This is a genomic window from Streptomyces violaceorubidus (genome assembly GCF_000717995.1).
Classification (GTDB): Bacteria; Actinomycetota; Actinomycetes; order Streptomycetales; family Streptomycetaceae; genus Streptomyces; species Streptomyces violaceorubidus.
The window spans coordinates 57,672-115,342 of sequence record NZ_JODM01000011.1; the positions used below are offsets into that span (position 1 = coordinate 57,672).

The window sequence follows — 57,671 nt, forward strand, 5'->3', positions numbered from 1 at the left end:
CACCGCGGGCGGGGACCTCGTCGTGACGCCCGAGGACGAGCTCGACGAGGGGGAGCGGACGAGGATCACCGTCCGGCACAGCAGCGACCCCGTGTACCCCGAGGACCGCCAGGGCGGCTGGGTGCGCACCGCCGACGGCCTCGCCATGGCCAACCAGGCGGACGTCGCCCACCTGGTGTTCCCCTGCAACGACCACCCCTCCGACAAGGCGCTGTTCACCTTCCGCGTCACCGCCCCCGACGGACTCACTGCCGTGGCCAACGGTCTGCCGACGGGCGTGGAGCGCAGCGGCGGCTCGACCACCTGGACCTACCGGAGCCCGCACCCCATGGCCACCGAACTGGCCCAGGTCTCCATCGGCCGCTCCACGGTGCTGCACCGCACGGGCCCGCACGGACTGCCCGTCCGGGACGTCGTGCCGGCCAGGCACCGCGCGGCGCTCGAACCGTGGCTGGAGAAGACCCCCGGCCAGATCGCATGGATGGAGGAGAAGGTCGGGCGCTACCCCTTCGAGACGTACGGTCTGCTCATGGCCGACGCCACCACCGGCTTCGAACTCGAGACGCAGACGCTCTCCCTCTTCGAGCGGGAGCTGTTCACCGAGCCCGCCTACCCCAAGTGGTACGTCGAGTCGATCATGGTGCACGAGCTGGCCCACCAGTGGTTCGGCAACAGCGTCAGCCCGGGCACCTGGTCCGACCTGTGGCTCAACGAGGGACACGCCACCTGGTACGAGGCGCTGTACGCGGAGGAGACCGCGGACAAGACCATGGCGGCGCGCATGAAGGCCGCCTACGGGGCCTCCGACCGCTGGCGCACCGCGGGAGGGCCGCCCGCCGCTCCCAAGCCGCCGAAGAACGGCAGCAAGACCGGCATCTTCCGTTCCAACGTGTACGACGGGGCCGCGCTCGTGCTCTACGCCCTGCGCCAGGAGATCGGCCACGCCGCCTTCGACCGCGTCGAGCGGGCGTGGGTCGCCCGCAACCAGGACGGCACGGCGAGCACCGCCGACTTCGTGCGGCTCGCCTCCGAGATCTCCGGACGCGACCTGGGCGGCTTCTTCCAGGCCTGGCTGTACGGCGAGAAGACCCCGCCGATGCCCGGCCACCCGGACTGGAAGCAGACCCCCGCCGCGAAGTCCCCCGCCGCGAAGTCCCCCGCCAAGGCGTCGCACACGGCACACGGCGAATAAGGCGGTGACGAGACGCCCCGTGCCGTGCGACCATCTTGGGGACGGCGCGGTACGGGCCCCGGGAATCTCCCCGGCGGCTCGCACGTTGTAGAAAGTGTCGCGGCGTCTGTGCCGCGCCCACCGCTTCCCAGCTGCGTAAGGATCCAATGACCTCCTCTTCTTCCCCCTCCCAGGACACCAAGCGTCTCGCGCAGACCTATCCCGAGGGCCTTCGGGCCGATGCCCTGATGGAAGAGGACGTCGCCTGGAGCCACGGAAACGACCCGCAGTGGGACGGCGAGCAGTTCGACCGCTCCGACCGCGCGGCCCTGCGCCGGGTGGCGGGCCTGTCCACCGAGCTCGAGGACGTCACCGAGGTCGAGTACCGACAGCTCCGGCTGGAGCGGGTCGTCCTCGTCGGCGTCTGGACCTCGGGCACCGTGCAGGACGCGGAGAACTCGCTGGCCGAACTGGCCGCCCTCGCGGAGACGGCGGGCGCGCTCGTGCTCGACGGCGTCGTCCAGCGCCGCGACAAGCCCGACGCCGCCACCTACATCGGCTCCGGCAAGGCCGCGGAGCTGCGGGACGTCGTCCTCGACACGGGCGCGGACACCGTCATCTGCGACGGTGAGCTCAGCCCGGGTCAGCTGATCCACCTCGAGGACGTCGTCAAGGTCAAGGTCATCGACCGCACGGCCCTGATCCTGGACATCTTCGCCCAGCACGCCAAGTCCCGGGAGGGCAAGGCGCAGGTCGCGCTCGCGCAGATGCAGTACATGCTGCCGAGGCTGCGCGGCTGGGGCCAGTCGCTGTCCCGGCAGATGGGCGGCGGCAAGGGCGGCGGCCTCGCCACCCGCGGTCCCGGTGAGACCAAGATCGAGACGGACCGGCGCCGGATCCGCGAGAAGATGGCGAAGATGCGCCGGGAGATCGCGGAGATGAAGACCGGCCGCGAGATCAAGCGCCAGGAGCGCAAGCGCCACAAGGTGCCCTCCGTCGCCATCGCCGGCTACACCAACGCCGGCAAGTCCTCGCTGCTCAACCGCCTCACGGGCGCGGGCGTGCTGGTGGAGAACGCGCTCTTCGCCACCCTCGACCCGACGGTGCGCCGCGCGGAGACGCCCAGCGGCCGTCTGTACACCCTGGCCGACACCGTCGGCTTCGTCCGGCACCTGCCGCACCACCTGGTCGAGGCGTTCCGCTCCACGATGGAGGAGGTTGGCGAGTCCGACCTGATCCTGCACGTGGTCGACGGTTCGCACCCCGTTCCGGAGGAGCAGCTGGCCGCCGTGCGCGAGGTGATCAGGGACGTCGGCGCCACCGGCGTACCCGAGATCGTCGTGATCAACAAGGCCGACATGGCCGACCCGCTGGTGCTCCAGCGGCTGCTGCGGGTCGAGAAGCGGTCCATCGCCGTCTCGGCGCGCACCGGTCAGAACATCGACCAGCTGCTCGCGCTGATCGACACCGAGCTGCCGCGTCCCTCGGTCGAGATCGAGGCGCTCGTGCCGTACACCCACGGGAAGCTGGTGGCGCGGGCCCACGACGAGGGCGAGGTGATCTCCGAGGAGCACACCCCGGAGGGCACCCTGCTCAAGGTGCGGGTGCACGAGGAGCTGGCGGCGGAGCTCTCGCCGTATGTTCCGGCGCCGCTCGCCTGAGACCCGCGCGGCCGCAGTACGACAAGGCCGACGACCGAGGGCCCGCCTCCCCGCCTCGGCAGGGGGACGGGCCCTCGGCACGCGCGGCTCATTGACCGCCGTACGTCCTGCTCATGTTCTGGTACATGGCCTCGGCCGCCCGGCCCAGCTGCGGACCCGCCAGCCAGGTGTTCTCCAGCGGGCCGATCGAGGTGTTGGAGACCAGCTTGGTCTCCCCGTCCACCACCCGGAACCAGCCGCCTCCGGACGAGCCGCCGGTCATCGTGCAGCCGATGCGGTACATCGTCGGCAGCGACGGGCTCAGCGACAGCCGGCCGGGCCGGTCGACGCACTTGAACATCTCCAGGCCGTTGTACGGCGGCGCCGCCGGGTAGCCCCAGGCACCCATGCTGGGCACCTCCGTCGCCGACGGGGCCGAGAAGTCCACCTCCAGCGACTTGCCGCCCTGCTCCGGCTTCACGTGCAGCACCGAGTAGTCGTACGCGGCACCGTCGCCGCCGCTCTCCGAACCGCCCTGGATCCACTGGTCCGAGGTCGACGCCCAGTCGGCCCACCAGGTGCCGTACGGCGCCATCTCGGTGGACGTCGCGTTCGCCAGCTCCGCCTCGGACTTGCCGTAGTCGTTGTAGGACGGGACGAAGGTGATGTTGCGGTACCAGCCGCCGCTGCCGCCGGCGTGCACGCAGTGGCCCGCCGTCCACACCAGGTTGGACCTGCCCGGGTGGTTCACGTCCTTGACTACCGTGCCGGAGCAGACCATCGAGCCCTCGGGGGAGTCGAAGAAGACCTTGCCGACCGGGGCCGCGTTCTCGTGGTACGGCTTCTTCTCGGCCACGGCCTCGACGGGCGCCGGCTCCGGGTCGGTGGCGCCCTGGTCGGCGGTCGTGTCCTTGGTCGTGACGGTTTTGTCGGCCTCCTTCGCGGACCTCATCCGGTCCGGCTTCCACAGGCCCTCGATCATGGGATTGACGAAGTCCCTGGCCTCACTGAGCCACTTGTCCTTGTCCCAGTTCTTCCAGCCGCCGTCCTTCCAACGGTCGACGTCGATGCCGTGCTCCTTGAGCCGGTCCGCGAGGCCGGCCGGCAGACCGGACTCGCCGCCGCCACCGGTGTCACCCGCGTCGGCGGCCTGGGAGGTGCCGCCGCCGGGCTTGGTGTCGGCCTCGTCCTGCTCCGCACCACAGGCCGTGGTGGTGAGCGTGAGCGCGGCGACCAGACCGGCCGCGGCGAGTGCGGTGCGCCGGCCGCGCCGTGGCACGCCGGTCGCAGGTGTGGAACGCATGGTGGGACAACCCCCGTTGAAACGTATGACTGTCTGATGAAGTGCACCGAAATGCCCCGAAGTGCACCGAAGTACAGGGTGGCAGGCGTGCGTACCCGCGCGCCTGCCACCGGCTCAGCGTGGTGCCCGGCGCCCGGTCACTGGCCGGCGAACTTCCCGCTCACCGCGTCGAACACGCCCTCGGCCTCCTTGCCCAGACGCGGACCGGCCAGCCAGCCGGCCGTCACCGGGCCGATCGAGGTGTTGGAGACCAGCGCGGGCTTGCCGTCGGAACCGGCGGCGACCCAGCCACCGCCGGACGAGCCGCCGGTCATCGTGCAGCCGATGCGGTACATCGTCGGGTCGGAGGCGTTGATCGACAGCCGTCCGGGCTTGTCCTCGCACTGGTACAGCTTCTGGCCGTCGTACGGCGGCGCGGCCGGGTAGCCGATCGCCTTCATGCTCTCGATCCGCGGCACGGCGGGCGCGTCGAAGTCCACCGGCAGCGCGGAGCCGACCGTCTCCTCCAGCGACTTGCCGCCGCTGCCCTTCTCCGGCGTCACATGGATCACGGCGAAGTCGTAGGAGGCGCCGTCACCGCCGGTCGCACCGCCCTGCTCGATCCACTGGTCCGAGGTCTGCGCCCAGTCGCCCCACCAGACACCGTAGGGAGCGATCTCCTCCCTGGAGGCGGTCTGCAGTTTCTCGGCCGACATGTCCGCGTCGTTGTACGACGGGACGAAGGCGATGTTGCGGTACCAGCCGCCGCTCTTGCCGGCGTGCACGCAGTGACCGGCCGTCCACACCATGTTGGACTTGCCGGGGTGCGCCGGGTCCTTCACGACCGTGGCCGAGCACACCATCGAACCCTTGGGGGAGTCGAAGAGCAGCTTTCCGGCCGTGGCGGCGTTGTCGTGGTACTTGGCCGGGACGGCCGCCGCCTCGACGGGGGCGGGCTCCGGGTCGGTGACGCCCTGGTCGCCGGAGATGTCGTTCTCGTCGACCTCCTGGTCCGGCTCCTCGGCGTCCCGCATCCGGTCCGGGTTCCACAGGCCCTCGATGATCGGGTTGACGAAGTCCTGCGCCTCGCGCAGCCAGTCGTCCTTGTTCCAGTTCCTCCAGGCGCCGTTCTTCCAGTCGTCGACGTCGATCCCGTGTTCCTTGAGCTTGTCCTTGATGTGGTCCGGGATCCGGATCCCGCCGTTGCCGTCGTCCGCGGCGGACGCGGAGGCCGAGGCGTCGCCGGCCGCCTCGGGGTCGCCGTCCTCGCACGCCGTGGCGCTGAGCGCGAGCGCCGAGACGAGCGCCACGGCGGCGGCCGCGGAGGAGGCTCCGCGCCGCCGGCGCCTGTTTTCGCGCGTGCTGAACGACGGCCGTATGGATCGCATGGTGTTGACTCCCCCTGCTGTGAACGAACGTGGTGCCGCGGCCGAACCGCCGAGCGACGGCGACCGGGAACGGCACCACACACTATGCGGTGGCTGTGGGGGAGTTCCGACGGAACGGCAACGGTTCGGACACAGGGGCCTGACCAGGCACGCACCGCCCGTCGGAGCGCGGCGCGGGCCGCACAGCCGCGGCGGAGCGCGAACTCGCGGCCCCGCCAACGATCTTCGGGCAGACCGTAACCCCGTGAACGGTCCTCGGTTGTAGCGGTGGGGGGCCTGCTGTCCGGACGCGGTCCCCCATGCCGGGAGCGCCCGGCACGTCGCCTCGTGTCCGGACGGCGGGAGGTCGACAAGCCGTGGCGGGATCCCCGTACGGGAGCTGTGCGTCCGGAGGCGGGAGCGCCGGGCGGGTCATGACCAGGGAGCCCGCGCGCGGGACGTCCACGCGGGCGCACGCCGGTGACGAGCCGCAGAGCGGCGCATCGAGGCGCCCGCCGGCGCGTGAACCGGCCGCGCGCACCTACGCGCGCGCCCTCCCGGTCGTCCCCGTCCGGGCCCGGGGGCTCACCATCGAGGCCGCCGACGGCCGCCGTTACCTGGACTGCGTCTCCGGTGCGGGCACCCTCGCCCTCGGCCACAACCACCCCGTCGTCCTCCAGGCGATCCGCACGGTCCTCGACTCGGGCGCCCCCTTGCACGTCATGGACCTCACCACCCCGGTCGAGGACGCCTTCGTCACCGAACTGCTGCGTACCCTGCCGCCCGGACTCGCCGACCGGGCCCGCGTGCGGTTCTGCGGCCCGACCGGCACGGACCCGGTCGCCACCGCCGTCGCGCTGGTCCGCGCCGCCACCGGACGGACCCGGGTGGTCACCCTGGCCGACGCCCACGAACCGCTTCTCGACGACGGCGAGCCGGATCACGGCCCGCCCGCCGGGCTCCTCCTGGAACCGGTCCGCAGCGAGGCCGGGGTGCTGCCGGCGCCGGACGCCCTGGTACGGCGCCTGCGCGCCCGCGCGACCGAACGGGCCGTCCCGCTCATCGTCGACGAGACCGAGACGGGCGTCGGCCGGACCGGTGCCTACTGGGCGTTCGAGCACAGTGGAGTCACGCCCGACGTGCTGGTCATCGCCAAGGCGATCGGCGGCAGCCTCCCGCTGGCCGCGGTGGTCCACCGCGACGACCTGGGCGGCCTGGGCGACCTGGGCGACCTGGACGGCCGGCACCGCACAGGCGGTCGGGACGGCTCGGACGGCCCGGCCGCTCCGTACGCTCCATACGCCGGACGGCCCGGGGCCCCCGCGGCCGGCGCCTTCCGGGGCAACCAACTCGCCCTGGCCGCGGGCGCCGCCACCCTCGCCCACGTCCGCGAACACCGGCTCGCGGAACACGCCGCCGCGCTGGGCGGCAGGATGCTGACCCGACTGCGCGCACTGGCCGCCGAGTTCGAGTGCGTGGGTGACGCGCGCGGGCGGGGTTTGATGGCCGGTCTCGAACTGGTGGCACCGGACGAGGAGCCCGAGAGCCCCGCACGCCGTCCCCGGCCCGGCGCCGCCGCCGAACTCGCCGCCGCCGTCCGCCGGGAATGCCTGCGCCGCGGGCTGATCGTGGACGTCACGGGCCCGCGCGCGAACGTCGTACGGCTGCTGCCCCCGCTCATCGTCACCGAGGAGCAGATGTCGGCCGTCCTGGACCGACTCGCCGACGCCGTACGGGCGGTGGACCGAGACCGCTCCGGCGGTGCTGTCCCGTGACGCGGTGAGCGCACGCCGAGACGAGATCCGCCCCAGGACACGGCCCGCCAGGAGGACCCGCGTTGCCCACCGACTCCGCCCCCGAACCGGCCCCCGCGGCCGTCTCCGTACCGGGGCACCCGGCCGCTCCGGGGCCGGTCGCCCCGGGGTACGGAGACCTGCCCGGGCCGCGCTGCGCACCGCTCGCCCGTCACTTGGCGGCCGACCCCCTGGACCGACTCGACCCCTACGCCGCCGCCCAGGCCGCGGGCACGGAGAACCTGATCCGCTGCTGGGCCCGCGAGGCCGACGTGTCCGCCCCCGACGACGGCGTCCTCCAACTGGCGCTCCCGGCTTCCGGTACGGCCCTTGTCGTTCCCGTGCGCTACTGGTCACCGACCGGCCGGCACCGCTTCGGCCCGGCGCGGCTGGCCGGCGCTCCCGACTCGGCGCCGCCCGTGGACGCGGTCACGCTCGCCGCGCTGCTCGTGCGGGAAACGACGCGTGCTCCGGGGCCCGACGGTCCCGACCTCGTCGCGCGTGTCGCCGACTCCGTCCGCCGCACCGCCGTCATCCTCCGGGACCGCGCGGAACGAACCGTGGACGTTCCCGCCGGGCACCGCGCCGATCCCGGAGAGCACAGCGGCCCCGACCTCTTCCTCGCCGCCGAGCAGGCGCTTCTCCTCGGGCACCCGCTGCATCCCACCCCGAAGAGCCGTGAGGGCCTCACCGAGGCCGAGGCACGCCGGTACTCACCGGAGCTGCGTGGTTCCTTCCCGCTGCACTGGCTGGCCGTCGCCCCCTCCGTGCTCGCCACCGACTCGGCCTGGACCGAGCGCGGCCGCACGGTCACCGCTTCCGACCTCACCGCGCGCCTCGCCGCGGAGGGTCCGGCTCCGGCGGACGGTCCGGCGCCACCGGACGGGTTCGCCCTGCTGCCCCTGCATCCCTGGCAGTTCCGCGCGGTGCTGCACCAGCCGGACATCGCCACACTGCTGGACACGGGGCTGGTCCGGGACCTCGGCACCCGGGGCCCGGCCTGGCACCCCACGTCCTCCGTGCGCACCGTCCACCGCAGCGGTGCCCCCGCCATGCTCAAGCTCTCGCTGGCCCTGCACATCACCAACTCCCGGAGGGAGAACCTCCGCAAGGAGTTGCAGCGGGGCGTCGAGGTCCACCGGCTGCTGCGCCGCGGTCTGTCCCGCGAGTGGCGGGGCGCCCACCCGGACTTCGACATCGTCCGCGACCCGGCCTGGCTCGCCGTCGACGGACCGGACGGCACGCCCGTGCGGGGCCTCGACGTCGTCGTCCGGCACAACCCCTTCCGTCCCACGGACGACGTGTGCTGTGTGGCCTCTCTCGTCGCGCCGCGGCCGCACACTCGCGCGGAGGACGGGGGTCCGGGGCGCCGCGGGCCCGGCGACGGCGCGTCCGGCACCGCCCCGGGCTCCCGGCTCGCCGAGGTCGTCACCCGGCTCGCCGGTCGGACCGGCCGCCCGCGCGGAGCCGTCGCCGTCGAGTGGTTCCTGAGGTACCTCCACCACGTCGTCCGTCCCGTCCTGTGGCTGGACGCCCGCGCGGGCATCGCCCTGGAGGCGCACCAGCAGAACACGCTCGTCCTGCTGGACGCCGACGGCTGGCCCGCCGGCGGCCGCTACCGCGACAACCAGGGGTACTACTTCCGCGAGTCCCGGCGTGCGGAACTCGACGCCCGGCTGCCCGGGATCGGAGCACACAGCGACACGTTCGTGGCGGACGCCGTCACCGACGAGCGCTTCGCCTACTACCTCGCCGTCAACAACGTGTTCGGTCTCGTCGGCGCCTTCGGTTCCGAGGGCCTCGCCGGGGAGGGAACGATGCTGGCCGCCTTCCGCCGCTTCCTCGGCGAGCTGGCGTCGGGCCCCTCCCCACTGGGCGGCCCGCTCCCCGCGCACCTCCTCGACTCGCCGGTACTGCGCTGCAAGGCGAACCTGCTCACCCGGCTGCACGGCCTCGACGAACTCGTCGGCCCGGTGGACACCCAGTCCGTCTACGTCACCATCGCCAACCCCCTGCACGCCTGAGCGGGCCGCCCTCCTCAAGGAGCGACACTGTGAATCCCACCGACGCGAGCGCCGAGGACACCCTGGACCTGCACCTGCCCGAGGAGTTCCTCGCCCTCTTCCGAACCGCGGGGAACGACACCCTGGGGAACGACACCGCGGCGAACGACACCACGCGGGACGACCTCGCGGACGCGGCGACGGCACGCGCGCGCGAGGACATGCTGGACGGTCTCGCCGACTGGGGGCCGACCGACACCCCCGCGGGCGTCTTCCACCTGGTGCCCGCCGACGCCGAAAGGGACGTCGCACTCATCGCCCGCTGGATGAACGATCCCGCCGTGGCCGCGTACTGGGAGCTGACTGGACCGCCGAGCGTGACCGCCGACCACCTGCGGGCCCAGCGGGCCGGGGACGGACGCAGCGTCCCGTGCCTCGGGACGCTGGACGGGGTCCCCATGAGCTACTGGGAGATCTACCGGGCGGACCTCGATCCGCTGGCCCGGTACTGCCCGGTCCGCCCGCACGACACCGGCCTCCACCTGCTGATCGGCGAGGGCACCGACCGAGGCCGGGGCCTGGGGACCGAGCTGATCAGGGCCGTCGCCGACCTCGTCCTCGCGAGGCGCCCCGCCTGCACGCGCGTGCTCGCCGAACCCGACGTCCGCAACCGGCCGTCCGTCGCCGCCTTCCTCGGTGCCGGGTTCCGGCCGGTGGCCGAGGTGGACCTGCCCGCCAAGCGGGCCGCCCTCATGGTGCGCGAACGGGCGGTGCGGGAGTCTCCGTGACTCGTCCAGGGCCCCGCGCCCGCCGTAACCGCCGTCCTGCCGCCTCCGCCGTCCCATTGCCCGTCCTGCCGCCTCCGCCGTCCCGTCGCCCGTCCTGCCGCCTCCGCCGTCCCGTCGCCCGTCCTGCCGCCTCCGCCGTCCCATTGCCCGTCCTGCCGTCTTCGGCGTCCTGCCGCCTTGCCTTCCCGGCCGACGGACCCGTTTCACCGCCCAGCCGCCCAGGAGCCACCCTTGTCCCGCCCGTCCGCGCAAGCACTCAGGTCCACCGCGTCCGCCTTGCCGACCCGTTTGTCAGTCCCGGGCCGTAGGGTGGTCGCGCTATGACGAAGCCCTCACTCCCCGAACTCCTGCACGCCGCCGTCACCGCCGTGGGCGGCACGGAGCGGCCCGGTCAGGTGGCCATGGCCGAAGCCGTCGAGGAAGCCATCGACGGCGGCTCCCATCTGCTGGTCCAGGCCGGCACCGGCACCGGCAAGTCGCTGGGGTACCTGGTGCCCGCGCTGGCGCACGGGGAGAGGGTGGTCGTGGCCACGGCGACCCTGGCCCTGCAGCGCCAGCTGGTCGAGCGGGACCTGCCCCGCACGGTCGACGCGCTCCACCCGCTGCTGCGCCGACGCCCGGAGTTCGCGATGCTCAAGGGCCGGTCGAACTACCTGTGCCTGCACCGGCTGCACGAGGGAGTCCCCCAGGACCAGGAGGACGGCCTCTTCGACCAGTTCGAGGCCGCCGCCCCCACCAGCAGGCTGGGCCAGGACCTGCTGAGGATGCGCGACTGGGCGGACGAGACCGAGACCGGCGACCGCGACGACCTGACGCCCGGCGTCTCCGACCGTGCCTGGGCGCAGGTGTCGGTGTCCTCCCGGGAGTGCCTGGGCGCCTCGAAGTGTGCCTACGGCGCCGAGTGCTTCGCCGAGTCGGCCCGTGAGCGCGCCAAGCTGGCCGAGGTCGTCGTCACCAACCATGCGCTGCTCGCGATCGACGCCATCGAGGGCGCGCCCGTCCTGCCGCAGCACGAGGTGCTGATCGTCGACGAGGCGCACGAGCTGGTCTCGCGGGTCACCGGGGTCGCCACCGGCGAGCTGACCCCGGGCCAGGTCAACCGTGCGGTGCGCCGCGCCGCGAAGCTGGTCAACGAGAAGGCCGCCGACCAGCTCCAGACCGCCGCCGAGGGCTTCGAGCGGCTGATGGAGCTGGCCCTGCCGGGCCGCCTCGAGGAGATCCCGGAGGACCTGGGCTATGCCCTGATGGCGCTGCGGGACGCCTGCCGTACGGTCATCTCGGCCATCGGGACCACCCGCGACAAGTCCGTGCAGGACGAGGACGCGGTCCGCAAGCAGGCGCTGGCCTCCGTGGAGTCCGTGCACGACGTCGCGGAGCGGATCACGAACGGCTCCGAGTGGGACGTCGTCTGGTACGAGCGCCACGAGCCCCGCGGCGGATCCGCGTACCGGCCCAGCGGCGCCTCGCTGCGGGTCGCTCCGATGTCCGTCTCCGGGCTGCTGAGGGAGAAGCTCTTCACCGAGCGCTCGGTGGTCCTCACCTCCGCGACCCTGAAGCTGGGCGGCGACTTCAACGGGGTGGGGGCGTCGCTGGGCCTCGCCCCCGAAGGCACCGAGGGCGACGACGTGCCCCAGTGGAAGGGCGTCGACGTGGGCTCGCCCTTCGACTACCGCAAGCAGGGCATCCTCTACGTCGCCAAACACCTGGCCCGCCCCGCCCGGGACGGCGACCGCGGCGACATGCTCGACGAGCTGACCGAGCTGATCCAGGCGGCGGGCGGCCGCACACTGGGGTTGTTCTCCTCGATGCGCGCGGCCCAGCTGGCGGCCGAGGAGCTGCGCTCGCGGATCCCGGAGTACCCGATCCTCCTCCAGGGCGAGGAGACGCTCGGCGAGCTGATCAAGAACTTCGCCGCCGACCCGCGGACCTGCCTCTTCGGCACCCTGTCCCTGTGGCAGGGCGTCGATGTGCCCGGACCGAGCTGTCAGCTGGTCGTCATGGACAAGATTCCGTTCCCCCGTCCGGACGACCCCCTGATGAGCGCCCGCCAGAAGGCGGTGGAGGAGGCCGGGGGCAACGGTTTCATGGCGGTCGCCGCCACGCACGCCGCGCTGCTGATGGCCCAGGGCGCGGGCCGGCTGGTCCGCGCGTCGGGGGACCGCGGGGTGGTCGCCGTACTGGACCAGCGGCTGGCGACGGCTCGGTACGGCAGCTACCTGAAGGCGTCCCTGCCCGACTTCTGGTTCACCACGGATCGCAACCAGGTCCGCAAGTCGCTCGCCGCCATCGACGCGAAGGCCAGGCAGACCGAGGGCACCGAGCAGGCCGAGGGCGCCGAGCAGGCCGAGGGCGACTGAGCGCTGCCGTCGGGCCGGGTGGCTGTCTCCCCGGCACTTCCGGTCCCCGGACAGCGCTGGGCCCCGGAACCGGCGCAGAGGTCCCGGGGCCCGGTCGGGTCGGCGGGGCGCTGTCGCGCGTACCCGCCCGCCGTGGCGCTCAGACGCGACGCAGTACGGCCACCACCTTGCCGAGGATGGTCGCGTCGTCACCGGGGATCGGCTCGTACGCCGAGTTGTGCGGGAGGAGCCAGACGTGGCCGTCCTCCCGCTTGAAGCGCTTGACGGTGGCCTCACCGTCGAGCATGGCGGCCACGATGTCGCCGTTCTCGGCGACCGGCTGGCGGCGGACCGTGACCCAGTCGCCGTCGCAGATCGCGGCCTCGATCATCGAGTCGCCGACGACCTTCAGCACGAACAGCTCGCCGTCGCCGACCAGCTGCCGGGGGAGCGGGAAGACGTCCTCGACGGACTCCTCGGCCAGGATCGGACCACCGGCGGCGATGCGGCCGACCAGCGGGACGTACGAGGCGGCGGGCTTGCCCGCGGTGTCCGTGGGCTGCACCGAGGCGGCCTGGTCGGAGCCGCGCACCTCGTAGGCGCGCGGGCGGTGCGGGTCCCGGCGCAGGAAGCCCTTGCGCTCCAGCGCCATCAGCTGGTGCGCCACCGACGAGGTGCTGGAAAGGCCGACGGCCTGGCCGATCTCCCGCATCGATGGCGGATACCCGCGTCGCTGTACGGAGTCGCGGATGACCTCGATCACCCGGCGTTGGCGGTCGGTGAGTCCCGAGCTGTCCGCCCGGATGCCGGGAGGTCGCCCCGGCAGGGAGCGCTTGTGCCCCTCGGGATTCGCGGCGTCGCTCATCGCGTGCACCGGCTCAGGACGGCCCTGGGGGCGTTCCTGGGCAGTGATGGTGGCACTGTCGGCGGTGGTGGTCACGTCGGCCCCTCTCGATGGTCTCCCTGCTGCACAACGGTAGTAGCTTTCGAAAGGTTGCGCCAAACACACGTTCGAGTGAAAAAACGCGAATCGCTCGCCCGTTTTGCATGTCTGGGTGTATGGCTACCGTGGCGCCTGGCGGACAAAAGGGCTCATTGCTGTACTCTTCACCGCCGTGGTGACAACCCCCGGGGATGTCGCTCCAGTCTGCCATCCGGCATTCCGTTCGACGGGGCGGGTCTCCCATCTGTTGCGGTAGCCCCACGTCCCCTCCCCGCGGGGCCCACGGTATCTCCGCATGCTCCCCGGCGAACCGGCCGCGAAACGGCCGCGAAGCGGCTGCGGCAATGCCCTGCGGCGCGGGGTGCGGGCAGGGTGGCTGCGCACGCACAGGCGCGACACGCGTGCAGGGCGTGTATGTATGGGCCAATCCCCACATCTAGTGGTTGGATAGCGAGAGCAGCCCACAAGTTGTGGTCCCCCGGGTCTTCGGGCCCGCCGCGATCGCCTATGCTGGGGGCTGCTTCGAGGGGCCTGAAGGGCCTTTCGAGGCTGTTGAGTCTGCTGTGAGGAGGGTTCGGAGTCCATGCACTGCCCCTTCTGCAGGCACCCCGACAGCCGTGTCGTCGACAGTCGTACGACCGACGACGGCACGTCGATCCGCAGGCGCCGCCAGTGCCCTGACTGCTCCCGTCGGTTCACGACCGTGGAGACGTGCTCGCTCATGGTGGTGAAGCGGTCCGGGGTCACCGAACCGTTCAGCCGCACCAAGGTGATCAACGGTGTGCGCAAGGCCTGTCAGGGCCGGCCCGTCACCGAGGACGCGCTCGCCCAGCTCGGCCAGCGGGTCGAGGAGGCGGTGCGGGCCACCGGAAGCGCCGAGCTGACCACCCACGACGTGGGGCTGGCCATCCTCGGACCGTTGCAGGAGCTCGACCTCGTCGCCTATCTGCGCTTCGCCTCCGTCTATCGGGCGTTCGACTCGCTCGAGGACTTCGAGGCCGCGATCGCGGAACTGAGGGAGACGACGGGGCACCCCGGCGAAGACGACGACACCGGCGCGGGGAGCCAGGAGAAAGACCGCGGGCCCACGGGGGCGGGACAGGTCCCCGAGCCCGCAGGCGCCGCCGACTGATCGGCGGGCCGGACCCGGACTTCGGCGCCCGGGCCCGGCCGGACGGCGGCGAGTGAACAAGACCTGTTGCGGGCGGAGCCGGCGGTGCCCGCAACACCAGACAGAACACCGTGCCCACGGGAACAATCGGGGCACTTCAGGGCGTTTTCGCCCGTACAGGGAGGCGGCATGACAGAGACGGCGAGCGGTCCGGCACGGAGTTCCCGCGCCAAGGGCACCAAGGCGGGCAAGGGACTCCGTGTCGAGCGCGTCCACACCACTCCCGGCGTCCACCCCTATGACGAGGTGGCCTGGGAGCGTCGTGACGTCGTCATGACCAACTGGCGCGACGGCTCGGTCAACTTCGAGCAGCGTGGCGTCGAGTTCCCCGAGTTCTGGTCGGTGAACGCGGTCAACATCGTCACCAGCAAGTACTTCCGGGGCGCCGTGGGCACCCCGCAGCGCGAGGTGAGCCTGAAGCAGCTCATCGACCGCATCGTGAAGACGTACCGGAAGGCCGGTGAGGACAACAAGTACTTCGCCTCGCCCGCCGACGCCGAGATCTTCGAGCACGAGCTGGCCTACGCCCTCCTGCACCAGATCTTCAGCTTCAACAGCCCGGTGTGGTTCAACGTCGGCACGCCCCAGCCGCAGCAGGTCTCGGCCTGCTTCATCCTGTCCGTCGACGACTCCATGGAGTCGATCCTCGACTGGTACAAGGAAGAGGGCATGATCTTCAAGGGCGGCTCCGGTGCCGGCCTCAACCTCTCCCGGATCCGCTCCTCCAAGGAACTGCTCTCCTCCGGCGGCAACGCCTCGGGGCCGGTCTCCTTCATGCGCGGCGCCGACGCCTCCGCCGGCACCATCAAGTCCGGCGGCGCCACCCGCCGCGCGGCCAAGATGGTCATCCTCGACGTCGACCACCCCGACATCGAGGACTTCATCGAGACCAAGGTGAAGGAAGAGGAGAAGATCCGCGCCCTGCGCGACGCGGGCTTCGACATGGACCTGGGCGGCGACGACATCACGTCCGTCCAGTACCAGAACGCCAACAACTCGGTCCGGGTGAACGACACGTTCATGAAGGCCGTGCAGGACGGCGGCACATTCGGCCTGACGTCCCGCATGACCGGCGAGGTCATCGAGGAGGTCGACGCCAAGGCGCTCTTCCGCAAGATGGCCGAGGCCGCCTGGGCCTGCGCCGACCCGGGCATCCAGTACGACGACACCATCAACGCCTGGCACACCTGCCCGGAGTCCGGCCGCATCAACGGCTCGAACCCGTGCAGCGAGTACATGCACCTGGACAACACGTCCTGCAACCTCGCCTCGCTGAACCTGATGAAGTTCCTGAAGGACGACGGCAAGGGCAACCAGTCCTTCGACGCCGAGCGCTTCTCGAAGGTCGTCGAGCTGGTCATCACCGCGATGGACATCTCCATCTGCTTCGCGGACTTCCCGACCCAGAAGATCGGCGAGAACACCCGCGCCTTCCGCCAGCTCGGCATCGGCTACGCCAACCTCGGCGCCCTGCTGATGGCGACCGGCCACGCCTACGACTCCGACGGCGGCCGCGCCCTCGCCGGTGCCATCACCTCCCTGATGACCGGCACGTCGTACCGCCGCTCCGCCGAACTCGCCGCGATCGTCGGCCCGTACGACGGCTACGCCCGCAACGCGCAGCCGCACCTGCGGGTCATGAAGCAGCACTCCGACGAGAACGCCAAGGCCGTCCGCATGGACGACCTGGACACGCCGATCTGGGCCGCGGCCACCGAGGCCTGGCAGGACGTGCTGCGCCTCGGCGAGAAGAACGGCTTCCGCAACTCCCAGGCGTCGGTCATCGCCCCGACCGGCACCATCGGTCTCGCGATGTCCTGCGACACCACCGGTCTTGAGCCCGACCTCGCGCTGGTCAAGTTCAAGAAGCTGGTCGGCGGCGGCTCGATGCAGATCGTCAACGGCACCGTCCCGCAGGCCCTGCGCCGCCTGGGCTACCAGGAGGAGCAGATCGAGGCGATCGTCGCCCACATCGCCGAGCACGGCAACGTGATCGACGCCCCCGGCCTCAAGCACGAGCACTACGAGGTGTTCGACTGCGCGATGGGTGAGCGCTCCATCTCCGCGATGGGCCACGTCCGCATGATGGCCGCGATCCAGCCGTGGATCTCCGGCGCCCTCTCCAAGACGGTCAACCTGCCGGAGTCGGCGACCGTCGAGGACGTCGAGGAGGTCTACTTCGAGGCCTGGAAGATGGGCGTCAAGGCGCTCGCCATCTACCGCGACAACTGCAAGGTCGGCCAGCCCCTCTCCGCCAAGACCAAGTCGGTCAAGGACACGGAGAAGGCGGAGATCACCGAGAAGACCGAGGCGGCCATCCGCGAGACGGTCGAGAAGGTCGTCGAGTACCGCCCGGTCCGCAAGCGCCTCCCGAAGGGACGTCCCGGCATCACCACGTCCTTCACCGTCGGCGGCGCCGAGGGCTACATGACCGCCAACTCCTACCCGGACGACGGTCTCGGCGAGGTCTTCCTCAAGATGTCCAAGCAGGGCTCGACCCTCGCGGGCATGATGGACGCCTTCTCCATCGCGGTCTCCGTCGGCCTGCAGTACGGCGTGCCGCTGGAGACGTACGTCTCGAAGTTCACCAACATGCGCTTCGAGCCGGCCGGCATGACGGACGACCCGGACGTGCGGATGGCGCAGTCGATCGTCGACTACATCTTCCGCCGCCTGGCGCTGGACTTCCTGCCCTTCGAGACGCGCTCCGCGCTCGGCATCCACTCCGCCGAGGAGCGTCAGCGCCACCTGGAGACCGGTTCGTACGAGCCGTCCGACGACGAGATGGATGTCGAGGGCCTGGCCCAGTCGGCGCCGCGCGCCCAGGAACTGAAGGCAGTCGTCACGCCGAAGGCCGAGGTCGAGGCCGCCAAGCCCGCTCCGCAGCAGGCGCACACCAGCGCCGAGCTGGTGGAGATGCAGCTGGGCATCCAGGCCGACGCCCCGCTGTGCTTCTCCTGCGGCACGAAGATGCAGCGCGCCGGATCCTGCTACATCTGCGAGGGCTGCGGCTCGACCAGCGGTTGCAGCTGATACCGGGCGGAATTGCGTCGGATGCAACACCCGACGTAGCTGAACCTGAAGCGTGATCTCTGCGAGGGAGGGGCGTCAGCCCTGGGCCGGCGTCCCTCCCTTTCCGCAGTTGGTACACCACGACTGCGTTCTGAGAACACGCGTCGCGCCGAAGGCGCGAGAAAAGATCGTTCCGGGCGCGCAAGCCCCTGGAATGACGAACGCCCAGCCCTGTAGGGGGCCGGGCGGTCGTTGCAGTCAGGAACGTCATGTCCTGCGCGTGTAGGAACCTGCATGACATCACGTCCTGGTCTGCGATGCAAAAGCAACCAGGAAGGGAGTGATGGACATGACGAACAGGCGTCAGACCAGCAAGAAGGTCGCGGCGAAGGCCAGCAAGCAGCTGACCAGCCCGAAGTCGACCCCGGCGCAGAAGTCTGTGGCGGCCAGCGCGTTGTCGCAGACGAAGACCGGCAAGACCAAGAAGAAGTGACACTGGCCGTCCCGGGCCTACACCCGGGGCGGCCAGCCCCGTTTCCGCTGGCCAGACACGCCGGCGTAACCAATTCAACGATGTTGCGTTGAATGCATCGTGAGTCGAGGGGTGGATCTGCCGGGTGCCGCGCACCTGGTGCTGGCTGACGGCGTCGTGCATCTGGAACCGGAGCCGGCGGTTTTCGAGGCGATGCTGGACGGCTGGGCCCGGCAGCAAAGGACCCGGTTTCTGGACGAGGACGGGACGATCAAGCCGCGGCTGTCGGTGGTGCGACGGTTCGCGGAGTTCACCAATCAGTACCCCTGGCAGTGGGAGCCTGCCGAGGTCGAGGCGTTCATCGACCACCTAAGGTCGCGGCGCAAGAAGTTCGCCGTGTCCACCGGGCGGAACTACCAGAACGCGCTCCGGATGTTCTGCGAGTACGCCACCGACGCTCGCTACGGCTGGCCCGTGCGCTGCCTGGAACGCTTCGGCCAGGCGCCCGTGCAGATCCTGCACGAGTGGAACACGGTCACCCACAGCAGCGAGTACGAGGGCGACGCCGGTCGGCGCCCGCTGACCTACGACGAGGTCCAGGCCCTGTTCGACGCGGCTGACGCACGGGTCGCCGAGATCCGGTCCCGGCGTCGCAAGGGTTCACTTGCTGCCCTTCGGGACGCGATCCTCCTCAAAACCGTCTACGCCTACGGGCTCCGTCGTCAGGAAGCCTGCGGGCTGGACCTGGCTGACCTACGGCGGAATCCGAAGATGCCGCAGTACGGCCGGTTTGGCGGCCTGTTCGTGCGCTACGGAAAGTCCTCCAAGGGAGGCCCTCCCAAGCGTCGCACCGTCTTGACCGTCCCTGAACTGGACTGGAGCGTCGGCCTCCTCGACCAGTACCTGGAGGAGGTCCGCCCGGCCTTCTCCCCGGGAAAGCACCCCTCACTCTGGATCACCGAACGCCGCGGTCGGATGTCCGCCCGCCGCTTGGACGAAGCCTTCGAGACCGCCCGCAAAGCTGCGGGCCTGCCCGAAGAACTCGACTTGCACGGGCTCCGCCACAGCTACGTCACGCATCTCGTCGAGTTCGGCTACCCCGAGCGGTTCGTCCAGGACCAGGTTGGCCACGCCTACGCCAGCACCACCGCGATCTACACCGGCGCCTCGGACGAGTACCGCAACCGGCTGCTGCAGCGGGTGTTGAAGGAACGCCACGGCGATCTCTGGGAGGACGACGAGACGTGATCAAGAAGATGGGCTACCACTGGCACCTGCGGCAGATCATGGCCACCCGGCAGATGTTCCAGACCACGGACCTGGTCGGGCCGCTCGCCGAACGGGGCATCACGCTCTCCCGCGAACAGGTCTTCCGTCTGGTCACCCAGCCCCCGCAGCGGCTGTCGATGGACACCCTCGCGGCGCTCTGCGACATCCTCGGTTGCCAGCCCGGCGACCTCATCGAGGTCCGGGTCGTCAACGAGGAGATCCGCAAGACCGCAGACGAAGCACCGGTCCGGTCGCTGCCGACTGTCCGCCGGACCACGATCCGCCGGCCCGAGGGACTATGACCAAGGCCCGCGACCGTCAGCGAGCCGAACAGCGACAGGCCGCTCTGGACCGCGTGATCACCGCCGTCACCGCCTCACTGCCCGGCCTCGACCGGGCGGAGGCCGTTCAGGCCGTCTCCGAGGCACGGGCCGCCCGGGGCATCCCGCTCCGCGACCTCGACCAGCACCTCGCCGACCACCCCACGGCCCTGATCTCTGGCGAAGCCCACTGCCCGCCTGTCATCGTCCGCCTCGCCAAGGTCCTGCACACCACGGGACACACGGCCGTGGTCCGGCCTGCCTGCACCGACTGCGGAAGATCCAACCTGGATCTCCCACGGCTCGGCCCCAACGGACGCCTCTGCATCAACTGTTCCGCCCGCAGCAGCAAGGGCACCTGTGATCGATGCCGCCGCACCAACACCCGGCTCGCCGCCCGCCGAGCCGAGGGCCTCATCTGCTACTCCTGCTACCGCGTCGACCCGGACGTCGTCGAAGAATGCGTCGCCTGCGGCCAATTCCGCATGCCGGTCACCCGCCGCCCGGACAATTCGCCGATCTGTGCGTCCTGTTGGACCGGACCCCAGTACACCTGCGTGAGCTGCTGCGCCCTCGGCCCGGCCAAGTCAAACGGTCCCGAGGGACCGATCTGTGCGTCCTGCCACCACCAGCAACAGAAGCCGGTCAGGGAATGCGGCCGCTGCGGACAAGTACGACGCATCGCTCGTCGGGCCACCGGCTCCCGGCCGGACATCTGCGAGGACTGCTGCAACGGGCCCACCAAGTCCTGCTCCACCTGCGGGAAAGTCCGCCCCTGCCACCGTGGAGCGGACGGCGCATGGACCTGCCGGACCTGCCGCCCAGGGCTCACCCAGGAGTGCTGCCGCTGCGGACGGACCCGCCGAGTCCACACCCGCTGGCCGATCGGCCCAGTCTGCTCGACCTGCTACACCGTCGTGCTCGACGCGCCCGCGACCTGCACCGGCTGCGGCCGCCACCAGCCACTGATCGGCATCGCCGAGGACGGCACCGGGATCTGCGGAGCCTGCGCGGGCACCGCCTTCGACTACACCTGCCGCACCTGCGGACTCGGCGGCCGGACCTACGCCGACGCCCAATGCGCCCGCTGCGTGCTCACCGCCCGCCTCCAACAGTTGCTGTCCGGCCCCGACGGGCACATCCCGGCACCGCTACAGCCGCTGCGGGACGCTCTCGCCCTTGCCGAGCGACCCCGCGGCATCCTGCACTGGCTCAAGCACAGCCCGAACGCCGCCCTCTTCGCCAGCCTGGCCGCCTCCGGCGAACCGATCACCCACCAACGTCTCGATCAGCTTCCACCCAGCCGACACCTGCATTACGTCCGCCACACCCTCGTACACCTCGGAGCCCTCCCAGGGCGAGATGAGGAACTCGACCGCATCCCTGCCTGGCTGGACACGGTCCTGGCCGACCGTCCCGTCGCCCACGTCCAGATGGTCCGTCCCTACGCGCACTGGCACCTGCTGCGGCGAGCCCGACGACGCGCCGCCCAGCGACGCCGCCCGGCGGAGTCGGGCTCGTTCCTCCGCACCCGTGTCCTGGTGGCTTTGTAGTTTCTCACCTGGCTGGACGAGCACGGCCTCGACCTGGGCGGACTTCGGCAAGACGGCCTCGACCGCTGGCTGAACGCGGGCAACACCCGCACCTACGCAATTCGCTACTTCCTGTCCTGGACCACCGGCCGCGGCCTCACTGGCAAGCTCACTGTCCCTTCCATTCCGCGTCAGCAGCCCAGCCAGCTGATGGACGAAGACGGCCGCTGGCACCTGCTGAAACGGTGCCTGACCGACTGCACGATGGCTCTGGACACCCGGGCCGCCGGCGCACTGATCCTGCTCTTCGGCCTGCACGCGTCCCACGTCCGGCACCTGACCGCGACCCAACTCGTTCACCGCGATGGCAACAGCTACCTCACCGTCGACCGGCACCCGATCCTGCTGCCGCCCCGGCTCGCCAGACTCCTCCATCAGCTGGCCGAAGCACCCCACACCCGGGCCGCCCTCACCCGCACCAACCGCGGCGAGCCATGGCTCTTCCCCGGTCTGGTCCCCGGCCGCCCCACCTCTCAGACCGGCCTCAGCTCAAAACTCCTGCCCCACGGCATCGACACCAGACCGGCCCGGAACGCGGCCCTGGTCGCGCTCGCCGGTGACCTGCCCGCACCAGTCCTCGCGAGCATCCTCGGCCTCCACCCCAACGCCGCATTTCGCTGGGCAGGGTTCGCCAAGACCTCCTGGGCCGACTACCTCGCCGCCCGCGCCCACGACATGCAGAGGCATTCAGGCAAGGATGTCCAGGACGGAGTCCCCCGTCTCACTTCAAGCAGAAACACGCAGGACAACTGCCACTGACTCCGAGACCATCAGCCAATGACCACAGAACCGCATCTGCTGTCCCTCCGCATCGTCGTGCCACCGCTGGGAAGCCGACACGGCGCCGTGGAATGCCGACCGATCATCAACGGACGAGACATCCTGGCCGACGTGTTCGACGAGGGGCCGGCAGATGACCCTCGGTATCTGTTGGGGCAGCATGCGCCGCTTCACGCGACAGACACGCCCCGCGAGGTTCGGCTTGCCGAGGCCGAGTGCACGGAAGGATGCTGCGGCGCTGTCTACGTGACCATCAGGCGCGAAGGGCAGCACGTGGTCTGGAGCGGCTGGCGCAACCCGGATGAAGACGATGTCGACCTCCCAGAGCTTCGATTCGACGTCAATCAGTACGACGCCGAGGTCCGCCGGGCCTCGACCGACCGCAGCTGGGAGTGGCCGGCCCGAACAGTCGCCCGGCTTCTTGAAGAACGGCTCCGGGAGCGTGTCGGCTGGCTGACGACCTGGGAATGCGAACTGGGAGCCGTCTCAGCTTGGCACTGGGAACCTGACCAGATCAGCGTCTTCCTGTTCCATCCCGGCCGCTCCGCGATCAGAGAAGACCGTCCCTGGCTTCAGTTCAGGATGACCCTTCCGGTCTCCGGAGACGACCCGGGCGACCAAGCAGAGCGCCTTGAGGCTCGTCTCACGGCCGAAGACCCCCGCGAGGTGGCCGAGGTTTGCGGCGGTTCGAAGGAGTTTGCCGATCAGCTGGGCTATCCCTGGCCAGGTCCTCGACGTCGAGCATGAAGAGCGGCTGAGGCGAGGAATACAACACGTCAGGAATAAGTGCTCTCCACCAGTATCCAAGGCTTGACCCGCGGTTTCACAGGGGGACCGGCCACCGGCCGGTCCCCCTCCGGCGTGTGTCCGCGATCCGCCCGCGCCCACCTGCGCACACGGTGTGCGCGTGAGCGATGATTTCGGGCGCCGGATGGAGTCCGCCCTTGTGACCCATCCGACCACGACACCTTCCGGGGCCCCGATGACAACCGTCAGCGTCAATGAGATCGCCATGGGCGTCGAGTGGTTCGGTGACCGGGACGCGCCCCTCGTCCTGCTCGCCGGCGGGACCACGATGCTCTCGTGGCCCGACGCGCTCTGCGAGCGGCTCGCCGCCGCCGGGCGCCATGTCGTGCGCTACGACCTGCGCGACAGCGGGGAGTCGACCACGGTCGACCCGGGGGGCGCCCGCCTACACCCTGCGCGACCTCGCCGCCGACGCGGCGGCTCTTCCGGGCGCGTTCGGCGCCGCGCCGGCGCACCTCGCCGGGATCGGCGTCGGAGGGATGGTCGCCCAGGTGGCCGCGCTGGAGCACCCCGGCGCCTTCTCGGCGCTCACCCTGGTCGGCACCCGTGCGGTCGCGCCCGGTCCGCCCGACGACGACCTCCCCGATCACGACCCGGAGACGATGAGACGGTTGTTCGCGCAGCCCATGCCCGACTGGACCGACCGCGAGGCGGTGGCAGAGTTCGCCGCCGCCGGTGCGGAGGTCCTGGGCGACGACCCCGTGGCCGCCCGCGCTGTCGCCACGCGTGTCTGGGACCGCACACCCGGCACGGCGGCCCCGGTCCAGATGGCCAACTAGCTGGGCACGGTGTTCTCCCGGCTCGACTGCGCACCCCGTTGGCGTGAGCGCCTGCCGGAGATCGAGATCCCCACCCTCGTCGTCCACGGTCGCCACGACCGGTTCTTCCCCGTCGGCAACGGTGAGGCGATCGCGCGCGAGATTCCCCGGGCGCGGCTGCTCGTCCTGGAGGAGGCCGCCACCGCGATCCCCGCCGCGGCGGTCGGCGAGGTCGCAGAGGCGATGCTCGCGCTCGGACCCGCGGCCGGGGCCGGGCAGGCGGCGCGAGGGAACCAGAGCGGTTGAGGGCCCGCATGAGCGCGTGAGCGCATGAGTAAGGGGCGTCCGCAATGGCGGGCGCCCCTTACCCATGTCATGCGCCGTCAGGGTCGGCGTGCCGCGCCCATCACCCGGGTGAACGTCGCGGGGTCCCCGTCGAAGCCGTGCACGCCGGCCCGGAACTCCCACGCCCCCGCCTCGTCCCGGACGAACTCCGCGACCGTCGCCGCGGTGGCACCCGGGACGCCCCCGAAGTCCTCCGCGGCCAGGTCCGTGTAGCCCTCGCGGATACGCAGGCCCGGATGGGCCACGTGGGCGAAGGTCCGGTCCTCGGTGGGCTGCTGTATGGCGACGCCGACCACCACGCGCGCGTACCGGACGTCCAGCCGCTCCAGCTCCAGCGTCATGACCTCGTCGAAACCGAAGCCCTTGCCGTCCTTGCTGTCCCGGTTGAGATAGATCGTGCCGTCCGGCGAGCGACTGTCGAAGTGCACCACGTAGGCCGGGACGCCGTACGGATCGTCCGCCGTATAGGTTCCGGCGACGAGATCCAGGTCGGCGGGTGGCTGTCCCGCCGGACTCGGGTCCCACCGCAGCGCGACCTCGACCTTGCGCATGCCCTTGCTGAGGCCGTTCACAGACTTCCCCTTCCCAGGTCCCCGCCCTGCCCGGCCCCCTGAACTGCCGGACGGTGACGGCCGGTTGTCCATCCTGCCACGCACCGGGAGCAGCGCGCGGGCAAGCGGTCCGCCGGAGAGCGTCCGGTGCCGGGTTCCTGGCCTTACCATGGCGCGGTGCTGGTCAAGTGGATTCGCTGCACCGTGGTGGACCGCCGCGGTTTCGAGCGGGCGCAGCGGAAGTGGGCGGGGCTTCCGGGGGAGCCGGGTTTTCGGGGGCAGGGGGGTGGCTGGAGCCGGGGGCGGCCTGACGTGGCGCACGTCTTCGCCTTCTGGGAGAGCCGTGCCTTCTACGACTCCTTCATGGCCCGCTCCCACGACAGGCTGGCCTCGGCGCAGGTGGGGACCTTCAAGGACGCCCAGGTCAGGCTCTTCGACTACCGGTTCGACGTGAAGACCGGTTTCGAGCCGCGCTTCACCGACGCGGACCTGCTGCGGGTGGCGCTGTGCCGGGTCCCCGAGGAACGGGCCGAGCACTACGTCCTCATGCAGGAGAAGGTCTGGAACCCGGCGATGGCCGGCTCGCCCGGCATGATCCGCGGCCTGTTCGGCGAGGCCCCGGGGAGCGGGTACAACGAGTACCTCGTCCTGTCCATGTGGCTCTCGGCCGCCGAATACGGGAAGTACCGGACCGAGCGGGTGGAGCGGCTCGCCCTGCGCGCCCAGACGGAGGCCGACATCGCGGCGCTGACGGGCGACATCGTGCAACTGGAACCCTCCTGGACCGTCTGAGATCCGGACCCGTCCCGCCTCGCCCGGGTGCGGAATCTGTGTGATGTACGCCGTACGGGGCCCGTACGAGTGCCTGCTTCCGCCCGTCTCGATCTAGGGTTCTGGCATGGCACGACCACGGCGCATCGTTCTTGTCCGGCACGGCGAGTCGATCGGCAACGTCGATGACACCGTGCACGAGCGCGAACCCGACCACGCGCTCGCCCTCACCGACCGGGGCCGGGAGCAGGCCGAGGAGACCGGCAAGGGGCTGCGCGAGGTGTTCGGCCGCGAGCGGATCAGCGTGTACGTCTCCCCGTACCGCCGCACCCATGAGACCCTCCGTGCCTTCCACCTCGACCCGGACCTCATACGGATACGTGAGGAGCCGCGGCTGCGCGAGCAGGACTGGGGCAACTGGCAGGACCGCGACGACGTGCGCCTGCAGAAGGCCTACCGCGACGCCTACGGGCACTTCTTCTACCGCTTCGCCCAGGGCGAGTCCGGCGCCGACGTGTACGACCGGGTCGGCGGCTTCCTGGAGAGCCTGTTCCGCAGCTTCGAGGACCCCGACCATCCGCCGAACGTGCTGCTGGTGACGCACGGTCTCGCCATGCGGCTGTTCTGCATGAGGTGGTTCCACTGGACGGTCGCGGAGTTCGAGTCGCTGTCCAATCCCGGGAACGCCGAGATGCGGATGCTCGTTCTCGGTGAGGACGGCAGGTACACCCTTGACCGGCCCTTCGAACGCTGGCGAGATCCGGAACCGTACGGGATCACCGGATAGAGTGGCAGGGCGATGACCGCTCATTCTTCTCCTGACGGGCGCCTGGACCGGGCCCTGGCCAGCCTGCGCGGACTGTCGGTGGGGGACGCGCTGGGCTCACAGTTCTTCGTTCCCGCGAACTATCCGCTGCTGGGGCGCCGCGAGCTGCCGCCCGGCACCTGGCAATGGACGGACGACACGGAGATGGCGTGTTCCGTGGTCTCCGTCCTGGCCGCCCACCACCGCATCGACCAGGACGCGCTGGCCCTCTCCTTCGCCCAGCACCACGACTTCGACCGGGGATACGGTCCCGCGGTCAACCGGCTGCTCCGGCTGGTCCGGGAAGGCGGCGACTGGCGCGAGCTCGCCGCGGCGCTGTTCAACGGGCAGGGCTCCTGGGGCAACGGCGCCGCCATGCGCATCGCGCCGCTCGGCGCCTGGTACGCGGACGACCCGGAACAGGCGACCCACCAGGCGGAGATCTCCGCCTACCCGACGCACCAGCACCGTGAGGCCGTGGTCGGCGCCATGGCCGTCGCGGCCGCCGCGGCGCTGGCCGCCGATCCGGCCGGCCCGCCCTCCGCGCACGCCCTCCTCGACGGTGTGGTCGCGCTGGTGCCGAAGAGCGCGGTGGGCGCCGGACTGCGACGCGCCCGGGACATGCTCGACTACGGCGACGCGACCACCGTGGCGGCGGTCCTGGGCTGTGGCCGACGTACGACCGCGCATGACACGGTCCCCTTCGCCCTCTGGTCCGCGGCCCGCGCCCTCGGCGAGTACGAGACCGCTTTCTGGACGACCGCCCAGGCCGGCGGCGACGTGGACACGACCTGCGCCATCGTGGGCGGAGTGATCGCCGCCGGGAAGGCGGGCGCGCCCCCGGCCGAGTGGGCGGAGCGGGTCGAGGCGCTGCCCGCCTGGATGGCTGCGTCGTCCTGATGCCCTGGCCCTGGCCTGGGCCTGGGCCTGGGCCTGCCTGGGCCTGGCCTGTGCCTGGGGCCTGGTCCGGGCGGCCCAGGACGGGATCCTTGTGGAAACTCTCCGTATGGGATGGGAACTCTGCGTGACCGCTTGCGCGTTGTCATGACAGTCGCTGCGTGGGGTCTGGGCCCCACGCCGGCCCGGAAGGTCATGAGCGGGTGGGGGAGGCACGTCGGTGTTCGTAGCGCTGTTGTCCGTCGCGCTCTTCTTCGTGCTGTCCGCCCTCCCGTTCGAAGGGGCGTGTGCTCGGGGGACCGCGAGCGGGCGGGGCGGGCCCCGGCGGGCGTTCGGGACGCCCACCGGTGGGCCCCGCCCGGCCCGAGGTCCCGCGAGGTCAGCCCATCCCCGGCCCGGCCGTGCCGGCCAGGGCTTCCAGGTCGCTCTTGCGCACCCGGATGACCAGCCATGCCGTGGCCAGGGCGAGTACGGCCATGGCGGCGGCAGGGATGAAGGCGGCCGAGATGCCCTGTGCCAGCACGTCGTGCGACCAGGGGGCAGGCAGCTGGTGGGTCCGGGCGAACTCGGCCTTCTGCTCCGGCGAACCGTTGGTGAGGAAGTTGGGCACCTGCTTCTCCGCCTCGTCCTTGCTGGCCGTGCCGAAGACTGTCGTCAGGATGGCGAGGCCGATCGATCCGCCCACCTGCTGCATCGCGTTGAGCAGGCCGGACGCCGCGCCCGCCTCGTGCTGGGCGACCCCGGAGACCGCGGTCAGCGTCAGCGTCACGAAGTTCAGCCCCATGCCGAAGCCGAAGATCAGCATCGGTCCGAGGATCCCGCCGACATACGAGCTGTCGGAGCTGATGAGGGCCTGCCAGCCGAGCCCGAGCGCGGCGAGCGCCGAACCGACGACCATGAACGGCTTGGGGCCGAAGACCGGCAGGAAGCGCTGCGACAGACCCGCACCCAGTGCGATCACGACCGTGACGGGCAGGAAGGCCAGACCGGCCTGGATGGGTGTGTAGCCGAGCACGTTCTGCACGAACAGCACGATGTAGAAGAACATGCCGAACATCGCCGCGGCCAGACTGAGCATGATCACGTACGTGCCGGAGCGGTTGCGGTCGGCGAACATCTTCAGCGGGGTGATCGGTTCCCTGGCCCGCTGCTCGATGAGGACGAAGGCCAGCAGCAGGACCGCGGCGGCCGCGAAGGAGCCGATGGTCAGGTTGTCCCGCCAGCCCTCGTCGGCGGCCCGGATGAAGCCGTAGACGAGGGAGGCCATACCCGCCGTCGAGGTGACCGCCCCGGCGATGTCGAAGCGGCCGGAGTGCCGTTCGGACTCGCTGATGTAGAGCGGCGTCAGCACGGCGATCAGCACACCGATCGGCACGTTGACGAAGAGCACCCAGCGCCAGTCGAGCCATTCGGTGAGCATGCCGCCCGCCAGCAGGCCGATGGCGCCGCCACCCGCGGAGACGGCGGCGAAGACCCCGAAGGCCCGGTTGCGCTCCGGCCCCTCCGGGAAGGTGGTGGTGATGAGCGCCAGCGACGTGGGCGAGGCTATTGCGCCACCCATGCCCTGCAGGACGCGCGCCGCGAGGAGCTGCCAGGGTTCCTGGGCGAAGCCGCCGAGCAGGGAGGCGAAGGTGAAGAGCAGGATGCCGGTCATGAAGACGCGGCGCCTGCCGAGGATGTCACCGGCCCGGCCGCCGAGCAGCAGCAGACCGCCGAAGGTGAGCGTGTAGGCGCTGACGACCCAGGTGAGATCGGTGGTGCTGAAGTCGAGCGCGTTCTGGATGTGCGGGAGCGCGATGTTCACAATCGTCGCGTCGAGTACGACCATGAGTTGACAGGCCGCGATGACGGCGAGTGCGATGCCGGGATGCCCCTCCCGGCGGGCTGCTCCCGGCTTCTGGTTTTTGAGCAGAGAAGAGGTTGTCACTATGTGTCCCCCACGAATGACTTAGTGAACGCTTGCGTTCACTGTTGCCTCAACGTTAGTGACCCAGAGACAGTAGACGCAACCGTTCACTTTCCGTGTCGTCGCGCGTCCGGTCCCCCGTCGTGGCTGCGCGGCGCGTGCCTTATCCCCGAATACCCGTTTTCACCGCTTTCTGGAGACCTCCGACATGGTTGCTTCGCACTGGGCGGCCGCCTCCGCCCAGACGCCCTCCCGCCGGCGAGGCGCGGTCCTGGAGCGCGCGATCCTCGAGGCCGCACTGGATCAACTCGGCACCGTCGGCTGGAACGGCCTGACGATGGAGGGAGTGGCCGCGGGCGCGCAGACCGGCAAGGCTGCCGTCTACCGGCGCTGGCCGTCCAAGGAAGACCTCGTCGCCGACGCGCTGCGGTCCGGGCTGCCCGACTTCGACACGGTCCCCGATCTCGGAAGCGTGCGCGAGGATCTGCTGGAACTGTGCCGCAGGGCACGCGACGCGATGTTCAGCCGTTCCGGATCCGCTCTGCGATCCGTCATTCACGAATGCGACTCCATGCAGGCCGAGCGCTTCCATGCCGTGATCATCAAGGGCGTGGTCGAACCGACCCTCGAGATGCTGTGTGAGGTCATCAAGCGTGGAATGGAGCGGGGAGAGGTCCGGCAGGACGCGGCCAACGGCTATGTCTTCGACGCCATCCCGGCGATGATGATGTATCGCTCAAAAATTTGTGCAAGTGAATGGACGGACCTCGAGCTCGAGGAAATGATCGACCAGTTGATGGTCCCGCTGCTGCGGCCCGACGGCCCCTGATCCCGGCCGGCGAGGAGGGCGGTCCCGTGAGGGCGACCGGGGGTGTCGCCGGGGATCGGCGGCGGCGTAGGCTAGGGGCGCCATGCCGTACGAACCACCTACTCACACCGTCGAGCGCTCTCTTCGCGCCACGACCGGAGCGAAGGTCATTGCCGGTGTCGACGAGGTGGGGCGCGGCGCGTGGGCCGGGCCGGTCACCGTCTGTGCGGCGATCACCGGACTGCGCCGACCCCCGGTCGGTCTGACCGACTCCAAGCTGCTCACCATCAAGCGACGCACCGAACTGGCCGTGGAGTTGCGGACCTGGGTCACGTCCTACGCCCTGGGGCACGCCTCTCCGGAGGAGATCGACGCGCTGGGCATGACCGCCGCGCTGCGCCTGGCGGCGGTGCGTGCGCTGGAGACCCTGCCGATCCGCCCCGACGCGGTCATCCTCGACGGCAAGCACGACTACCTCGGCGCCCCTTGGCGGGTCCGTACGGTGATCAAGGGCGACCAGTCCTGCGTCGCCGTCGCGGCGGCCTCGGTGCTCGCCAAGGTCCAGCGCGACAAAATGATGGCCGAACTGGGTGTCGACCATGCAGACTTCGGTTTTGCGGACAACGCCGGGTATCCGTCGCCCGTGCACAAGGCCGCACTGGCGGAGCGGGGCCCCACCCCGCACCACCGGTTGTCGTGGGCGTATCTTGATGCGTTGCCCCAGTGGCGGCACCTCAAGAAGGTCCGCAGTTGGGTGGACGGAAGCGTTCCGGAGATCGAGGGTCAGCTCGGATTCGATTTCTGACGGTTCCGCTCGCAGGCAGGTGCCACCCGCCGACGCGAGCCGCACCAACGTTTGATAAACATCAGCTCATGCCTCTCATTCCCGAGGAGCCTCAGATTCACGAGAAGGCCCAGGGTCCCCGCGCCACTCCGGCCAGCAGCCGCACCGCGCCGACCCCCCGCCCCGTACCCGGCCCCCGTCCCGCGGCTCCGCCGCGCCCCGGCCGTCCCGGCCCGGTGCGGCCGGCGCCGCCGGCGCAACGCGCGTCGCGCGACACGGCCGCGGCCAAACCCGGACCCTCCGGTCCGGCCACTCCGGCAGCCGCCTCGGCCGCCCCGCAGATCCAGTTGATCCCGGCCACGCCGGACGGTGCGCTCGACGCCGCCGAAGAGGCCGTGGACCTGCTGCTGGACTCGGGTCGCACCCCGGGTGACGTACTGGTGATCACCACCGGCGAACCGCACCCGTGGGCGGCCCACGAACTGTCCTTCGGCGATGCCGCCTACTGGGCGCAGCACGACGCGGGCGACGACGTCTTCTACGCCGACGCCGCCGTCGCGGACCGTGCCGCGTCACGGGCCGTGGTCGTGGTCGCGCTCAACGGCGGCCCCGAGGCAGCCGAGGCCACCGCTCTGACCGTGGCCCGCTCGCGGGCCGGCGCCCTGCTGATCGTCTGCGGGGACCCGCAGCGGATCAACTCGGTGCTGGGCGCGGTCGTCTGAGTCCCGTCCGCCGAGTGCGGCGGACGCCGGTGTGACCCCGGGGCTCCTGTTCCGGCGCCCCCGCACAGAGGCGCTGTCGGCGTGCCCCGGGTACGCCGACAATGTCCGACGCCGTAGCGGATCGGGCCCGGCAGGCCGGGTCGACGGGCGCATGCCGACCGGGTCACGGGCGGCCGGGTCCCGGGGGGCGAGGTCACCACTCGGGTCGTGTACGAGCCGGGTCACCGCTCGGCGGGCCCGCCGTCGCCGCCCCGGGCCGGTCTTCCGCGCGCTCAGCGGGCCGCGGCGCGGCGCAGTACGTCCGAGGCGACCCCGCCGGTGCGTGGCGGCGGAGGCGGCGCCTCCGCCGTGGCGAAGGGCTCCGGCACCGACGCCGCGTTGGGCCGACGCCCGCCGCGGCCCTCACCGAGCACCTGCCAGCCGTCCCGGGTCAGCGTGATGTACGCGCCGCAGCGCAGACCGTGCAGGGTGCAGGCGTCCCGCAGCCCCCACATCCAGGCGCCGTCCTCCTGCGTCCAACGGGCGTCGCCCTCACGGCAGTAGAGCAGCACGGCGGTGCGCACCGGGGTGCGGCGCCGCAGATCGTGCGGGATGACCCGGCGCAGCTGGGAGAGCAGCGCGTTGCGGAACATCCAGCCGTCGGCGGGTGAGCGACGGCTGGTGAAGGAGGCGCTGGCGCGCAGTCGTTCGTCCGGGTCGAGTACGGCCACGACCGCCGTCGCCGGTTCGGGACGGTGCCGCGAGTGCAGTCCGGTGACGACCTCGCGAGGATTGCGCAGCAGTGGGATCCCGGCGGCGGCCCACTCCGCCGGTTCGAGCATGCGAGTGGCGGAAACGGCGGACGACGAAAGCGAGGCCGCCGAGGACGGAGCGAATCCGAAGGTCACGTTCCTCCCTTCGGCTACGCGCCCACACTGCGGGCAGGGTCGGATTCGGGGAGCGCGCACCGCAGCGAAGCCCTGCCGGGGCACGGAGGGGTCGTGCGGGGAGCGGACCTCAATTCTTCCTGTCGAACTGGAATGCGGCAACGAGCAATTGAGACCGAGGACCCATATCGGCCGATGTGCGCTCTATATCCCTACCCGCCGTGTCACCGGGCGACGCATGGGGCACGTCACGCGCCACGGTCCGTTCCGGATTCGCCGATTGTCAGTGCCATCGGGTTGCATGGGGGCATGGACCACGTGGAACTCCGTACCGAAGCCGACGCCGTCCTCGCCGAGCTCGTCGGCGATCGCGCGGGCTCGGCACGGCTGCGGGAGGATCAGTGGCAGGCGGTGGCGGCCCTGGTGGAGGAGCACCGGCGCGCTCTGGTGGTGCAGCGCACCGGCTGGGGCAAGTCGGCCGTGTACTTCGTCGCCACCGCCCTGCTGCGACGGCGTGGCGCGGGACCCACGGTGATCATCTCGCCGCTGCTGGCGCTGATGCGCAACCAGGTCGAGTCGGCCGCGCGGGCGGGCATCCGGGCACGCACGATCAACTCGGCGAACCCGGAGGACTGGGAAGCGATCTACGGCGAGGTCGAGCGGGGTGAGACCGACGTCCTCCTGGTGAGCCCGGAGCGCCTCAATTCCGTGGACTTCCGCGATCAGGTGCTGCCGAAGCTCGCCTCCACCACCGGTCTGCTCGTGGTCGACGAGGCGCACTGCATCTCCGACTGGGGCCACGACTTCCGCCCCGACTACCGCAGACTGCGCACGATGCTGGCCGAGCTGCCGGCCGGGGTGCCGGTGCTGGCCACCACCGCGACAGCCAACGCGCGGGTCACCGCCGACGTGGCCGAGCAGTTGGGCACGGGGGGCGGGGACGCCCTGGTGCTGCGGGGGCCGCTGGACCGGGAGAGCCTGCGGCTGGGTGTCCTCGAGCTCCCGGACGCCGCGCACCGGTTGGCGTGGCTGGGGGAGCGGCTGGGAGATCTGCCCGGTTCCGGGATCATCTACACGCTGACGGTGGCGGCGGCGGAGGAGGTCGCGGCGTTCCTGCGCCAGCGCGGATACCCAGTGGCCTCCTACACGGGCAAGACGGAGAACGCCGACCGGTTGCAGGCGGAGGAGGACCTGCTGGCGAACCGGGTCAAGGCGCTCGTGGCGACGTCCGCGCTGGGGATGGGCTTCGACAAGCCCGACCTGGGCTTCGTCGTGCATCTGGGGTCGCCCTCGTCCCCCATCGCGTACTACCAGCAGGTCGGGCGTGCCGGGCGAGGTGTGGACCACGCGGACGTCCTGTTGCTGCCGGGTCGGGAGGACGAGGCGATCTGGGCGTACTTCGCCTCGGTGGGCTTCCCGCCGGAGGACCAGGTCCGGCGCACGCTGGCGGTGCTGGAGGAGGCGGGACGGCCGATGTCGCTGCCGGCCCTCGAGCCGCTGGTGGACCTCCGCCGTTCACGACTGGAGACGATGCTCAAGGTCCTGGACGTGGACGGCGCGGTCAAGCGGGTGAAGGGCGGCTGGACCGCCACGGGCCAGGCATGGACCTACGACGCGGAGCGGTACGCGTGGGTGGCCCGGCAGCGGCAGGCGGAGCAGCAGGCCATGCGGGACTACGTGGCGACCACCGGGTGCCGGATGGAGTTCCTGCAGCGGCAGCTCGACGACGAGAAGGCGGCCCCCTGCGGTCGCTGCGACACCTGCGCCGGACCCTGGCTCGACCCGGCCGTCCCATCCCCAGCCCTCGCGGCGGCGAAGGGCGAGCTGGACCGTCCGGGTGTGGAGGTCGAGCCGCGCAAGATGTGGCCGACGGGGCTCGCCGCGGTGGGGATGGATCTCAAAGGGCGCATTCCCGCCGGTCAGCAGGCCCTCACCGGGCGGGCGCTCGGGAGACTCTCGGACATTGGCTGGGGCAACCGCCTGCGGCCGCTCCTGTCGGCGCAGGCGGCGGACGGTCCGGTCCCGGACGACGTGCTGCGCGCCGTCGTGACGGTGCTGGCCGACTGGGCCCGCTCGCCCGGCGGCTGGGCGTCCGGGTCTCCCGACGCGGTGGCGCGGCCCGTGGGCGTCGTCGCCATGCCCTCCCGCACCCGCCCCCACCTGGTCGCCTCGCTGGCCGAGGGAGTGGCGCGGGTCGGCAGGCTCCCGCTGCTGGGCAGCCTCGCCCACACCCCGCACGCCGACGAGTACGCCGCCCACCGCAGCAACTCCGCGCAGCGGCTGCGCGCCCTGGCCGAGTCGTTCACGGTGCCCGGCGAACTCGCCGCGGCCCTGGCCGGTACCCCCGGCCCGGTCCTGCTCGTCGACGACTACAGCGACTCCGGCTGGACCCTGGCCGTGGGCGCACGTCTGCTGCGTCAGTCCGGGGCCGGTGAGGTGCTCCCGCTCGTCCTTGCTCTCGCCGGATAAGGCTCCGGCCCTCGGAGTCGGTCCGGATCGCCCAAGGTGACGTGCTCCTGTCGACAGTTATCCACAGGGCAAAGCGGAGCTTCGCGATTCGCGAGATCGTCGGGTCATGACGAACCACAGCGAAACGACCGGACCCTCCGAGAACGGTGACATCTCGCAGGCCCCGCAGCCGAGTCCGGCGCACGGCGCCCCGCACGAGGGCCCCGGAGACGAACACCAGGTCACCCTGCGCACCCCGGCCGAACTCGCCGACGCCTTGCCGTACCTCCTCGGCTACCGCCCCGAGGACAGCATCGTCCTGGCCGCCCTGCGCGACAGGGACGGGCGGGGCCGGTTCGGCGGCCGTGCGCGGCTCGGCATCCCGGCGAGCCCGGAGGACTGGACGGGTGCGGCGGTGCAACTGGTCCACGGCCTGGTGACCGGAAGCGAGCGGCGCGGGGCGCGGCCCGAGCAGATGGTCGCCTACCTCTGCCAGGAACCGGGGCGGGGCGAGACCGGCCGGGACGTGATGCGGCGACTGCGACCGCTGGCCCAGAAGCTGCGCGTCGAGTGCGGTGCCCTCGACATTCCCGTCGTCGAGGCACTGTGCATCTCGGACGGACGCTTCTGGTCGTACTGCTGCGACGAAGAGGTCTGCTGCCCGGCCGAGGGACTCCCCATGGGGCTGCCGGGCACGTCGGTGCTGGCCGCGGCGGCCACCTACGCCGGTATCCAGGTGCGCGGCTCGCTCGGTGAGCTGCGGGCCAGGATGCTGCCCAGGGAGGGCGCGGTGGCGGTCGAGCAGGCGGCGGCCCTGGACGCGGCGGCCGTGCCGCTGGTCTCCCGGATCCTCGACGCCGACGGCCGCGCGGAGGTGGCCGAGGAGACACTGGAGGCGGCGGAGCGGATCATGCGCCGCCTCGCCGAGGCCCCGTCCGTGTCCGGCGTGCCGGCCCAGGACCTGCGTGACGACCAACTGCTGGGACACGACGAGGCGGCGGCGTTGATCCTGGGACTCCAGGACCGGACGACACGCGACCGTGCGGCCGCATGGATGGAGGGCGACGAGGCGGCCCCCGCGATGCGTCTCTGGCGGGCGCTGGCCCGACGCTGCGTGGGAGCGTACGGCGAACACGCGGCCGCGCCCCTCACCCTCGCGGGCTGGGTCGCCTGGTCCACCGGTGACGAACTGGAGGCGCGGGAGGCACTGGCCATGGCCCTCGGCGCGGATCCCGACTACCTCTTCGCCCGGCTCCTGCATCAGGCGTGCAACGAAGGCCTCGACCCGGAGTCGATCCGCCGCTGCCTGCGCGAGGGCGGGGAAGGCGGGGAGAGTGCGGGAGGCGCCGCCGAGGACGAGGACGAGGACGCGGACGGCGGTCCGTCCGGGCGGAGGGGGCCCGCCCGGCGCCCGGCGGCAGCACCGCCCGGCGGTGGGCGTCGCATCCCCACCCGTACCCGTACCCGCACCCGGGCCCTCACCCCGTCGTCCCGTGCCGTCCGGCGCCGCGCGAGGGTGTCTGGCCCCGAGTCCGGCACCGGGACCGTGCGTCACCGAACCCTTTCCGGAGGCGGGCGGCCCGGGACCGCACGGAGGGACCGGACCCGCCCGCACAGCGCGGAGACGCCGGTTACGGGCAGGGCGGGGACCCGTCCGGACGAGGTGGGTACGGCGGAGCGCGGGGGCCAAGGGGGCGGCGGGTGCCCCTGAGACGGGTGGGCGCGGCCCCGGGGGGCGTATCCGGGTGCCACGGCTCGGCCGGCACGTCGGCATCGCGGGCCTGACCTGGTGAGACGCGTGCTCGCGCGGCGCGCGGGAAGGGGTGGTGGGACGCAGCTCGGAAGGAAGTGGATCAGTACCCGAAGCGGTCGGCGAAGGGAGTGTTTATCGTCAGGCAGACGACTATGATCGCCGCATGCCCTACGACCCGTCAGCCTTTCCGCCCTTCGCCGTCACCGTGGACCTGGTCGTGCTGACCGTGCGTCGTCACTCCTTGTGCGCGCTGGCGGTGCGCAGGGGTGAGCCCCCGTTCCAGGGCAGGTGGGCCCTGCCCGGCGGGTTCGTACGGGCCGGCGAGGATCTGGCGCAGGCGGCGGCGCGGGAGCTGGCCGAGGAGACCGGGCTGTGCGTCCACGACCCGGCCGCGCCCACCCAGGACAACGGCGCCCACCTGGAGCAGCTCGCGACCTACGGCGACCCGGAGCGCGACCCCCGTATGCGGGTGGTCAGCGTCGCCCACCTCGCGCTCGCTCCCGACCTGCCCGCGCCGCGAGCGGGCGGTGACGCCAGCAACGCCCGCTGGGCACCGGTCGAGGAACTGCTGGAACAGAGCGGCTACGGGCATGCGGGCGAGGCGGTGGCGCCGCTCGCCTTCGACCACGCCCGGATTCTCGCGGACGGGGTGGAGCGAGCCCGCTCCAAGATCGAGTACTCGTCCTTGGCCACCGCCTTCTGCCCGCCCGAATTCACCGTGGGCGAGCTGCGCCGTGTCTACGAGGCGGTGTGGAGCGTGGCGCTCGACCCCCGCAACTTCCATCGCAAGGTGACGGGCACCCCGGGTTTCCTCGTCCCCACCGGCGGGACGACCACCCGCCAGGGCGGCCGTCCCGCCCAGCTCTTCCGGGCGGGCGGCGCGACCCTCCTGAACCCCCCGATGCTCCGCCCCGAGGTGTGACGCCGGGCCCTCGCGATGCCCGAAAAACCGGATATCGCACGCTATTCTGCTACAGGTGATCCAGGCCTTCGGACTGACCAGCAACCCCCGCAAGGAGCTTCCGCCCGCCGTCGACGACGTCTCGTTCGAGGCGCGCGCGGGCCGCGTCACCGCGCTGCTCGGAGCATCGGGCGCCGGCAAGACGACGGCACTCAGACTCATGCTCGAGCTCCAACAGGGCCGGGGCCTCACCTACTTCAGAGGCCGCCCCCTGCACCGCATCGCCCACCCCGCACGTGAGGTGGGCGTGCTGCTGGGGGACGTTCCGGGGCACCCCGCCCGTACGGTGCGCGGCCACCTCCGCATGTTGTGCGCGGCGGCCGGCGTTCCCGTCGGCCGGGCGGACGAGGTCCTGGAGTCGGTCGGCCTCCAGAACCTGCGCGACGAACGCCTCGGCACCCTCTCCCGCGGCATGGACCGACGCCTCGGACTGGCCTGCGCGCTGGTCCCCGACCCGCACACCCTGGTCCTCGACGACCCGGCCGGCGCGCTCTCCCCCCAGGACTCCCGACGGCTGCACGGCGCGTTGCGTGCCCATGCCGCCCAGGGCGGAACCGTGCTGTTCAGCACGGCGGACCCCAAGGAGGCCGCGCGCAGCGCCGACCACGTCGTCACCCTGGAGCGGGGCAGAGTCGTCGCCGACCAGGACGCGGCGGAGTTCTCCCGCACCCGGCTGCGACCCCGCGTCGCCGTACGCAGCCCGCACGCCGCCCGCCTCGCCTCCCTGGTGACCAAGGAGGCACGCACGGCACGCCGTTCCGTCGAGGTGGTACGCGAGGGCGGCAACCGGCTCGCGGTCTACGGCAGTACCTGCGCCGACATCGGTGAGACGGCCTTCCGGCACGGGATCCTCGTTCACCAACTGGCCGACGAGGTCGGTGACATGGGCCCCGGGGCCGATGCGATCCCGGCCGCCCGGCAGCAGGAGCGACGGGGGGCGGACGGTGACCGTGCGCTGGACGCTGAGACGTCCGGCATGCCGTGCCCGTCGCCCGTCACGGAGCAGGACGCGGCTGCGGCCGCGGACGCCGCCGAAGACCCGGACGGCCCCGCACCCGGGACCGTCCTGCGCAGCACATCTGGCCCCCGCGAAGCCCCCGTCCCCGGCAGCCGTCCCGGACCTCCCGGGCCCTGCGCTCCCGACGCCTCCCCACCCCGCACCCCACGCCCGTCCGGCAGCCTCACCCCCGGCACGGCGACGGCCCGGGAGACGACCGCCGAGCTCCCGCCCCCCATCTCCGTCCGCTCCGCCCCCAGCCCCCTCCGTCCGCTGCGCTACGAACTCCGCCGCGTCGCGGGTGTCCGCACCGGGTACGTCACCGGTGCGGTCGTGCTGCTCGTGTCCGCCGTCACCACCCTGGTCCTGGCCCGTGTCGGACACACCCCGCAGCCGCGGCTCCTGGCCGCGTGGCCGCGAGAGCTCCCGCTGCCGCCCGCCGCACTCGGCGCGGGGCTGCTCGGCGCCCTCGCCTTCGGTGACGAGTTCCGCCACCCAGCCCTGGCCGCGGACCGCGGCACCGTCCCCCGCCGCATGGGGTTGCTGACCGCCAAACTCCTCGTCTCCGCGGCGGCCGCACTGCTGCTGGCCGTCCTGACGGTGGGGTGCGACGCCGAATTGCTCCGTCTCTTCTACGGACCGGAGCTCGCGGGAGCCCCCGCCGACTGGGCGGCGCTGGGCGCCGGTTGGCTCGCACTCGTGGTCGGATGCGCCTGGTCCGGAGTGCTCGCCGCGGGGGTCTTCCGGTCCACCACCGCCGGGCTGGCGGCCGTGGTCGCCGTCCCGGTCCTCGTCGTACCGCTCGTACAGAAGGTCTGGGCCGGTCCGTCCGTGCGGACGGCCGCCGGGTTCCCGATGCGGGTGCGGGAAGTCCTCCTGAGCCAGTGGCCGTTCGGCGGTGAGCGGTATGTGGTCGAGGTGCTGCGGCTGATCGCTCAACCGGTGGGCGGCGCAATGACGTTGTCGCTGACCGCTCTGCTCTGCGCCTATCTGCTCATGACCTTGCGCAGCAGGGTTTGACGACGGCTGTCGCACCCTTCCGTTCCGACCGTGTGCGCAACTCCCCGGGGAAAGCCCATTTCTTTCCGATAAGGCGTCAATTGCGACGGGGTGAGCGATCACCCTTTCGTGTGCTTTTCACCAAAGACCTCAAGGGAGTTGGAGCCAGCGCCGACAAAGGATGCGTGAGTACCCTTGCGCACACCATGATGACCGCCGCCCGTTCCGCCGACTCCGGCCTCGCGAACCCGGGCGAACTCGACCGCTACCCGTACGCGGAGACGCCCGGCGTCGACCGCGTCGGAGCGCCCTCCTGGGAAGGGGTGGAGCCCGAGCTGGGGCGCGTGGGCCGGCGCACCGCGGGCAACCGTGGCCGCGGACTGCACGGGCAACTCGTCCAGCAGCTGGGCCAGATGATCGTTTCGGGCGACCTGGGTGCCGACCGCCCGCTGGTGCCCGAGGAGATCGGGCAGCGTTTCGAGGTCTCCCGCACCGTGGTGCGTGAGTCCCTCCGTGTGCTGGAGGCGAAGGGGCTGGTCAGCGCCCGCCCCAATGTCGGTACCCGGGTGCGCCCCGTCAGTGACTGGAACCTCCTGGATCCGGACATCATCGAATGGCGTGCCTTCGGCCCGCAGCGCGACGACCAGCGCCGCGAGCTGAGCGAGCTGCGCTGGACGATCGAGCCGCTCGCCGCGCGCCTGGCCGCCGGGCACGGGCGCGAGGACGTCCAGCAGCGGCTCTCCGACATGGTCGGGCTCATGGGCCACGCCATGGGGCAGGGCGACGCGCTCACCTTCTCGCGTGCCGATGCCGAGTTCCACACCCTGCTCATCCAGGTCGCGGGCAACCGGATGCTGGACCACCTCTCCGGGATCGTGTCCGCCGCCCTCCACGTCTCCGGCGGTCCGGTCACGGGCTGTGACCGGCCGAACGACGTGTCGATCGCCCAGCACGGCAGGATCGTCGACGCCCTCGGCACCGGCGACGGCGCGGCGGCCGAGGTGGCCATGCGCCAACTTCTGACCGTCCACCCCGAGGTGGAACGCGTGGTGCCCGCCCCTCGCGAGCACTGACCGCTTCCGCCGCAACGGCGCGGTCCGGGCACGCCAAACCCCTCCTGTGGCAGTGGCCGGCCCCGCCGTCACCGTCGGACTCCGCGGAACCGCTCATGGTTCCGCGGAGTCCGACGGTGTGATGAGAGGCTGACTCGTCCCGGTGTGGCCGCGACGCATCAGTTGGTGACCTTATTCATCCATGTCTGACTGGTTTTGATCGCTTACGGGGTGTGACTCGTGCCACGCGGATTGGGCGTAACGCTCTTGGGAACAACACGATGACCTAAGAGGTGACAGCCGCGGAGGAATACGGACGCCGTTCACGGCGCTGTGCATCTCCCCGGCCCGCCCGCACCGTCGGCCCATTCCCAAGCCGGTGGTCGGCTCCTGTCCGCCGTGGACGGGGCCGGAAGCCGTTTTTCAACGTTCCGAGAGGTTGTTCGTGTCGGCCAGCACATCCCGTACGCTCCCGCCGGAGATCGCCGAGTCCGTCTCTGTCATGGCGCTCATTGAGCGGGGAAAGGCTGAGGGGCAGATCGCCGGCGATGACGTGCGTCGGGCCTTCGAAGCTGACCAGATTCCGGCCACTCAGTGGAAGAACGTACTGCGCAGCCTCAACCAGATCCTCGAGGAAGAGGGTGTGACGCTGATGGTCAGTGCCGCAGAGCCCAAGCGCACCCGAAAGAGCGTCGCAGCGAAGAGTCCCGCCAAGCGCACCGCCACCAAGGCGGTCGCGGCCAAGACGGTGACCAGCAGGAAGGCGACCGCTCCCGCCGCCCCGGCGGCGCCCGCCACCGAGCCCGCCGTCGAGGAAGAGGCGCCCGTCAAGAAGGCGGCGGCCAAGAAGACGACCGCCAAGAAGGCGACGGCGAAGAAGACGACCGCCAAGAAGACGGCGGCCAAGAAGACCACGGCCAAGAAGGAAGACGGCGAGCTTCTCGAGGACGAGGCGACCGAGGAGCCGAAGGGCGGGGCCGAGGAGCCCGAGGGCACCGAGAACGCCGGCTTCGTACTGTCCGACGAGGACGAGGACGACGCTCCGGCCCAGCAGGTCGCCGCGGCCGGTGCCACCGCCGACCCGGTCAAGGACTACCTCAAGCAGATCGGCAAGGTCCCGCTGCTCAACGCCGAGCAGGAGGTCGAACTCGCCAAGCGCATCGAGGCCGGTCTGTTCGCCGAGGACAAGCTGGCGAACTCCGACAAGCTCGCGCCCAAGCTCAAGCGCGAACTGGAGATCATCGCCGAGGACGGCCGCCGCGCCAAGAACCACCTGCTGGAGGCCAACCTCCGCCTGGTGGTCTCGCTGGCCAAGCGCTACACCGGGCGCGGCATGCTCTTCCTGGACCTCATCCAGGAGGGCAACCTCGGTCTGATCCGCGCCGTGGAGAAGTTCGACTACACCAAGGGCTACAAGTTCTCCACGTACGCCACCTGGTGGATCCGGCAGGCGATCACCCGCGCGATGGCCGACCAGGCCCGCACCATCCGTATCCCGGTGCACATGGTCGAGGTCATCAACAAGCTCGCGCGCGTGCAGCGCCAGATGCTCCAGGACCTGGGCCGCGAGCCCACCCCGGAGGAGCTGGCCAAGGAGCTCGACATGACCCCGGAGAAGGTCATCGAGGTCCAGAAGTACGGTCGCGAGCCCATCTCGCTGCACACCCCGCTCGGCGAGGACGGCGACAGCGAGTTCGGTGACCTCATCGAGGACTCCGAGGCGGTCGTGCCGGCCGACGCGGTCAGCTTCACCCTCCTGCAGGAGCAGCTGCACTCCGTGCTCGACACCCTGTCCGAGCGCGAGGCGGGCGTCGTCTCCATGCGCTTCGGCCTCACCGACGGTCAGCCGAAGACCCTCGACGAGATCGGCAAGGTCTACGGCGTCACGCGTGAGCGCATCCGCCAGATCGAGTCGAAGACCATGTCGAAGCTGCGGCACCCGTCGCGTTCCCAGGTGCTGCGCGACTACCTCGACTGAGTCGCGGTAGTCAGTACGAGCGTCGTACGAGTGCGAAGGCCCGGTTCCGCCACGTGCGGAACCGGGCCTTCGCGCTGAGCAGCGGGTGCGCGACACGCCGTACTGGATCACTCTGGGTGTCTCATGACCACCTAGGAGTGAGGAGCCCGCATGCGTCTCTTTGCCCGGACACTGGCCCGGCCGCTGGTGCTGGCGGCCGCGGCGACCGCGATACCGCTGGGGTCGGCGGCCCCCGTGGCCGCCGACAGCGTCGTCGTCGGGGGATTCCCGGTCGAAGTGTCCGACAGTCCCTGGACCGTCGCCCTGTCCAGTCGTGACCGGTTCGGGGGTACGCGGGCGGGACAGTTCTGCGGGGGAGTGGCGGTCGGTCGGACCACCGTCCTCACGGCGGCCCACTGCCTGGGGGAGCAGGTGCTCGGGTCGCCGCCGGATCAGGTGGGCGACCTGAAGGTCATCGCCGGCCGCACCGACCTGCTGTCGGACCAGGGCCAGGAGATCCGCGTCCGCTCCGTGTGGGTGAATCCGGAGCACGACGACGGCAGCAACGCCGGCGACTTCGCGGTGCTCACCCTCTCCGAAGCCCTTCCGGCCGGCTCGGTCATAGGGATGGCGGCGGAAGGCGACCCGGCGTACACGCCGGACACGGGGGCGCTCGTCTACGGCTGGGGGGACACCTCAGGTGCCGGCGACTACGCCAACGGTCTGCACGCGTCCCGTGTGCGCGTGCTTCCCGACGCGTCCTGCGAGCGGGCGTATCCGGGGAGCGACGACGGACGGTACCTCCCGAGCACCATGCTCTGTGCCGGGGAGGAGGCCGGTGGCCGCGACGCCTGTCAGGGGGACAGCGGAGGACCGCTGGTCGGCCGGGGGAGGCTCATCGGTCTGGTGTCCTGGGGGAGTGGCTGCGGGCGCCCGGGCAGTCCCGGGGTGTACACGCGTGTCTCCTCGGTGCTGCGGACGCTGGGCTGGGACGGCACGGCCGCGCGGCAGCGCGGGGGCGTCTGAGGGCCGCTGAGAGCCTTCGGGGTACGAGCACGGGCGGCCGCCTCCGGGATCCGGGGGCGGCCGCCCGTTCATCGGCCTGTGCCGATTCGGCTCGTCGTCGGGCGCGTTGAGTCAGCGCTCTTCCTCGGCGGAAGATGCCGGAACGGTCGTCAGCCGCTCCGTCTCGTCCTGTATCTCAGCGGCGATCTTCTTGAGTTCCGGCTCGAACTTGCGACCGTGGTGGGCGCAGAAGAGCAGTTCTCCGCCGCTCAGCAGGACGACGCGCAGATATGCCTGGGCGCCGCAGCGGTCGCAGCGATCGGCGGCCGTCAGCGGGCTTGCGGAAGTCAGAACAGTAGTCACGTCGCCTCTTCTCTAGCTCGACGAGCTGTCGTACCAGGGTCAACATCCAACCAGCCCCAAAACGTTCCCGCTCGTGGCGTTTCCTCGAAAAATCTTTCCGAGGGGCCGGCTGTTGCCGATTGGCGGCGAATGTGCCGTATTGCGTGTCTGTGTGTCGTACGGGTTCGCGCAGTCGGTCAGTGTCGGTCCCGCCGGCTGGGTTGCCGGTTTGTTCATGAGGACGTGCCCGGAGCCTAAATGGTTCATGCCTCGAAGGGAACGTGATGTGTACTTCACCCCATCGAGGGATCGAACAGGTATGCGACCCTGGACTAGGGTGAGGGCGCGACGAGGGTGGCGTTACAACGGCTCTACCAGGCCTCGGTACCCTCTGACCGGTGAACCGAGCCACGCCCTTACCCAGCGGGGCCCCATCTGAAATTCAGCGAGGAGCGAACCGCGTGACCGCCGAGACTTCCGTGCCGTCCACTGCGCTGCTGGCGGGAGCAGACCGGGACGGATCCAACTACACCGCGCGGCACCTGCTCGTCCTCGAGGGGCTCGAGGCCGTGCGCAAGCGTCCGGGCATGTACATCGGATCCACCGACAGCCGCGGTCTGATGCACTGCCTGTGGGAGATCATCGACAACTCCGTCGACGAGGCCCTGGGTGGTTACTGCGACCACATCGAGGTGATCCTCCACGACGACGCCTCGGTGGAGGTCCGGGACAACGGCCGGGGCATCCCGGTCGACGTCGAGCCCAAGACCGGCCTGTCCGGCGTCGAGGTCGTCATGACCAAGCTGCACGCGGGCGGCAAGTTCGGCGGTGGCGCCTACGCCGCCTCCGGCGGTCTGCACGGTGTCGGCGCCTCCGTGGTGAACGCCCTGTCCGCCCGCCTGGACATCGAGGTCGACCTCGGTGGGCACACCCACGCCATCAGCTTCCGCCGCGGGGTCCCGGGCGCGTTCGCGGGAGCGGGCCCGGACGCCAAGTTCGACGCCGGGAGCGGACTGCGCAAGACCAAGAAGATCCCCAAGAACCGCCGCGGTACGCGCGTGCGGTACTGGGCGGACCGGCAGATCTTCCTCAGGGACGCGAAGCTCTCCCTGGACACGCTGCACCAGCGGGCCCGCCAGACCGCGTTCCTGGTGCCCGGGCTGACCATCGTGGTGCGGGACGAGTTCGGTCTCGGCGACGGCGGCAGCAAGGGTGAGGAGTCGTTCCGCTTCGACGGCGGCATCAGTGAGTTCTGTGAGTACCTGGCCAGTGACCGGCCCGTCTGCGACACCCTCCGCTTCAGCGGACAGGGCAGCTTCAAGGAGACGGTCCCCGTGCTGGACGAGGACGGGCAGATGACGCCGACGGAGGTCACCCGTGACCTGGGCGTCGACGTCGCGATGCGCTGGGGCACCGGTTACGACACCACGGTCAGGTCGTTCGTCAACATCATCGCCACGCCCAAGGGCGGCACCCACGTCGCCGGCTTCGAGCAGGCGGTGACGAAGACGATGAACGAGGTGCTGCGCACCAAGAAGATGCTGCGCGTCGCCGAGGACGACATCGTCAAGGACGACGCCCTGGAGGGCCTGACCGCGGTCGTCACCGTGCGGCTCGCCGAGCCGCAGTTCGAGGGCCAGACCAAGGAGGTCCTCGGCACCTCGGCGGCCCGCCGGATCGTGAACAACGTGATCACCAGGGAACTGAAGGCGTTCCTGACCTCCACCAAGCGCGACGCGGCCCAGCAGGCACGCGTGGTCATGGAGAAGGCCGTCGCCGCGGCCCGTACCCGTATCGCCGCGCGCCAGCACAAGGACGCCCAGCGCCGCAAGACGGCCCTGGAGTCCTCGTCCCTGCCCGCGAAGCTCGCGGACTGCCGCAGCGACGACGTCGACCGCAGCGAGCTGTTCATCGTGGAGGGCGACTCCGCGCTGGGCACGGCCAAGCTCGCCCGCAACTCCGAGTTCCAGGCGCTGCTGCCGATTCGGGGCAAGATCCTCAACGTCCAGAAGTCGTCCGTCACGGACATGCTGAAGAACGCCGAGTGCGGAGCGATCATCCAGGTCATAGGAGCGGGTTCGGGCCGTACCTTCGACATCGACGCGGCCCGCTACGGCAAGATCATCATGATGACCGACGCCGATGTGGACGGCTCCCACATCCGCACCCTGCTGCTGACGCTGTTCCACCGGTACATGCGGCCCATGGTCGAGGCGGGCCGGGTCTTCGCCGCGGTGCCGCCGCTGCACCGCATCGAGCTGGTCCAGCCCAAGAAGGGCCAGGACAAGTACGTCTACACGTACTCGGACCGGGAGCTGCGCGACAAGCTCATGGAGTTCCAGAGCAAGAACATCCGGTACAAGGACTCCATCCAGCGCTACAAGGGCCTCGGTGAGATGGACGCCGACCAGCTGGCGGAGACCACCATGGACCCGCGCCGCCGCACCCTGCGCCGGATCAACCTGACCGACCTGGACTCCGCCGAGCAGGTCTTCGACCTGCTGATGGGCAACGACGTGGCACCCCGCAAGGAGTTCATCTCCAGCTCGGCGGCGACGCTGGACCGGTCGCGCATCGACGCCTGACCACGCCCGGTCGTCGGACCGGGCCCGGGAACCAGAACCGGGCCCGGTCCTTCGTACGGGACCGCGCCCCCCGCCCGCCGTCGCGGCCTGCCCTCGCCACCCGCGGGTCATGCTCTTTACGCCCGCGGGAAGCGGCTGGTGCGGCCACCACCGGGATGAATCACCTGATGGGGTGAAGTGGCTGGGGAAGAAGAGTCGGGGATCTTCCCGTTCTGTCCATCCTTGGGCATGCAGTCAAGCAACGATCGGTCCCGCGGCGCCGGGGGCGGTCCCGAGAGCGCGGCCGACCACCGTGCGGTGCCGGGCAGGGCCTACGTCGAGACGGCCTCCGGCGTGCCGTACGACGACCCGCGGTACGACGACCCGTGGTACGACGCCCTCGCCTCCGGCTGGGGAGAGTCGGCCGGCCCCGGAGTCCCCGGGCCGGCGGTGCCGCCGATGCGCCGGGACGCCCCGGCCGAGCCGCCCCGGGCCGCGGCCGACGTGTACCTGGAGGTCCAGCGGAGCGCGGCCTTCCAGGAGGTCCGCAGCCGGTACCGGAGGTTCGTCGGGCCGGCCGTCGCCGCCTTCTTCCTCTGGTACGTCGCCTACGTGGTGACGGCCACGTCGGCGCCCTCCCTGATGGCCCGGCCGGTGGCCGGAGCGGTGAACGTGGCGATGGTCGCCGGTCTCGGGCAGTTCCTCACCACCTTCCTGCTCACCTGGGCCTACACCCGGCACGCCCGGCTGCGCAGGGACCGGGCCGCGCTCGAACTGCGCTGGGACACCCAGGAGCTGACGCGCGGGACACGGGGCGGTGTGTCGTGACCGGTGACCACCAGACGCTGGCACTGCTGCTGTTCAGCACGTTCGTCGCCGTCACGCTCGGGATCACCACCTGGGTGGGCCGTCACCGGCAGGGATCCGCCGAGGAGTTCTACGCGGGCGGCCGGCTCTTCTCACCGATGGAAAATGGTTTTGCCATCTCCGGCGACTACATGTCGGCCGCGTCCTTCCTCGGCATCTCGGGGCTCATCGCGCTCCACGGCTACGACGGCATGCTCTACTCGGTGGGTTTCCTGGTGGCCTGGCTCGTGGTCCTCTTCCTCGTCGCCGAACTGGTCCGCAACTGCGGGCGGTTCACCCTCGCCGACGTCGTCGCCGCCCGGATGAGGGAGCGGCCGGTGAGGATCGCCGCGGGCACCTCCTCGGTCACCGTCTCCGTCCTGTACCTGGTGGCGCAGATGGTGGGTGCGGGCAGCCTGGTCGCGCTGCTGCTGGGCGGGACGGGCGAGGCGGCACGGACGTGGACGGTCATCGGTGTCGGCGCCCTCATGGTGATCTACGTGTCGCTGGGCGGGATGCGCGCCACCACCTGGATCCAGATCGTGAAGGCGGTGCTGCTGCTCGGCGGCACCGTGGCACTGACCACGCTCGTCCTGGTGCGCTTCCACGGCGACGTCGACCGGCTGCTGCGCACGGCGGCCGAGCGCAGCGGCCACGGTGAGGCGTTCCTCGCACCCGGCCTGGCGTACGGCGGGGACTGGGTCTCCCGCTTCGACTTCATCAGCCTGGGACTCGCCCTGGTGCTGGGCACCGCCGGGCTGCCGCACATCCTGTCCCGCTTCTACACCGTGCCCACCGCCCGGGCGGCGAGGCGGTCCGTGGTCTGGTCGATCGGACTCATCGGCGGCTTCTACCTGATGACGATCGTGCTCGGCTTCGGCGCCGCCGCCCTGGTCGGCCCGGACGCCGTACGCGCGTCCAACGCCGCCGGGAACACGGCGGTGCCGCTGCTCGCCCTCGACCTGGGCGGCGGCGCGCAGTCCACCGGCGGGACGGTCCTGTTCGCGGTCGTCGCCGCCGTCGCGTTCGCCACCATCCTCGCGGTGGTGGCCGGCATCACCCTGGCGTCCTCGGCCTCCGTGGCCCACGACCTGTACGCGTCCTTGCGGCGCCGTCACTCCAAGCCGCGCAGCGAGGTCGCCGTGGCCCGGCTCGCCGCCGTCGGCATCGGCGCGGTAGCGATCGGGCTCGGTCTGCTCGCCCGCGACCTCAACGTCGCCTTCCTGGTCGGCCTCGCCTTCGCCGTGGCGGCCTCCGCCAACCTGCCGGTGCTGCTCTACTCGCTGTTCTGGCGAGGCTTCACCACGCGTGGTGCGGTGTGGGCGGTCTACGGCGGTCTGGTGCCGTCCGTGGTGCTCGTGCTGCTGTCCCCGGTGGTCTCCGGCGGCCCGCAGTCGCTCTTCCCGGGCCTCGACTTCCAGTACTTCCCGCTGCAGAACCCGGGGCTCGTCTCGATCCCGCTGGGCTTCGTCGCCGGGTGGCTGGGCACGGTCACCTCGCCGGAGGAACCGGACGAGGCCAGGCACGCCGAGACCGAGGTGCGGTCGCTGACCGGGGCAGGGGCGGTGTAGGGACGACGGCGGGTGCCCCGGGGCCGGCGGCCGTCTCAGGTTCGGGTGGCCCAGGCGTAACGGTGCTCGGGGCGGCCCGCCTCGCCGTACTTGAGTGTCAGGACGGCCCGTCCGGTGCGTTCCAGCAGCTTCAGATAGCGCTGCGCGGTCTGGCGGCTCACGCCGGTCCGTTCGGCGATCTCCTGGGCGGAGAGGGGGCCGTCGGCCTTCAGCAGGCACTGGCGCACCAGCTCGGCGGTGGTGGGGGAGTGGCCCTTGGGCAGCCCGGGTTCGGAGGGTGCCGACAGGGCGCCGAAGATCCGGTCGACCTCGGCCTGTTCCGCCTCACCGCCCCCGTCGAGGGTGCGGCGCAGTTCGGCGTACGCCTCCAGTTTGGCGCGCAGACCGGCGAAGGCGAACGGCTTCACCAGGTACTGGAGCGCACCCTGACGCATCGCCGCCTGCACGGTCGACACGTCGCGGGCGGCGGTCACCATGATGACGTCGGCCTGGCGCCCCCGCCGCCGCATCTCCCGGACGACCTCCAGTCCCGTCCGGTCGGGCAGGTAGTGGTCCAGCAGGATCAGGTCGAGGCGGGGCAGCCTCTCCACCGCGTCCAGCGCCTCCAGCGCGCTGTGTGCCTCACCGGCGACGTGGAAGCCCGGCACCTTCTCGACATAGGCGGCGTTGACGCGCGCGACGCGCGTGTCGTCGTCCACGACCAGGACCTCGATCATCGGGACTCCTCCTCGGCGGCGGCGGTCACAGGGGCGGTGAGGGCGGGGTGCGGGACCGGTTCGGTCAGGGCATCCGGGAGGACGATGACGAACTCCGCACCGCCGCCGTACGCCTTCCCGACGGCCGCGCTGCCGCCCTGCCGTTCGGCCAGGCGGCGCACCAGCGACAGCCCGATGCCGCGCCCGCGGTGCGCCGGCGCCTCCTTCGTGGACCAGCCCGCGGTGAACACCAGGTCCCGGTGGTCCGCCGGAATCCCGGGCCCCGTGTCGCGCACCGTGAGTGTGGCGGCGCGTCCCTCGGCACGCAGTTCGACCTCCACGCGCGCGTGCGCCGTCCCCGCGGCGGCGTCGAGGGCGTTGTCGACCAGGTTGCCGACGATCGTGACGAGTCCCCGGGGATCGACCAGGCGGTCCGGCAGCCGCGTCCGGTCCGACACCCACAGGGCGACTCCCCGTTCGGCCGCGACGGTGGCCTTGCCGACCAGCAGCGCGGCGAGCAGCGGGTCCTGGATCCGCTCCGTGATCTGTTCCGCGGTGACCCGGTGGTCGCCGACCACCTCGCCGACGAACTCCACGGCGTCGTCGTACATCTCCAGTTCGAGCAGCCCCAGCAGGGTGTGCATGCGGTTGGCGTGCTCGTGGTCCTGCGCGCGCAGCGCGTCGATCAGGCCGCGCGTGGAGTCCAGCTCCCGGCCGAGCTGTTCCAGCTCGGTGCGGTCACGCAGTGTGGCGACGGCCCCGCCGTCGTCGGTGGGCATCCGGTTGGCGACCAGGACCCGCTGGCCGCGCACGGTCAGCAGGTCGGTGCCGGTGACCCGGCCGGCCAGGACGTCGGCCGTGCGCCCGGCCCCGAGCGCCTCGTCGGGGGACCGGCCGACGGCCTCGCCGCCGATGTCCAGCAGGCGCTGCGCCTCGTCGTTGAGCAGGCGCACCCGGCCGCCGCGGTCGAGCGCCACGACCCCCTCCCGGATGCCGTGCAGCATGGCCTCGCGCTCCGCCAGCAGCCCCGCGATGTCCGAGAAGGCCAGGTCCCGGGTCTGCCGCTGGACCCGGCGCGAGATGATCCAGGACGCCAGGGCGCCGACGGCCAGCGCACCACCGGCGTAGGCGAACAGGCCGGGGATGGCGTGGATCAGCCGCGCCCGGACGCTGTCGTACGCGATCCCGACCGAGACCGCCCCGACGATCTCGCCGTCGCCGTCGCGCAACGGCACCTTCCCGCGGGCGGAGCGGCCCAGGGTGCCGTTGTCGATCTCCATGACCTCACGGCCGGACAGCGCCTGCCCGGGGTCGGTCGAGACGACCTGGCCGATGCGCCGCGGGTCGGTGTGCGACCAGCGCACGCCCTCGCGGTCCATCACGACGACGTACTCCGCCTTCGTGGCCTCACGGACCCGTTCCGTCTCCCGCTGCACCGGGCCGTTCGCCGTCGGCCGGGTGGTCTTGAGGTCCCGTACGACCTGCGGCTGCTGCGCGGTGGTCTGCGCGATCGCCAGCGCCCGGCGCATCGCCTGGTCGTCCAGCTGGTCGCCGAGCGGCGCCAGGAACAGCCCGGTCGCGAGCACGGCGACGCCCGCGGCGATCGCCAGCTGCATCAGCAGCACCTGTGAGAACACCCGCCGCGGCAGGCCCAGGCGCAGTCGGCGGACGGGGGGAGTGGAGCTCATGGCCATGACGGTACGTGGGGCCGGTGGCGTGCCGTAGGGGGGTGCGGCGCGTATCTCCCACGGGTGGGGTGCATCCCCCTGGGGGAGGTCAGCCGGCCAGTGCCGCCGCCAGCGGCAGGGCGCGCACCGCGGTGACCTCCATCCGCGCCGGCGAGCCCAGCACGGACGCCCCGCAGCTCTCCGGCCGCGGCGGCGCCGACGCCCCCTGTACGACGGCGACCCGCCAGTGCCGGCCGTCGCGGTGGGCCAGGGTCACCTCCCAGCGCGGTGCGGCGCCGTCCGTCCGTACGACGGTCAGGGCCTCGGCCGTGTCCTCGCCGACGGCCGACCGCAGGGCCAGCTCGGCCGCCTGGGCCGGGCGCTCCCACGCGGAGCTTCCGCGGCAGCCCTCGACGACGATCCGGTCCTCCCGCGCGCTGTGCAGGATCTGCTTGACGGCGTGGGCCTGGACCCGGCCGTAGACGTATCCGTGGGGCAGGACGAGCACGGTCGGTGAGAAGCGGTGACCGCCCAGGTGGGTGACCTCCCAGACGCCGTCGGCTCCGGAGGCGGCGAGTTCGGCCGCGAGGGGTCTGCCGAGCAGGGCGCAGCACCGGTCGCGTTTTCCGTTGGTGCAGACGAGGGCGAGCGGATCGCCCGTGTGCGGGCGGCCGTCCAGCACCGAGTCGAAGGTGTGGTGGTCGCCCCGGCCGAGTGCCGCGAAGTCGAGTTCGAGCAGCCGACGGGGGTCCTTGATCGCGGTGCCGTGCAGCCACACGTTCCCCGGCACGGTGTGGGCCGCGTACACCGTGCGTTCGGCGGGCGTGCCCTGGTCCGCGTGGCGGCCGGGGCGGCGCACGAGCGCGACGCGCACGCCCGTCCCCTTCACCGCCGCGTCGAGGGCGCGCCCCAGCGCGGTGTCCAGGTGGCTCGAGGTGAGCGCCTTGGCGCCCCACGGGCCGGGCTGTTCGAGCAGCAACCAGGTCCTCGCGACGGGTGCGGTGCCCGAAACGGGCTCGTCGAGGTCCCCGGAGACGGCTGAGCACGTACTCACAGAGGTGAGCCTAACCTGACTTGGCCCGCGACGACTTCCAGCCGCGCCTGGGCACTACTCCGGCAGGGGGCGCGGCGGCTTCGCACCCGAGTACAGCCCGCTCGGGCGCATCCGCAGCGGGCGCTCCCCGTACTCCTCCAGGGCGTGCGCGATCCAGCCCGCCGTACGGGCCACCGCGAAGATCGTCTCGGCCGCGGTGGGGGCCATGCCGGAGGACACGGTGAGCACGGCCAGTGCCAGGTCGACGTTGGCGTGCAGCGGGGTGTGGCGGGCGGCGGTGGCCTGGACGTCCCGGGCCGCCGCGAGTGGGGGCGCCGCCCGGGGGATGTCCTCCAGGAGCGCGAACAGGGCCCGCGCGCGGGGGTCCTCGCCGGGGTAGAGCCGGTGGCCGAGCCCGGGGATGCGCCGGCCGGCCCGCAACTCCTCCGCGACCACCGGCGCCGCGCTGCCCAGATCGAGCACCTCCAGCAGCATCCGGTGGGCGAGTCCTCCGGCGGCGCCGTGCAGCGGCCCCTCGATCACGCCGAGCCCGGCGGACACGGCCGCGTAGGCGTGCGCCCGTGCCGACGCGGCGACGCGCACGGCGAGCGTGGAGGCCGCCAGGTCGTGGTCGACGAGAAGACAGAGCGCCGTGTCGAGGGCGCGCAGGGTCGGTTCGTCGGCGTCCTGCCCGCTGAGCCGGGTCCACAGCCGGCGGGCGATCGGATCCTGGTCGTCTCCGTCGCGCAGTACGGGCGGCAGCGCGGCGACGAGGGTGGGGATGAGGGAGCGCGCCGTGCCCAGGACCGCGTCCTCGGTCAGGTCGAAGCGGAGCGGGTCCGTGACCGCCGCGGCGATGGCCGCGACGCGGAGCCGGTCGGCGGGGCCGGCGTGTTCGGGCAGGGCGTCGACGGCGCGACGGGCGACGGCCACGGAGGATTCCGGTGCCGGGAAGGCGGCGCCGGGACGCAGCCGTCCGGTCCACAGCCACTCGGCCACCTCCTCGTAGGTGTGACGAGCGGCGAGTTCGACCGCGTCGACACCCCGGAAGTAGTACCGGTCGCTCTCGATGAGCGTGAGGCGGGTGCGGACGGTCAGCTCCTGTCCGGTGGCCGGGGCCGCGCCCGTGCCGCCGTCGCGCCGGTTGCGCCGGGCGAGGGCCCGCACTTCGTCGGCCTCGAAGGTGCTGCCCCGCGAGCCGGGCGTCCGTCGGCTGCCGAGCTGCCCGCGGCTGACGTACGCGTACACGGTCTCGGGCTTCACCCCGAGCAGTTCGGCCGCCTCCCGGGTGGTCAGGCGCCGCTCGCCGCCGGCGGTGTGGTCGGGCTCTTGATCGCGCATGAGGTCACCGTATCGATCGGAGGCGGTTCGTCTTGAGTGCTGTGGAACATTGTGTTGATGCAATCAATATTGACAGATCTGAAGTCAAGTATGGACAGTAGAGTCAAGTCCGAGGAGGTAATCATGTCCGTCAAGGGAACCGCAGCGGCCGCAACGCTCGTCGAGGTGCCGCGTGGGCTCGCCGGTGTCGTGGTGGCCGACACCGAGGTCGGCGACGTGCGAGGACTGGAGGGCTTCTACCACTACCGCCAGTACTCGGCCGTCGAGCTCGCTCAGAGCCGCGGCTTCGAGGACGTCTGGCATCTCCTGGTCCACGGGGAACTCCCCGACGCGCGACGCGGGGCGGCCTTCGCCGCCGAGACCGCCGCGCTGCGGCGGCTCCCCGACGCGGTGAGCGCCGCCCTGCCCGCCATCGCCGAGGCCGGTGGCCGCTCCGGCCCCCTCGCCGGGATGCGCACGGGTCTGTCCCTGCTGGGCGCCGCCCTCGGTTTCGGGCCGGTGTACGACCTCTCCGTCGACCAGCGCCGGCAGGACACCCTGGTGGCCGCCGCGGCCGTGCCGACGCTGCTGACCGCGCTGTACCGGCTGGGACGGGGGCTGGAGCCGGTGGGCCCCCGCGAGGACCTGTCGTACGCGGCGAACTACCTTTACATGGTGACCGGCGAGGAGCCGGACGAGGCCCGCACGCGGGCTGTCGAGCAGTACCTGATCTCCACCATCGACCACGGGTTCAACGCGTCGACCTTCACCGCGCGGGTCATCGCGTCGACGGGCGCGGATGTCGCGGCCTGCCTGACCGGTGCGGTGTCGGCGCTGTCCGGCCCGCTGCACGGCGGCGCGCTCAGCCGGGCGCTGGACACCCTGGACGCGATCGGCACCCCCGACCGCATCGACGCGTGGATCCGTGAGCGGGTGCTCGCCGGTGACCGCGTCATGGGCTTCGGTCACGCGGTCTACCGCACGGAGGACCCGCGCTCGCGGATGCTGCGTGAGGTGGCGCAGCGGTTCGGCGGCCCGCGCGTGGAGTTCGCGGTCGAGGTGGAACGTCAGGTCGAGGCGATCCTCGCGGAGCTGAAGCCGGGGCGGGAACTGCACACCAACGTCGAGTTCTACGCCGGCGTGGTCATGGAACTGTGCGGCCTGCCCCGCGAGATGTTCACGCCCACGTTCGCGGCGGCGCGCGTGGTGGGCTGGAGCGCGAACATCCTGGAACAGGCGCGGGACTCGAAGATCATCCGTCCGGCGGCCCGGTACGTGGGGCCGGGGGCCCCGGTGGGTGTACCGGCGGTGGCCTGAGACGTGCGAGAGGCCTGGTGCCGTTCGGGCGCCAGGCCTGGTCGGGGAGGGTCGAGCAAGGAGGGGGTGCCGGGTTGCTCGCCGGTGGTGGGTCCGTGGGCCGTCGTCGGTGGGTGCGGCCGAAGACACGGGGAAGGTCAGGCGTCGGGGATGTCCGCCTTGGCCCGGATGAGGGTCTCCCGGCTGACGACCACGATGCGTTCGTAGTCGGCGCGGGCGGCGTCGGCGGGCAGCTCACGCTCCAGCGCCTCGGTGGCCTCGGTGCCGATGACGGCGAAGTTGCCGTCGCTCAGTTCGAACAGGTCGGGGCAGGTGGATCCCGAGTTACTGCCCCGAGCGCTGGGCGGCACACCGATGCGGCGCACGATCTTCAACGGTACCGGTCCTAGTGTCCAGAGTGATGGTGAGCACAAGCTACTGGGGTTCATGAGGCTCACGTCGCTGGATGGCCGAAAATCGCTCCGTCGTGTCGCCGGTTCCGGTGCGTTGACCTGCGCGGCCGAGTCCGCGCGGCCGCACCGTCAGTCTGTCGGAGGGGTCCCCACAACCCACCATTCGTCGGTGTCGGCCTCGTCGAGATCGTGGACGAGGCCGTCGATCATGCGGCCCAGCCGGGCTTCCTCGGACGCCTCGTTCAGGGAGGCGCGCATGTGCTCGGAAGCGTCCCAGTACTCCCGGAAGACGGGGCTCTGGAAGAACTCGCGCAAGGTCCGGTACAGCTCCTCCCGGTCCAGCAGGCCCGCTCGGTGGCAGTGGTACAGATGTGTGTACCAGGCGTTGGCGTAGAAGAACTGACGTCGTTTCCGCGCCGGGATGCTCTTGTCGTAGGTGTCGATGACCTCCGCCAGTGAAGGGTCGTCGAGCGCCCTGTTCAGCAACGCCCAGTGCATGCGCTGCTGGTGCCGCAGTGCCTCGCGCCGGATGGCCAGCTCCTCCAGCCGCAGCCGGCGCTCGTGCAGACGGGCCCGGTCCAGCCGCCGCTGCCGCGCGGCCAGCAGCATGCCGGCCGCGACGGAGCCGAACCTCCCCGTGATGTTCTTCTGTGTGGCCATGTCAACCCCCGAGTCAGGCGACCGCCCGCCGGTCGTCGAGTGCGGGTCGGCTGACGGGGACCGGCGAGCGATGGGCGGCGCTTGCCGCCTCCAGAGTGCCGAGCGGCGCTGATCGACGGGGAGGCGGAGAGGAGGCGCACGGAGGGAAGCGAGGGTCGCACGGTCCGGCGCCTTGGAAAACGTCTGCCCCGCGCACGCTGCTAACGATCGTTCACTTCGTGCCGAGGGCGACGGCTCGTATCCTGAGCAGGCCATTCCGCACGCATGGGTGAGAGAGAGGTCGCACGGTGGGGCAGCGCCCGACTCCGCAGCAGATCCCGGTCGTCGTGCTCGCCGGGTTCCTCGGCTCCGGGAAGACCACCCTGCTCAACCACCTCCTCCACCGCAGCGGAGGCAGCCGTATCGGCGCCGTCGTCAACGACTTCGGTTCGATCGAGATCGACGCGATGGCCGTCGCCGGCGCCCTCGGCGACTCCACCGTGTCGCTGGGCAACGGATGCCTGTGCTGTGCCGTCGACGCGAGTGAACTGGACGGGTATCTGGAGCGGCTCGCACGCCCCGAGGCCGGCATCGACGTGATCGTGATCGAGGCCAGCGGCCTGGCCGAACCGCAGGAACTGGTGCGGATGCTGCTCGCCAGCGAGCAACCGGGGGTCGTCTACGGCGGGCTCGTCGAGGTCGTCGACGCCGCCGAGTTCGACGACACCCGCGCCCGGCACCCCGAGATCGACCGGCACCTGGCCCTCGCCGACCTGGTCGTGGTCAACAAGACCGACCGGGCCCAGGACGCCGAGCGCGTGCTCGCCCTGGTGCACTCGCTCGCCGACGGTGCCGCCGTCGTGCCCGCGACGTACGGCCGCATCGATCCCGAGTTCCTCTACGACTGCCGGCCCAGCGAGGAGCGAGTGGGGCAGCTCTCCTTCGACGACCTGCACGACCACACGGAGGGCGGCACACACCCCGGTCACCTGCACGCCGCCTACGACACGCTGTCCTTCGTCTCCGACCTGCCGCTCGAACCGCGCCGGCTCATGCGCTTCCTCGACAGCAGGCCCGAGGGCCTCTACCGGATCAAGGGGTACGTGGACTTCGGACCGTACGACGCGCGGAACCGGTACGCCGTCCACGCCGTCGGACGCTTCCTGCGCTTCTACCCGCAGCCCTGGACGTCCGCCGACGCCCGCCTCACCCAGCTCGTCCTCATCGGCTCCGGCATCGACGCGGCGGCCCTCGGCGGGGAACTCGACGCGTGCCGCCGGGACGCCGACGCCCCGCACGCCGACGAGCACGGCATGTGGGGCGTCCTGCGCTACGTACCCGACGGCGAGGACCCCGACGGCGAGGACCCCGGCGACGAGGACCTCGATGCCGAGGACCCCGACGGCGGGGAGTCGCCGTCCGCCCTCTAGGCCGGGCCAGCCACCACCGACACCGTCTTCGGCAGCGACACGCCCGAGCCGTCGCGGCGCGGGTCGACGTCCGGGAGCTGGGCCGGAGTGCCGTTCTTCTGGGCGGCGAGGGCCGGGGTGGCGCCCGCCCAGGCGAAGGCCAGGCAGTCCTCGCCCTTCAGGAACCGCTGGCAGCGCACCCCGCCCGTGGCACGGCCCTTGCGCGGGTACTGGTCGAACGGCGTGAGCTTGGCCGTGGTCTGCACGGAGTCGTCCAGCGTGCCGCGCGATCCGGCCACCGTGAAGACCACCGCGTCCGCCGCCGGGTCCACCGCGGTGAAGGAGATGACCTTGACGCCGTCGGCGAGCTTGATGCCCGCCACACCACCCGCGGGACGGCCCTGCGGGCGGACCTGCGAGGCCTGGTAGCGCAGGAGCTGGGCGTCGTCCGTGATGAAGACCAGGTCCTCGTCGCCGGTGCGCAGCTCGACCCCGCCCACGATGCGGTCGCCCTCCTTGAGGGTGATGACCTCCAACTCGTCCTTGTTGGAGGGGTAGTCGGGCACCACCCGCTTGACGACGCCCTGCTCCGTGCCGAGCGCGAGCCCCGGCGAGGACTCGTCCAGCGTGGTCAGGCAGACGACGTCCTCGTCGTCCTCCAGGGACACGAACTCCGCCAGTGGCGCACCGCCCGCGAGGTTCGGAGTCGGCATGGACTCCGGGAGCTGGGGCAGATCCACGACGT

General features: G+C 71.4%; 48 protein-coding genes (2 of these 48 cut by a window edge). 34 read left to right on the forward strand and 14 right to left on the reverse strand.

Going from position 1 to position 57,671, the window contains the following annotated elements:
• Both IE94_RS0116230 and hflX read left to right on the forward strand, forming a co-directional pair.
• A protein-coding gene (locus IE94_RS0116230; protein ID WP_030184383.1) for a M1 family metallopeptidase crosses the window boundary here: on the forward strand, positions 1–1,192 show its 3' portion. It extends 350 nt beyond the left edge of the window; 1,192 of the gene's 1,542 nt are visible here — the last part of the coding sequence; the start codon falls outside the window, past its left edge; it ends in the stop codon at positions 1,190–1,192.
• Between the two features lie 146 nt (positions 1,193–1,338).
• Entirely contained in the window at positions 1,339–2,832 is a 1,494-nt protein-coding gene (gene hflX / locus IE94_RS0116235) for a GTPase HflX (protein WP_030184387.1), read from the forward strand.
• 88 nt (positions 2,833–2,920) lie between these two features.
• Here hflX and IE94_RS0116240 read toward each other — a convergent pair whose 3' ends face one another.
• Together IE94_RS0116240 and IE94_RS0116245 are read right to left on the reverse strand one after the other, a co-directional pair.
• On the reverse strand, positions 2,921–4,114 hold the full coding sequence (locus IE94_RS0116240; protein ID WP_030184390.1) for a trypsin-like serine peptidase: 1,194 nt from the start codon (positions 4,112–4,114) through the stop codon (positions 2,921–2,923).
• A 137-nt stretch (positions 4,115–4,251) separates the two neighbouring features.
• A complete protein-coding gene (locus IE94_RS0116245) occupies positions 4,252–5,481 on the reverse strand; it encodes a trypsin-like serine peptidase (protein WP_030184393.1) in 1,230 nt (409 codons plus the stop codon).
• Positions 5,482–5,894: 413 nt separating this feature from the next.
• Between IE94_RS0116245 and IE94_RS0116250 the strand changes: the two genes are divergently transcribed.
• From IE94_RS0116250 to IE94_RS0116265, 4 genes are all read left to right on the forward strand, one after another.
• Complete coding sequence (locus IE94_RS0116250) at positions 5,895–7,235, forward strand: aminotransferase class III-fold pyridoxal phosphate-dependent enzyme (protein ID WP_167343963.1); 1,341 nt, start codon at positions 5,895–5,897, stop codon at positions 7,233–7,235.
• A 62-nt stretch (positions 7,236–7,297) separates the two neighbouring features.
• On the forward strand, positions 7,298–9,277 hold the full coding sequence (locus IE94_RS0116255) for an IucA/IucC family protein (protein ID WP_030184400.1): 1,980 nt from the start codon (positions 7,298–7,300) through the stop codon (positions 9,275–9,277).
• A 29-nt stretch (positions 9,278–9,306) separates the two neighbouring features.
• Positions 9,307–10,044, forward strand: coding sequence for a GNAT family N-acetyltransferase (locus IE94_RS0116260; RefSeq protein ID WP_030184402.1), 738 nt, complete (start codon positions 9,307–9,309; stop codon positions 10,042–10,044).
• A gap of 320 nt (positions 10,045–10,364) precedes the next feature.
• Complete coding sequence (locus IE94_RS0116265) at positions 10,365–12,401, forward strand: ATP-dependent DNA helicase (protein WP_030184406.1); 2,037 nt, start codon at positions 10,365–10,367, stop codon at positions 12,399–12,401.
• 139 nt (positions 12,402–12,540) lie between these two features.
• Here the strand turns inward: IE94_RS0116265 and lexA are convergent, their stop codons facing one another.
• Positions 12,541–13,320, reverse strand: coding sequence for a transcriptional repressor LexA (gene lexA / locus IE94_RS0116270; protein WP_003973219.1), 780 nt, complete (start codon positions 13,318–13,320; stop codon positions 12,541–12,543).
• Positions 13,321–13,906: 586 nt separating this feature from the next.
• Between lexA and nrdR the strand changes: the two genes are divergently transcribed.
• The 10 genes from nrdR (at position 13,907) to IE94_RS41850 (ending at position 23,810) form a co-directional block, all read left to right on the forward strand.
• Complete coding sequence (nrdR, locus tag IE94_RS0116275; RefSeq protein WP_030184407.1) at positions 13,907–14,455, forward strand: transcriptional regulator NrdR; 549 nt, start codon at positions 13,907–13,909, stop codon at positions 14,453–14,455.
• A 168-nt stretch (positions 14,456–14,623) separates the two neighbouring features.
• Complete coding sequence (locus IE94_RS0116280) at positions 14,624–17,527, forward strand: vitamin B12-dependent ribonucleotide reductase (RefSeq protein WP_030184410.1); 2,904 nt, start codon at positions 14,624–14,626, stop codon at positions 17,525–17,527.
• 328 nt (positions 17,528–17,855) lie between these two features.
• Positions 17,856–17,999, forward strand: a complete 144-nt coding sequence (locus IE94_RS40390) for a hypothetical protein (RefSeq protein ID WP_167343962.1) — start codon at positions 17,856–17,858, stop codon at positions 17,997–17,999.
• Between the two features lie 111 nt (positions 18,000–18,110).
• On the forward strand, positions 18,111–19,226 hold the full coding sequence (locus IE94_RS0116290; RefSeq protein ID WP_078606509.1) for a tyrosine-type recombinase/integrase: 1,116 nt from the start codon (positions 18,111–18,113) through the stop codon (positions 19,224–19,226).
• Positions 19,223–19,549 carry a helix-turn-helix domain-containing protein gene (locus IE94_RS0116295; RefSeq protein ID WP_030184412.1) on the forward strand — a complete coding sequence of 109 codons (327 nt, stop codon included), beginning with the start codon at positions 19,223–19,225 and terminating at the stop codon, positions 19,547–19,549. The genes IE94_RS0116290 and IE94_RS0116295 overlap by 4 nt, the downstream gene beginning before the upstream one ends.
• A complete protein-coding gene (locus IE94_RS39920; RefSeq protein WP_157849360.1) occupies positions 19,546–21,120 on the forward strand; it encodes a hypothetical protein in 1,575 nt (524 codons plus the stop codon). Before IE94_RS0116295 ends, IE94_RS39920 begins: the two co-directional genes overlap by 4 nt.
• Before the next feature lie 189 nt (positions 21,121–21,309).
• Positions 21,310–21,918 carry a hypothetical protein gene (locus IE94_RS37205; protein ID WP_051777532.1) on the forward strand — a complete coding sequence of 203 codons (609 nt, stop codon included), beginning with the start codon at positions 21,310–21,312 and terminating at the stop codon, positions 21,916–21,918.
• Positions 21,919–21,936: 18 nt separating this feature from the next.
• The gene (locus IE94_RS37210) at positions 21,937–22,686 is read left to right on the forward strand and encodes a hypothetical protein (RefSeq protein ID WP_051777534.1); all 750 of its coding nucleotides are present in this window, start codon (positions 21,937–21,939) and stop codon (positions 22,684–22,686) included.
• Positions 22,687–23,066: 380 nt separating this feature from the next.
• Positions 23,067–23,525, forward strand: a complete 459-nt coding sequence (locus IE94_RS41845; RefSeq protein ID WP_245235268.1) for an alpha/beta fold hydrolase — start codon at positions 23,067–23,069, stop codon at positions 23,523–23,525.
• A 9-nt stretch (positions 23,526–23,534) separates the two neighbouring features.
• Positions 23,535–23,810 (forward strand): alpha/beta fold hydrolase, encoded by a 276-nt coding sequence (locus tag IE94_RS41850; RefSeq protein WP_245235269.1) that lies wholly within the window; start codon positions 23,535–23,537, stop codon positions 23,808–23,810.
• Between the two features lie 77 nt (positions 23,811–23,887).
• Here the strand turns inward: IE94_RS41850 and IE94_RS0116315 are convergent, their stop codons facing one another.
• Entirely contained in the window at positions 23,888–24,421 is a 534-nt protein-coding gene (locus tag IE94_RS0116315; RefSeq protein WP_030184414.1) for a TerD family protein, read from the reverse strand.
• Between the two features lie 156 nt (positions 24,422–24,577).
• On the opposite strand from IE94_RS0116315, the gene IE94_RS35700 reads away from it, so the two are divergent.
• The 3 genes from IE94_RS35700 to IE94_RS0116330 all read left to right on the forward strand — a co-directional run bounded on the left by IE94_RS35700 (position 24,578) and on the right by IE94_RS0116330 (position 26,876).
• The gene (locus tag IE94_RS35700; protein ID WP_037922799.1) at positions 24,578–25,192 is read left to right on the forward strand and encodes a YdbC family protein; all 615 of its coding nucleotides are present in this window, start codon (positions 24,578–24,580) and stop codon (positions 25,190–25,192) included.
• A 106-nt stretch (positions 25,193–25,298) separates the two neighbouring features.
• On the forward strand, positions 25,299–25,958 hold the full coding sequence (locus IE94_RS0116325; RefSeq protein ID WP_030184418.1) for a histidine phosphatase family protein: 660 nt from the start codon (positions 25,299–25,301) through the stop codon (positions 25,956–25,958).
• A gap of 12 nt (positions 25,959–25,970) precedes the next feature.
• A complete protein-coding gene (locus tag IE94_RS0116330; protein WP_030184419.1) occupies positions 25,971–26,876 on the forward strand; it encodes an ADP-ribosylglycohydrolase family protein in 906 nt (301 codons plus the stop codon).
• 376 nt (positions 26,877–27,252) lie between these two features.
• On the opposite strand, the gene IE94_RS0116335 is transcribed toward IE94_RS0116330, so the two are convergent.
• On the reverse strand, positions 27,253–28,800 hold the full coding sequence (locus IE94_RS0116335) for an MFS transporter (RefSeq protein WP_030184422.1): 1,548 nt from the start codon (positions 28,798–28,800) through the stop codon (positions 27,253–27,255).
• A 187-nt stretch (positions 28,801–28,987) separates the two neighbouring features.
• On the opposite strand from IE94_RS0116335, the gene IE94_RS0116340 reads away from it, so the two are divergent.
• The 3 genes from IE94_RS0116340 (at position 28,988) to IE94_RS35705 (ending at position 31,093) form a co-directional block, all read left to right on the forward strand.
• A complete protein-coding gene (locus IE94_RS0116340; protein WP_030184424.1) occupies positions 28,988–29,608 on the forward strand; it encodes a TetR/AcrR family transcriptional regulator in 621 nt (206 codons plus the stop codon).
• Between the two features lie 82 nt (positions 29,609–29,690).
• A complete protein-coding gene (locus IE94_RS0116345) occupies positions 29,691–30,392 on the forward strand; it encodes a ribonuclease HII (protein WP_030184425.1) in 702 nt (233 codons plus the stop codon).
• Between the two features lie 68 nt (positions 30,393–30,460).
• A complete protein-coding gene (locus tag IE94_RS35705) occupies positions 30,461–31,093 on the forward strand; it encodes a hypothetical protein (protein WP_037922802.1) in 633 nt (210 codons plus the stop codon).
• A 272-nt stretch (positions 31,094–31,365) separates the two neighbouring features.
• Here the strand turns inward: IE94_RS35705 and IE94_RS0116355 are convergent, their stop codons facing one another.
• Positions 31,366–31,980 carry a hypothetical protein gene (locus IE94_RS0116355; RefSeq protein ID WP_030184430.1) on the reverse strand — a complete coding sequence of 205 codons (615 nt, stop codon included), beginning with the start codon at positions 31,978–31,980 and terminating at the stop codon, positions 31,366–31,368.
• A 288-nt stretch (positions 31,981–32,268) separates the two neighbouring features.
• Between IE94_RS0116355 and IE94_RS0116360 the strand changes: the two genes are divergently transcribed.
• The 7 genes from IE94_RS0116360 to IE94_RS0116390 all read left to right on the forward strand — a co-directional run bounded on the left by IE94_RS0116360 (position 32,269) and on the right by IE94_RS0116390 (position 43,152).
• The gene (locus IE94_RS0116360; RefSeq protein WP_030184432.1) at positions 32,269–34,428 is read left to right on the forward strand and encodes a RecQ family ATP-dependent DNA helicase; all 2,160 of its coding nucleotides are present in this window, start codon (positions 32,269–32,271) and stop codon (positions 34,426–34,428) included.
• Between the two features lie 106 nt (positions 34,429–34,534).
• A complete protein-coding gene (locus tag IE94_RS0116365; RefSeq protein WP_030184433.1) occupies positions 34,535–36,118 on the forward strand; it encodes a DUF4192 domain-containing protein in 1,584 nt (527 codons plus the stop codon).
• A gap of 205 nt (positions 36,119–36,323) precedes the next feature.
• Positions 36,324–37,082: an NUDIX hydrolase gene (locus IE94_RS0116370; protein ID WP_030184434.1), complete on the forward strand. Its 759-nt coding sequence runs from the start codon at positions 36,324–36,326 to the stop codon at positions 37,080–37,082.
• Positions 37,083–37,137: 55 nt separating this feature from the next.
• Entirely contained in the window at positions 37,138–39,138 is a 2,001-nt protein-coding gene (locus IE94_RS0116375; RefSeq protein WP_030184441.1) for an ABC transporter ATP-binding protein, read from the forward strand.
• Positions 39,139–39,302: 164 nt separating this feature from the next.
• Entirely contained in the window at positions 39,303–40,190 is an 888-nt protein-coding gene (gene whiH / locus IE94_RS0116380) for a sporulation transcriptional regulator WhiH (RefSeq protein WP_030184444.1), read from the forward strand.
• Positions 40,191–40,614: 424 nt separating this feature from the next.
• A complete protein-coding gene (locus IE94_RS0116385) occupies positions 40,615–42,147 on the forward strand; it encodes an RNA polymerase sigma factor (RefSeq protein ID WP_030184449.1) in 1,533 nt (510 codons plus the stop codon).
• 150 nt (positions 42,148–42,297) lie between these two features.
• Positions 42,298–43,152, forward strand: a complete 855-nt coding sequence (locus IE94_RS0116390; RefSeq protein WP_030184451.1) for a S1 family peptidase — start codon at positions 42,298–42,300, stop codon at positions 43,150–43,152.
• 111 nt (positions 43,153–43,263) lie between these two features.
• Here the strand turns inward: IE94_RS0116390 and IE94_RS0116395 are convergent, their stop codons facing one another.
• Positions 43,264–43,494, reverse strand: a complete 231-nt coding sequence (locus tag IE94_RS0116395) for a DUF7455 domain-containing protein (RefSeq protein WP_030184453.1) — start codon at positions 43,492–43,494, stop codon at positions 43,264–43,266.
• Between the two features lie 440 nt (positions 43,495–43,934).
• Between IE94_RS0116395 and IE94_RS0116400 the strand changes: the two genes are divergently transcribed.
• The 3 genes from IE94_RS0116400 (at position 43,935) to IE94_RS0116410 (ending at position 48,454) form a co-directional block, all read left to right on the forward strand.
• A complete protein-coding gene (locus IE94_RS0116400; RefSeq protein ID WP_030184455.1) occupies positions 43,935–46,058 on the forward strand; it encodes a DNA gyrase/topoisomerase IV subunit B in 2,124 nt (707 codons plus the stop codon).
• Positions 46,059–46,286: 228 nt separating this feature from the next.
• Complete coding sequence (locus IE94_RS0116405) at positions 46,287–46,865, forward strand: DUF485 domain-containing protein (RefSeq protein WP_030184458.1); 579 nt, start codon at positions 46,287–46,289, stop codon at positions 46,863–46,865.
• Positions 46,862–48,454 carry a solute symporter family protein gene (locus IE94_RS0116410; protein ID WP_030184459.1) on the forward strand — a complete coding sequence of 531 codons (1,593 nt, stop codon included), beginning with the start codon at positions 46,862–46,864 and terminating at the stop codon, positions 48,452–48,454. Before IE94_RS0116405 ends, IE94_RS0116410 begins: the two co-directional genes overlap by 4 nt.
• Before the next feature lie 35 nt (positions 48,455–48,489).
• On the opposite strand, the gene IE94_RS0116415 is transcribed toward IE94_RS0116410, so the two are convergent.
• The 4 genes from IE94_RS0116415 to IE94_RS0116430 all read right to left on the reverse strand — a co-directional run bounded on the left by IE94_RS0116415 (position 48,490) and on the right by IE94_RS0116430 (position 53,190).
• Positions 48,490–49,170 (reverse strand): response regulator, encoded by a 681-nt coding sequence (locus tag IE94_RS0116415; protein WP_030184460.1) that lies wholly within the window; start codon positions 49,168–49,170, stop codon positions 48,490–48,492.
• Complete coding sequence (locus tag IE94_RS0116420; protein WP_030184462.1) at positions 49,167–50,837, reverse strand: ATP-binding protein; 1,671 nt, start codon at positions 50,835–50,837, stop codon at positions 49,167–49,169. Before IE94_RS0116420 ends, IE94_RS0116415 begins: the two co-directional genes overlap by 4 nt.
• A gap of 88 nt (positions 50,838–50,925) precedes the next feature.
• Complete coding sequence (locus tag IE94_RS0116425) at positions 50,926–51,870, reverse strand: ferredoxin family protein (RefSeq protein ID WP_030184464.1); 945 nt, start codon at positions 51,868–51,870, stop codon at positions 50,926–50,928.
• Positions 51,871–51,924: 54 nt separating this feature from the next.
• Positions 51,925–53,190 carry a citrate synthase gene (locus IE94_RS0116430; protein ID WP_030184465.1) on the reverse strand — a complete coding sequence of 422 codons (1,266 nt, stop codon included), beginning with the start codon at positions 53,188–53,190 and terminating at the stop codon, positions 51,925–51,927.
• A gap of 123 nt (positions 53,191–53,313) precedes the next feature.
• On the opposite strand from IE94_RS0116430, the gene IE94_RS0116435 reads away from it, so the two are divergent.
• On the forward strand, positions 53,314–54,486 hold the full coding sequence (locus tag IE94_RS0116435; RefSeq protein ID WP_030184467.1) for a citrate synthase/methylcitrate synthase: 1,173 nt from the start codon (positions 53,314–53,316) through the stop codon (positions 54,484–54,486).
• A gap of 137 nt (positions 54,487–54,623) precedes the next feature.
• On the opposite strand, the gene IE94_RS0116440 is transcribed toward IE94_RS0116435, so the two are convergent.
• Both IE94_RS0116440 and IE94_RS0116445 read right to left on the reverse strand, forming a co-directional pair.
• Positions 54,624–54,860: a hypothetical protein gene (locus tag IE94_RS0116440; RefSeq protein WP_030184469.1), complete on the reverse strand. Its 237-nt coding sequence runs from the start codon at positions 54,858–54,860 to the stop codon at positions 54,624–54,626.
• 147 nt (positions 54,861–55,007) lie between these two features.
• Positions 55,008–55,538 (reverse strand): DUF6082 family protein, encoded by a 531-nt coding sequence (locus tag IE94_RS0116445; RefSeq protein WP_030184471.1) that lies wholly within the window; start codon positions 55,536–55,538, stop codon positions 55,008–55,010.
• A 287-nt stretch (positions 55,539–55,825) separates the two neighbouring features.
• On the opposite strand from IE94_RS0116445, the gene IE94_RS0116450 reads away from it, so the two are divergent.
• Positions 55,826–56,947: a CobW family GTP-binding protein gene (locus IE94_RS0116450; RefSeq protein WP_051777535.1), complete on the forward strand. Its 1,122-nt coding sequence runs from the start codon at positions 55,826–55,828 to the stop codon at positions 56,945–56,947.
• Here IE94_RS0116450 and IE94_RS0116455 read toward each other — a convergent pair.
• On the reverse strand, positions 56,944–57,671 hold the final stretch of the coding sequence (locus IE94_RS0116455; RefSeq protein ID WP_030184475.1) for a DNA gyrase/topoisomerase IV subunit A. 1,729 nt of this gene lie beyond the right edge of the window; the window shows 728 of its 2,457 coding nt (coding positions 1,730–2,457); the start codon falls outside the window, past its right edge; it ends in the stop codon at positions 56,944–56,946. The two genes, IE94_RS0116450 and IE94_RS0116455, sit on opposite strands and share 4 nt — an antisense overlap.

What these genes read in the sequence shown, in the direction of transcription:
- hflX (WP_030184387.1), top strand. Translation starts at nt 1,339, where the DNA reads ATGACCTCCTCTTCTTCCCCCTCCCAGGACACCAAGCGTCTCGCGCAG.
- IE94_RS0116240 (WP_030184390.1), bottom strand. Translation starts at nt 4,114, where the DNA reads ATGCGTTCCACACCTGCGACCGGCGTGCCACGGCGCGGCCGGCGCACC.
- IE94_RS0116245 (WP_030184393.1), bottom strand. Translation starts at nt 5,481, where the DNA reads ATGCGATCCATACGGCCGTCGTTCAGCACGCGCGAAAACAGGCGCCGG.
- IE94_RS0116250 (WP_167343963.1), top strand. Translation starts at nt 5,895, where the DNA reads ATGACCAGGGAGCCCGCGCGCGGGACGTCCACGCGGGCGCACGCCGGT.
- IE94_RS0116265 (WP_030184406.1), top strand. Translation starts at nt 10,365, where the DNA reads ATGACGAAGCCCTCACTCCCCGAACTCCTGCACGCCGCCGTCACCGCC.
- nrdR (WP_030184407.1), top strand. Translation starts at nt 13,907, where the DNA reads ATGCACTGCCCCTTCTGCAGGCACCCCGACAGCCGTGTCGTCGACAGT.
- IE94_RS0116280 (WP_030184410.1), top strand. Translation starts at nt 14,624, where the DNA reads ATGACAGAGACGGCGAGCGGTCCGGCACGGAGTTCCCGCGCCAAGGGC.
- IE94_RS40390 (WP_167343962.1), top strand. Translation starts at nt 17,856, where the DNA reads ATGACGAACAGGCGTCAGACCAGCAAGAAGGTCGCGGCGAAGGCCAGC.
- IE94_RS39920 (WP_157849360.1), top strand. Translation starts at nt 19,546, where the DNA reads ATGACCAAGGCCCGCGACCGTCAGCGAGCCGAACAGCGACAGGCCGCT.
- IE94_RS37205 (WP_051777532.1), top strand. Translation starts at nt 21,310, where the DNA reads ATGGACGAAGACGGCCGCTGGCACCTGCTGAAACGGTGCCTGACCGAC.
- IE94_RS37210 (WP_051777534.1), top strand. Translation starts at nt 21,937, where the DNA reads ATGACCACAGAACCGCATCTGCTGTCCCTCCGCATCGTCGTGCCACCG.
- IE94_RS41845 (WP_245235268.1), top strand. Translation starts at nt 23,067, where the DNA reads ATGTCGTGCGCTACGACCTGCGCGACAGCGGGGAGTCGACCACGGTCG.
- IE94_RS0116325 (WP_030184418.1), top strand. Translation starts at nt 25,299, where the DNA reads ATGGCACGACCACGGCGCATCGTTCTTGTCCGGCACGGCGAGTCGATC.
- IE94_RS0116330 (WP_030184419.1), top strand. Translation starts at nt 25,971, where the DNA reads ATGACCGCTCATTCTTCTCCTGACGGGCGCCTGGACCGGGCCCTGGCC.
- IE94_RS0116340 (WP_030184424.1), top strand. Translation starts at nt 28,988, where the DNA reads ATGGTTGCTTCGCACTGGGCGGCCGCCTCCGCCCAGACGCCCTCCCGC.
- IE94_RS0116345 (WP_030184425.1), top strand. Translation starts at nt 29,691, where the DNA reads ATGCCGTACGAACCACCTACTCACACCGTCGAGCGCTCTCTTCGCGCC.
- IE94_RS35705 (WP_037922802.1), top strand. Translation starts at nt 30,461, where the DNA reads ATGCCTCTCATTCCCGAGGAGCCTCAGATTCACGAGAAGGCCCAGGGT.
- IE94_RS0116360 (WP_030184432.1), top strand. Translation starts at nt 32,269, where the DNA reads ATGGACCACGTGGAACTCCGTACCGAAGCCGACGCCGTCCTCGCCGAG.
- IE94_RS0116365 (WP_030184433.1), top strand. Translation starts at nt 34,535, where the DNA reads ATGACGAACCACAGCGAAACGACCGGACCCTCCGAGAACGGTGACATC.
- IE94_RS0116370 (WP_030184434.1), top strand. Translation starts at nt 36,324, where the DNA reads ATGCCCTACGACCCGTCAGCCTTTCCGCCCTTCGCCGTCACCGTGGAC.
- IE94_RS0116390 (WP_030184451.1), top strand. Translation starts at nt 42,298, where the DNA reads ATGCGTCTCTTTGCCCGGACACTGGCCCGGCCGCTGGTGCTGGCGGCC.
- IE94_RS0116405 (WP_030184458.1), top strand. Translation starts at nt 46,287, where the DNA reads ATGCAGTCAAGCAACGATCGGTCCCGCGGCGCCGGGGGCGGTCCCGAG.
- IE94_RS0116415 (WP_030184460.1), bottom strand. Translation starts at nt 49,170, where the DNA reads ATGATCGAGGTCCTGGTCGTGGACGACGACACGCGCGTCGCGCGCGTC.
- IE94_RS0116420 (WP_030184462.1), bottom strand. Translation starts at nt 50,837, where the DNA reads ATGAGCTCCACTCCCCCCGTCCGCCGACTGCGCCTGGGCCTGCCGCGG.
- IE94_RS0116430 (WP_030184465.1), bottom strand. Translation starts at nt 53,190, where the DNA reads ATGCGCGATCAAGAGCCCGACCACACCGCCGGCGGCGAGCGGCGCCTG.
- IE94_RS0116435 (WP_030184467.1), top strand. Translation starts at nt 53,314, where the DNA reads ATGTCCGTCAAGGGAACCGCAGCGGCCGCAACGCTCGTCGAGGTGCCG.
- IE94_RS0116445 (WP_030184471.1), bottom strand. Translation starts at nt 55,538, where the DNA reads ATGGCCACACAGAAGAACATCACGGGGAGGTTCGGCTCCGTCGCGGCC.